Below are 41148 nucleotides of genomic sequence, written 5' to 3' on the forward strand. Positions count from 1 at the left end.
GAGCCACAGACCGAGGATAAATTTGAGGATCGAGGCTATCAGTGTGTAGAAGATCGTATTCGAAACCGCCATCCAGAATACGGAATCGCGGGCCAGCGCCTCGTAGTTCTCGAGCCCGATGAAGAAGCCATCCCTGCCGATCGTGGCGTCGGTAAAGCCGAGCCAGACTCCGAGGCCAAGCGGATAGGTCAGGAAGCACAGCAGAAACACCGCCGCCGGCAGCATGAAGAACAGGCCGACAGCAGTATTGCTTCGGGCGATAGCACCGAAAGCCGAACTTTGTTTCGCGGGCGCCGTCATTGTCATCGGATGTCCCTTTCCTCATCTGCGCCTGAATGGCCTTCCGTTGCCTGACAGCGGAAGGCCCTTTCCTTGACTAGACTGCGTAGTAGCGATTGGCCCGCTTTTCGGCCTGGGCAATCGCGTCTTCCGCCGTCATCTGGCCCGTCACCGCAGTGGCATACATGTCGACCAGAACATAGTCGGCCATCACACCGGCTGAAGCGGCTCCGAGTGGTCCCGCGTAGCCGTTCGGGCGCAGCGTTTCCGAGGCCTTGGCATAGGCGGCATGGATGGGGTTAGACGTCCACACCGGATTGGAGGCAAAGGCCTTCAAGGGCTGGCAGCAATAGGCGCTGGCGCCTTCAATCCACGCATTTATGTTATCAGCCTGATACATGAACTGCAGGTAAGCCTTGGCGGCCTCCGGATACTTCGTGTGCTTGAAGATGGAGATCGTCGATGTCTGGTGCAGTTCGACCGACTGTCCGACCGGTCCGATCGGCAGGTTCGTCGAACGCATGTCCTCGGCAATCGCCTTCATTGCGGGATCCTTCACGGCGGCGTAGTAGACCGAGACGCCGTTGGCGGTCAGCGACACCTGTCCGGCCAGGAATGCGCGGTTGTTGTTGACGTCCTGCCAGCTTTCCGTGCCCGGAATGAAAGTCTTGTACAGCTCTTGCGCGTATTTGACCGAGGCCAGCGTCTCCGGGCTGTTGATGACGACCTTGCCGCTCTCGTCAACCATTTTGCCGCCATGGCTCCACAGCAGCCAGTGCGCGTAGTTGTTGCCATCACCCACTGCCTTACCATGCGGGAAACCGGCGGGTGTGCCCTTTGCCTGCATTGCCTTGCACAGTTCCAGGAAGCCAGCGGTATCTTTCGGGAACTCGCTGAACCCGGCAGCCTTCATGTGGCTATCGCGATAGACAATCGCATTGCCGATGGCGCAAAGCGGCACGGCGATGAATTTGCCATCACGTTTCGCATAGCCCTCGAGACCGGGATACCATCCGCCGTTTGCCGTGCCGAGATATTCACCGAGTTCGGTGACATCCACGAGCTTGTCCGGATATTGCTGCGGATCGTCGAACCAGCTCATGACCATGTCCGGGCCCGAGCCGACATTGGCGGCCACAGCGGCCTTCGGACGAACGTCTTCCCAGCTTTCCTTGTCAATGCGCACCTGCACGCCGGTCGCATCGGTGAATTTTTTGGTATTGGCGAGCCATGCCGCCTCCTCGGCCGGGACGAATGGCACCCAGCGCAGCAGGCGAAGGGTTGCACCTTCTTCCGGCTTGTATGCCGGCGCGGATTGGGCGAAGGCAGGGCTGAGGCCGAACCGGTTCAATCCGGCAGCGGCCACGAGACCGGCGGATGCGCCGAGAAGATGTCTTCTATTGATGGTCATTGATACTCCTCCTGGGTTTCCATGGACATATGGCCATTCAAAACGCTCCCACATTTTGGGCCATGCTGTTCTCGGGGATCTAATGACCGGACCTGCTCCCCGACTGGCAGATGCGGCTTAGGTAAACCTTCAGACGAGCCGTTTGCCTGTCTCCGCGTCAAACAGGTACGTCGCCTCCGCGTGGATCGACAGGCCGACAATCTCGCCGGGTCGCGCGCTTATGCGCTGATGGAAAACGCCGGTGATGTCGTCGCCGCCAACCCGCATGATCATTTGCGTTTCCGAGCCAGTCGGTTCGATCACAACAACTTCTGCTGGAATACCACCCTGGGCAATCGTCATATGCTCGGGACGCAATCCATAGATCAGCGTGAGACCCTTGGCGCTATCCGGTGCCTTGGCCACCGGCAGGACGATGCCCTTTTCGGTCACGAATTTTTGCGTATCGTTTGGATCGAGTCTGCCTTTGATCATATTCATCGCTGGCGAGCCGATAAAGCTTGCCACGAAGAGATTGGCCGGCTGATCGTAAAGTTCGAGCGGCGCGCCAATCTGCTCGACGAGGCCGTCATGCATCACGACGATCTTGTCGGCCATGGTCATCGCTTCGATCTGGTCATGTGTGACATAGACTGTGGTTGTCTTTAGCCGCTGGTGCAGTTCCTTGATCTCCGCCCGCATTGCAACACGTAGCTTGGCATCGAGGTTTGACAGCGGTTCGTCGAACAGGAAGACTTGTGGGTCGCGCACGATCGCGCGGCCCATGGCGACACGCTGGCGTTGGCCGCCCGAAAGCTGGCGGGGAAAGCGGTCGAGCAGATGGGAGAGGCCCAGGATTTCTGCTGCGGGCTTCACCCGTTTTTCGATCTCGGATTTGGCCGCACCCTTAAGCGTCAACGAAAACGCCATGTTGTCGGCGACCGTCATATGCGGATAGAGCGCATAGTTCTGGAATACCATGGCGATGTCGCGTTCTTTCGGCGCCAGGCCATTGACCACCTGTCCGCCGATGCGGATTTCGCCGGCCGAGATGTTCTCGAGCCCGGCCAACATGCGCAAAAGCGTGGATTTGCCACAGCCGGACGGTCCGACAAGAATGACAAATTCGCCATCGGCGATCTCGATATCAACGCCCTTGATGACCGGATGCGTCCCGAATGATTTCCGTACGTTGGCGAATTCGACTGATGCCATGCCTTTTCCTCCAGAATGTCACTAAGACGGAAACTCTCCCTGTCTCGGTATGCCAGTTTATCCGCGCCCTACCAATGGCATTTTCGTCGCCATGATCGTCATCGTCAGCACGTTGGCCTCCAACGGCAGGCTCGCCATGTGAACCACGGCATCGCCGATGTAATGGGCCGGGATCGTTGGTTCGCTGGCCGTCTCTCCGTTGGCCTGCAGCACGCCGCTCGCCATCTTCGAGGTCATCTCGGTCGTCGCGTTGCCGATATCGATCTGGCCGCAGGCAATGTCGAATGGCCTGCCATCGAGCGCCGTCGATTTGGTGAGCCCCGTGACGGCATGCTTTGTAGCCGTATAGGGCGCCGAGTACGGCCGTGGTGTCTGTGCCGAAATGGAACCGTTGTTGATGATGCGCCCGCCGCGCGGCGACTGCGCCTTCATCAGTTTCATTGCCTGCTGTGTGCATAGGAAGACGCCGGTAAGATTGACGCCGACGATGGCGTTCCAGTGATCGAAGCTCAGTTCTTCCATCGGGATGTTCGGCACATTGATCCCGGCATTGTTGACGAGCAGGTCGAGCCGCCCCAACTCGGATTTGATTGCTTCGAAAAGGGCTGTAACCGATTTCGGATCACTTACGTCAGCGGCAATTGCCTTGACAGTACCTTTCGTCTCTCCGGCCAGCGCCTTGGCCGCCTCATCGAGTACATCCTTGCGACGTCCGGAGATGACGACAGTGTATCCCGCAGCGAGCAACGCGCTGGTAATGGCCTTGCCGACACCAGTACCACCCCCGGTAACGAGCGCAATCTTGCCTTTGCCTGTATTTTCTTTGGTCATGCTGGAATATTCCCGCCGAGTTCGTCTTCGATATGCGCCCGGATAATCTCGTCGAAGGCCGTTTCCGCCTTGAAGCCAAGCTTTGTTGCACGCGTCGTGTCGAAATCGGTCGCCCATCCCGCGACGATTTTCTGGATGGTCGCGTCGGGTTCACGGCGGATCAGCTTGACCGCCTTTTCGCCGGCGACACGCTTCAACGCCGCAATTTCTTCGCCGACCAGGGCCGAAAGGCCTGGCATCGAAAGATTGCGCCGCGCACCAACTTGGTCAAGATCCAGTTTGGCCGCATGCACGAAGAAACCGACCGCCGAGCGAGGGCTCGCAAACCAGTGACGGACACTTTCGTCGACCGGCAGTATCGCCTCCTCCCCGACAAGGGGCTCGCGCAAGATATTGGAAAAGAAGCCTGAGGCGGCCTTATTTGGCTTGCCGGGGCGAATACAGATAGTCGGCAAACGAATGCCAATACCATCGAAAAAGCCGCGGCGGCTGTAGTCGGATAGAAGAAGCTCGGAAATTGCCTTCTGCGTCCCATAGCTGGTCAGGGGCGTTGTGAAGAACTCGTCGCCGATCTTTTCCGGAAAAGGCGTGCCAAACACGGCGATGGATGAGGCAAACACCACCCGGGGCCTGTAGGGTGCTTTGTTGCTTTCCAGCCGGATCGCCTCGAACAATGCTCGAGTCCCGTCGAGATTGACCTTGTAGCCCTTCTCGAAATCCGCTTCCGCTTCACCAGAGACGATTGCGGCCAGATGGAAGATCATGTCCGGACGACCGGCGATCAATGACCCGGCGACGCCGGGGTCCGAAAGATCGGCCGCTCGGGTGCGTGAAAGGGTGGCTAGCGATGGAGGTGCGACTGGCTCGACCACGTCAACAAGCGTCAGCTTGTCGATCTCTCTACCCAGTGCATCCGGCTCGGATGCGATTCTGTCGAGCAGCTTGCGGCCAACCATTCCGGCTGCGCCGATAACGAGCACATGCATAATGCGATAGACCTCCCTGCAAGCCTCTCCCGGGCTCATGCCAGCGGCGTCAGAATGACAATGACAGCGCTGTCATAAAGTTATGCACACTGACTAGCGTTCATCAAGCCTTTTATGGTAGCGCTGTCATTATTCTTGTCAGATGCACTGGATGTGGCCGATGCCGCGCAAACGCAACACTCGTCGAAGCCCTGACATGCCGACCTTGGCCGATGTCGCGCGGCTGGCGGGCGTGAGCGAAATAACTGCTTCGCGCGTTGTCCGGGCACAGGGGCCGATTGCCGATCCAACCCGTCTGCGCGTTCTCAGTGCGATTGCCGCGCTTGGCTATATTCCCAATCGCGCCGCTGGCAGCCTTGCTTCTGCCGGATCGACATTGATGAGCGTGCTGCTGCCGTCGCTTTCCAACATCGTCTTTCCGGACGTTCTTCGGGGCATCCATACAGCTCTCACGCAAACAGCGTTCCAGCCGGTCATCGGCGTGACCGACTACGACCCCCTCATAGAAGAGCGCATACTGATCTCGTTCCTGTCGTGGCAGCCGGCAGCTGTAATCCTCGCCGGCCTCCATCATACGCCGGTCGCGCGACGCTATCTGGAGCAGGGGCGGTTTCGCGTTGCCGAACTCATGGATATCGACGGTGATCCCGTCGATATTGCTGTCGGCATGTCGCATCGGCAAGCGGGCTATGAAACCGGCCGGCATCTCATCCAGCGCGGCTATCGCCGCTTCGGCTATGCGCGCCACAACATCCTGACCGATGATCGGGCGAGTGCACGCTATGAGGGGCTTTGCACATCATTGCAGGAGGCTGGCCTGTCCTTGATCGCCGAGCATCGCTATCCGGGCCCGAGTTCGACTAAGGCCGGGCGCGATACGCTCGAGATTCTTCTGTCCGCCCATTCTGAACTCGATGTCGTCATCTTTCCCAATGACGATATGGCCATGGGCGGGATTTTTCATTGCATGTACGCCGGGATCACAGTCAGGGAACAACTCGGTATATTTGGTTTCAACGGCCTCGACATCGGTCAGGCGATGCCCATGCCGCTTTCGACGATCCTGTCGAAGCGCTTCCTTATTGGCAAAACCGCGGCGGAAAAGTTGCTTGAGAGCCGCGAACGGCCTCCCGAAAAAACCATCATAAATACCGGCTTCGACATCATCGAAGGGGCGACAGCCTAGCTCAGAATTAGCGGTTTTCGGTTTTCTACAGATTGACATCGGTCCACTTTCGTTTTCGAATAGTGTGACAGAAAACGAAAATGAAGGCTGATGCGATGTTTCTTCCGCCCAGACACGCCGAAATTCTGGAAATGGCGAAGGAACATGGCCGCGTCCTGGTGGATGATCTAGCCGTTCATTTCAACTTGACGCCGCAGACCATCCGCAAGGATCTCAACGATCTTTGCGACCAGCGCCTGCTCACCCGGATCCACGGCGGCGCGCTGTTTCCGTCCGGCGTGCAGAACCTGGAGTATGAGGCGCGCCGGCTGATCGCTGCGAACGAAAAGGAAGCAATCGGTCGCGCGGCCGCGAACCTCATTCCCGATAACGCCTCACTTTTCGTCAATATCGGGACCACGACCGAGGCGGTAGGGCAGGCGCTGTTGGATCGCAAGGGGCTGATGATAATTACCAATAACATAAATGTTGCCAATAAGTTACGTGTCTACCCGGATATCGAGGTGGTCATCGCCGGCGGCGTTGTGCGCGGCTCCGATGGCGGTATTGTCGGTGAGGCGGCCGTCGATTTCATTCGCCAATTCAAAGTCGATTTCGCCGTGATCGGGACCTCTGCCATTGATAGTGACGGGGCGCTTCTCGACTTCGATTTTCGCGAGGTGAAGGTGGCGCAGGCAATCATGGCAAATGCGCGTCACGTGATTCTCGTCTCCGACTCCACGAAGTTTGAACGCACCGCGCCCGTTCGAATCGGCCATCTTTCGCAGGTTCATACCTTCATTACCGATCGTTGCGAAAGCGAAGCGATCCGGCAAATCTGCGTCGATGCCGATGTCAGACTCATCGAAACATCGATTTGATTGGGCTCTTGTGCCGGTTCGCAATGAGCGGTATAGTTCATTTTAGTTTCGTATTGCTTTCGTAATCGTTCCGTGTATCTTTCGCAATTGCGAGAAAATGGTGCGTTGCGAAATGGGAGGATAGGATTGCCGGGTTTGCCTGAACAGGTTTACGACATCTTCGTTATTGGCGGTGGCATCAATGGATGCGGCATCGCGCGTGACGCTGTCGGCCGTGGCTATTCGGTTTTTCTGGCCGAGATGAACGATCTCGCCAGCGGCACGTCCTCCGGCTCAACGAAGCTCATCCACGGCGGCCTGCGCTATCTTGAATATTACGAGTTCCGCCTGGTGCGCGAATCGCTGATGGAGCGCGAAGTGTTGTGGGCGAACGCGCCGCATATCATCTGGCCGATGCGTTTCGTCCTGCCTCACCATGCGGGCCTGCGTCCTGCCTGGCTCCTGCGGCTTGGCCTCTTCCTCTATGATCACATCGGCGGTCGCAAGAAGCTTCCGGCGACGCGCACGCTCGACATGACCCGCGATCCGGCAGCCAAACCGTTGAAGTCGCTTTACACCAAAGCCTTCGAATATTCCGACTGCTGGGTCAATGATGCGCGCTTCGTTGCCTTGAATGCCCGTGACGCCGCCGATCGCGGTGCTGTGATACGCACCCGCACGAAAGTCGTCAGCGCCCGCCGCGACGCAGATACTTGGACGCTGACGCTTCGGGACGGTCTCACCGGCGTGACCGAGGAAGTTCGCTCCCGTCTTGTGGTCAATGCCGCCGGGCCGTGGGTAGATGAAGTGCTGACCGGTGTCGTCGGTAGCAACAATGCCCACAATGTCCGCCTCGTGCAGGGCAGCCACATAGTGGTTAGGAAGAAGTTCGACGATCCGCGTGCCTACTTCTTCCAGAACACCGATGGCCGGATCATTTTCGCCATTCCCTATGAACAGGATTTCACCCTGATCGGCACCACCGATCAGGATTATCATGGCAATCCGGCCGAGGTAAAAATCACCGATGCTGAGATTGACTACCTTTGCGCAGCGGCCAGCGAGTACTTCGTCGAGCCGGTCAAGCGCGAGCATGTGGTCTGGACCTATTCCGGTGTACGACCCCTCTACGACGATGGTGCTTCGAAGGCGCAGGAGGCCACACGCGACTACGTGCTGAAGGCCGATGCACCGGAAGGACAGGCGCCACTTCTCAACATATTCGGCGGCAAGATCACCACCTACCGGCGACTGTCCGAGCATATGCTGGAAAAGATCGAAGACCAGCTCGGCAAGAGGGGCAATCCCTGGACGGCTGGCGGTGTATTACCTGGCGGCGATTTTGCAGCGACGGGCTTCGATGCTGAATTGCAGAAGCTGAAGGCGGATTATCCGTTCCTGGACGGCGCGTATGCACACCGCCTGTTCCGGCTTTACGGCACGAAAGCGCGTCTATTGCTTGGCCGGGCAACTTCCATCGAGGATCTCGGCAAGCGTTTCGGGTCCGATCTTTATGAGGCGGAAGTTCGGTACCAGATCGAGCATGAATGGGCGGTGACGGCGCAGGACGTTTTGTGGCGCCGCACCAAGAAGGGTTTGCATTTGACCGCCGAGGAAGCGATCGCGCTTGATCGCTTCATGGAAAGCGCGGTTGACCGGCGGCGCAAACTCGCGGCTGAATAGATTGAATTGAAAGAGAGGCGGTACGGACGGAGGTTCGCATTGTCTCAGGGAGGCGGTCTCACGGAGGCCCACCTCAGGGAGGAGTTGGAATGCTGGAATTGCGGAATGTATCCAAGGTGGTGGGCGGCAAGCCCCATCTCAGCGATATTTCGCTGACTTTGGAACATGCAACGCTGAACGTCCTGCTCGGGCCCACTCTGTCGGGCAAGACCAGCCTCATGCGCATCATGGCCGGGCTGGACGTGCCGACGTCCGGGTCGGTGTGGTTTGACGGCAGAGACAGGACCGGCGTTCCCGTACAGAAGCGCTCGGTCGCGATGGTCTATCAGCAGTTCATCAACTATCCGGCCTTTACCGTCTATGAAAACATTGCTTCGCCGATGCGGGTTGCCGGGGCCGATAACGCGACCATCGACCGCGAAGTGCGCAAGGCGGCCGAGCTTCTGAAGCTCACCCCCTACCTCGACCGCACACCGCTCAATCTTTCCGGCGGCCAGCAGCAGCGAACGGCGCTGGCACGCGCCATTGTCAAGAATGCCAAGCTGGTGCTGCTCGATGAGCCGCTGGCTAACCTCGATTACAAGCTGCGCGAGGAACTGCGCCAGGAACTGCCGAAGATATTTGCCGAATCCGGTACGATCTTCGTCTATGCCACCACCGAACCGCATGAGGCACTGCTGCTCGGGGGCAATACCGCCACCCTGTCGGAAGGCCGCATCACCCAGTTCGGTTCAACCATCGACGTTTTCCGCAAGCCGGATGACCTGATCACGGCGCAGACCTTCGCCGATCCGCCGCTCAACACCATTGCGCTTGCGAAGTTCGGCAAGGCATTCCAGCTGGAGGGCGGTGTTGCGCTGCCGGTGCCTGCGCATCTCGCTGAATTTGCCGATGGAACCTATACGATCGGTTTCCAGCCACACCACGTGAACACGGCGCGCAGCACACCTGATGAGATCGGCCTGAAAGCGACGGTCACCGCGACTGAAATCACCGGATCGGAAAGCTATGTGCACCTCTCCTTTGCCGATGCCCGCTGGACCATGCTGGCGCATGGTATCCACATCTACACACCCGATGAAGAGATCGACATCTTCATCGATCCCCGCAACCTGATGATTTTTGACGCGAGCGGCAATTCCGTCACGCGCCGTCAGAAGCTGGCGGCATAGGAACGATTATGGCACGCATCGACCTCAACCATATTCGTCACGCCTACGGTCCCAATCCGAAATCGGACAAAGACTATGCGTTGAAGGAAGTCCACCATAGCTGGGAAGATGGCGGCGCCTATGCTCTGCTCGGCCCATCCGGTTGTGGCAAGACCACGCTTCTCAACATCATCTCGGGGCTCATTCACCCGTCGCACGGACAGTTGTTGTTCGATGGCCAGGACGTGACCAACCTTTCGACCCAGGAACGCAACATCGCGCAGGTGTTCCAGTTCCCGGTCATCTACGACACGATGACGGTCTACGATAATCTCGCGTTCCCCTTGCGCAATCGCGGCGTGCCTGAGCCTGAAATCGACCGCAAGGTGCGCGAGACGCTGGACATGATCGATCTTGCCAGCTGGGCCAACAAGAAGGCGCGCGGCCTTACCGCCGACCAGAAGCAGAAGATTTCGCTCGGCCGCGGCCTCGTTCGTTCCGACGTCAATGCCATTCTCTTCGACGAGCCGCTGACGGTCATCGATCCGCACATGAAATGGGTGCTGCGCTCGCAGTTGAAGCAACTGCATCAGCGCTTTGGCTACACTATGGTCTATGTCACGCATGACCAGACCGAAGCGCTGACCTTCGCACAGAAGGTTGTCGTCATGTATGACGGCGAGATCGTGCAGATCGGTACGCCGGAAGAGCTGTTCGAGCGCCCAAGGCACACATTTGTCGGTTACTTCATCGGCTCGCCTGGCATGAATGTCATGCCGGTCACACTTTTGGGCGGCATGGCCCAGATCGGCGGTCACCAGGTTCAGCTGCCGTCGCCAGCGATGCCAACCGCCGCCGGCAAGATAGAACTCGGCATCCGTCCGGAATATGTTCGGCTCGGGCGTCAGGGCATGCCTGTCAAGATTGCGAAAATCGAAGATATCGGACGGCACAAGATCGTCCGGACCCGCCTTGAAAATCAGGAGATCGCCGTCATTGTCGGAGAGGGCCAGGACATTCCGGCCGAGCCGCATATCGCCTTCGATCCGAAGGGCATAAACATCTACGCCGATTCCTGGCGGGTGGGAGGACAATAATCATGGAAAAAACCTGGAACAACAAAGCCTGGTTCATGGTCCTGCCGGTTCTGCTGCTGGTAGCGTTCTCGGCCGTTATCCCGCTGATGACCGTCGTCAATTATTCGGTTCAGGATACATTCGGTAATAATCAGTTCTTCTGGGCAGGCGCGGAGTGGTTTGACGAAGTTCTGCATTCCGAGCGGTTTCACGCCTCGCTCGGACGCAATCTGATCTTTTCTGCGATCATTCTGCTGATCGAGATTCCGCTTGGCATCGTCATTGCCCTTAACATGCCGCGCAAGGGCTGGGGCGTTCCCGTTTGCCTCGTGCTCATGGCTTTGCCCTTGCTCATTCCGTGGAATGTCGTTGGTACGATCTGGCAGGTGTTTGGCCGCGTCGATATCGGGTTGCTTGGGCACACGCTGGCGAACCTCGGCATCAACTACAACTATGTGCAGAATCCGATGCATGCCTGGTTCACGGTCATCATCATGGACGTGTGGCATTGGACGAGCCTCGTCGTCCTCCTCTGCTATGCCGGTCTCGTTTCGATCCCCGATGCCTTCTATCAGGCAGCGAAGATTGATGGCGCGTCGCGCTGGGCGGTATTCCGCTACATCCAGCTGCCGAAGATGAACCGCGTGCTCCTGATTGCCGTGCTGCTGCGCTTCATGGACTCGTTCATGATCTATACTGAGCCATTCGTCGTCACGGGTGGCGGCCCCGGCAATTCGACAACGTTCCTGTCGATCGACCTGGTCAAGGTCGCTGTTGGCCAGTTCGACCTTGGCCCGGCGGCGGCCATGTCCATCATCTACTTCCTGATCATTCTCTTGCTGTCATGGGTATTCTACACCGTCATGACCAACTACGATGCGGAGCGCTGATATGAGCGTGCAACAAGACACACTTGTACGCACAAGCGAACGCCCCGAGGCCGAGCAGCACCGGATCGACAAGGCGCTTGCGCGAAAGATGCGCAAGCGCGGGGACGAGTCAAAATTCTGGTGGCTGATACCAACGGTCTATATCATCTTCCTCATGCTGCCGATCTATTGGCTCATCAACATGAGCTTCAAGACCAATCAGGAAATCCTCGGCACTTTCTCGCTCTGGCCGCAAAACCCGACGCTGCAGAATTACGCGGTCATCTTCACCGACCCGTCCTGGTACAAGGGTTATATCAACTCCATCATCTATGTGGTGATGAATACGGTAATCTCGGTGCTAGTAGCACTGCCAGCCGCCTACGCGTTTTCGCGTTACCGGTTCCTCGGAGACAAGCACCTCTTCTTCTGGCTGCTGACGAATCGCATGGCACCGCCCGCCGTATTTGCGTTGCCGTTTTTCCAGCTCTACTCGGCATTTGGCCTGATCGACACACACATCGCGGTGGCGCTGGCCCATTGCCTGTTCAACGTGCCGCTTGCCGTCTGGATCCTCGAAGGCTTCATGTCGGGCGTACCGAAAGAAATCGATGAGACCGCCTATATCGATGGCTATTCGTTCCCGCGTTTCTTCGTGAGGATATTCATACCGTTGATCGCGAGCGGCATCGGCGTTGCAGCTTTCTTCTGCTTCATGTTCTCATGGGTGGAACTGCTGATTGCCCGCACGCTCACGACAACTGCGGCAAAGCCGATCGCTGCGATCATGACCCGCACGGTTTCGGCCTCGGGTCTGGACTGGGGTGTGCTTGCCGCTGCCGGTGTGCTGACCATCATTCCGGGCGCGATCGTTATCTACTTCGTCCGCAACTACATCGCCAAGGGCTTCGCCCTGGGGAGGGTATAATGGAAACGACCAGGCGTTGGCCTGTGGTGTTGGGGGCAGTCGTCGCTGCTTTCGCAATCATGATCGGGCTGCTCGTGGCGGCCGTTCCTCTCAAGGATGGCGCGCGCGACTGGTTCGCGCCGCTGGTCAAAGGCGGCTGGATGGCCTGGACCTTCCCGACAGCCCTGTTTTTCCTGACCATCTTTGCGCTCATGTCGCTCATGGCCGTTTGGGAATACGCCTCTCCTGGAGGCGATCCGCGCGTCGGCATATTGCGCTTTGAAACCACGCGCGGCGACCGCCTGTTCGTGTCGCTCCTTGGCAGCGCATTCATTCATCTCGCCTGGCTGGGGCTTGTCGGTCCCAACCTGTGGTGGGCTCTGGCTCTCTCTGTGGTCTACGCAATCGGCGTATTCCGCTTTGTTTAAGAGGTGCAGGGCATTCCGCCACGCACCTGACGATGCAATCGCAACTCTGGGAGGACTAAAAATGCGAACGCGAATACTGACGACAACAACAGCTCTCGTACTGCTGTTCGGCGCAGGCAGTGCCTATGCCGGCATGGACGAAGCCAAGGCTTTCCTTGACAAGGAAATCGGCGATATGTCGGCGCTAGATCGGGCGGCGCAGGAAAAGGAAATGCAGTGGTTCATCGATGCCGCGAAGCCATTTGCCGGCATGGACATCAAGGTCGTTTCCGAGCCGATCACCACGCACGACTATGAGGCCAAGGTGCTGGCGCCTGCCTTCACCGCGATCACCGGGATCAAGATCACCCATGACGAAATTGGCGAGGGTGACGTTATCGAGAAGCTGCAAACGCAAATGCAGTCCGGCGAGAACGTCTACGACGCCTATGTCAATGACTCGGACTTGATCGGCACGCACTGGCGCTACCAGCAGGCGCGCAGCCTGACCAAGTGGATGGCGAATGAAGGCAAGGATGTAACCAATCCAAACCTTGATCTCGCGGACTTCATCGGCACCTCGTTCACGACGGCGCCGGACCGCGATCTGTACCAGCTACCGGACCAGCAGTTCGCAAACGTCTACTGGTTCCGTTACGACTGGTTCAACGACGAAAAGAACAAGGCCGATTTCAAGGCGAAATACGGCTACGATCTCGGCGTTCCGGTCAACTGGTCAGCCTATGAGGACATCGCCGAGTTCTTCACCGGCCGCGAGATCGACGGCAAGAAAGTCTATGGCCATATGGACTATGGCAAGAAGGACCCGTCGCTCGGCTGGCGCTTCACCGACGCCTGGCTGTCGATGGCCGGCAACGGTGACAAGGGCATCCCGAACGGCCTCCCGGTCGACGAATGGGGCATCAAGGTCGACGAGAACTCGCGGCCGGTCGGCTCCTGTGTCGCACGCGGTGGAGATACCAATGGTCCGGCGGCGGTCTATTCGATCGCCAAGTATCTCGAGTGGCTCAAGGCCTATGCGCCGCCGGCAGCCCAGGGTATGACGTTCTCCGAGTCCGGTCCGGTTCCGGGCCAAGGCGAAGTCGCCCAACAGATGTTCATGTACACCGCCTTCACCGCCGACCTGGTCAAGGAAGGCCTGCCCGTCGTCAATGCGGACGGCACACCGAAGTGGCGCTTCGCACCGTCGCCGCACGGCGTCTACTGGAAGGAAGGCATGAAGCTCGGCTACCAGGATGTCGGCTCCTGGACATTGCTCAAGTCCACGCCGGACGATCGCGCCAAGGCCGCATGGCTTTATGCGCAGTTCGTGACATCCAAGACCGTGGACGTGAAGAAGAGCCATGTCGGCCTGACCTTCATCCGCCAGTCGACGCTCGATCACAAGTCCTTCACTGACCGCGCACCCAAACTCGGCGGCTTGATCGAGTTCTATCGCTCACCGGCCCGCGTCCAGTGGTCGCCGACGGGTACGAACGTGCCCGACTACCCGAAGCTGGCCCAGCTCTGGTGGCAGGCAATCGGTGACGCATCGTCGGGCGCCAAGACGCCACAGGAGGCGATGGACTCGCTCTGCGCCGAACAGGAAAAGGTACTTGGACGCCTCGAGAAGTCAGGCGTTCAGGGTGATATCGGCCCGAAGCTGGCGGAAGAGCATGACCTTGCCTACTGGAATGCCGAAGCTGTCAAGGCAGGCAACCTGGCACCGCAGCTGAAGGTCGAGAACGAAAAGGAAAAGCCGCAGACCATTAACTACGATGAGCTGGTCAAGAGCTGGAACAAGTAAGCTTCAAACAATTGGAGCGGGGAAGGGGGTGGCGCTTCGGCGCCGCCCCTTTTTCGTTTATGTAACCAAAAAGGTCATCCTCAGCTTACTCATTGACAAGCAGACCCGGCTCGAAGGAATATTCAAGAGCTGCGTAGGGCGCATCAACGCAACGTCGAAAGGGCAATGCCCGCCTCCATGATTTAACAATAGATGCGCCTATGCCGAATCTTGAAAATCTAAAGAAGCAAGCCAAGCAGTATTTGCGCTGGCATCGGGAACGGTACTACCCCGTGGCTGCTGAAATCAGGGCTGTTTTGCCACGGTTTCAGCACCTTGATGACAGTGAGATACTGGAAGCGAGCTTCAAACTTACTGACGCGCAGGAACTCGTTGCACGTCAGATGGGATTCGAGGGATGGCTGGCGCTCAAGTCAGGAGCCCAATCCATGAGCACGCAATTCAAACAGACGACATCCCGTCCCGTCCTAAATTCCATCGCGGCCCAACTCTTCGTGACCGACATCCAGGTATCGTGCAGCTTCTTCACCGATAAGCTCGGATTCACGGTCGACTTCGTCCATGGCGAACCACCATTCTACGGACAGGTCATTCGCGACAAGGCGCAGCTCGCGCTCCGGCTGGTGCGCGAACCAGTGTTTGTCGATGACATCCGGGAGCGCGAGCACCTGCTCTCCGCCTCGATCACGGTCGATACAGCCGACGAGATCAAGCAGCTTTTCCTGCATTTTCAGGCCAACGGCGTGCCGTTTCATCAGACGATCAAGAAAGAACCGTGGGGCGCCAGAAATTTCATTGTGTTGGACCCAGACGGGAATCTCATACTCTTTGCCGGTCCCGCGGGCTGAATACGCGCCCGAACTTCACGCGCCATAAACCTGCAGCAGGCTCTTCATTCGGCCAACCGCAAGCTCGGGCTTGTCCAGGACATTGGCCTGATCTGCCAGCCGGAAGATATCCGCATAGTGGTTGATGCCGCGGGCGGACTGCATGCCGGCCGGCATAATGAAGTGGCTCTGGTGGCCGTTGAGCCAGGCGAGGAAAACCACGCCGGCCTTATAGTATTGCGTCGGCGCTTCGAAGATCTTGCGCGACAGCGGCACCGTCGGCTCGATCACGTCGCGGAAAGCCTGAGTTTCGCCTTTGGCAAGGTGCGCCAAAGCCTTGGACGCCGACGGCGCGACTGCGTCGAAGATACCGAGCAGCGCATGGCTAAATCGGTGGCCGTCGCCTTCAATGAGTTCTGCATAGTTGAAGTCGTCACCTGTGAAACAGAGCACTCCGTCTGGCAATCGTTTGCGCAACTCAACTTCTCGTCGGTTGTCGAGCAGCGAGATCTTGATCCCTTCAACCTTGTCCCTGTTGTCGCCGATGACGGCGAGTACGGTTTCCAGTGCCTCCTCGAAAGACGTGGAGCCCCAGTAGCCGGCTAATTGCGGGTCGAACATGTCTCCGAGCCAATGCAGGACGACCTTCTGCCCGGTCTGGCGCAGGATCTCGCCATAGACCATACGGTAGTCGTCCGCAGTGCGGGCCACGCGGGCCAGAGCCCGGCTCGCCATCATGACAGCCCTTCCGCCCTCCGCCTCAACAAATCCGATCTGTGTCTCATAGGCATCGATCACGTCCTGGAGGCTCCTGGCGTGCTCCGGCGCCAGCTGATCAGTACCGGCGCCGCAGGCAAGGTCCGCACCTTCAACAGTTCGCGCCTCGGCCAGCGATCGCCGGATCAGTTCCTGGGCACCCGCCCAGTCGACCCCCATGCCGCGCTGCGCAGTATCCATTGCCTCGGCGATCTTGAAGCCGAGCGACCACAGGTGATGACGAAACGCCATGGTCGCATCCCAATCGATGGCGGGAGCGCCCCATGGTTGCGTGTCGCGCAGCGGATCGGAGACCACATGCGCTGCGGCATAGGCAATGCGATTGAAGACCGGAGGGCTTGATGGCTTATCGATGGGTTCGCCCACGAGCCTGTAATCGGTGGTTGTGGCGCTAGTGCTGGGCAATCTGAGGGTGAGGGTCATTCGTATCGCTCCCAATCGAATGATCGCTTATTAATTTGGAACGTTCCAAAATACAAGAGAAAAGACAAAAATGGACGAGAATGGAACAAAAAATGCCAAAACTGGTAACAGAATTGCCGAAATCGGTTCAGGAAAATCAATTGGAACGCCCAATTTGACTGTGACTAATTGCATGGAAGAAAACGCTTGACTAATTTGGAACGTTCCAATTAAGTGGGTGGTGGGAGGAGATTTTCATCGTGAACCGGATCAGGACAAGCATTGTGGACATTGCGCGCGCCGCTGGCGTGTCGAAATCCACCGTGTCGCTGGTTCTCCAGGGTAGTCCGCTTGTCAATGACAAGACCCGCGAAAAGGTCAATGCCCTCATCAATGATCTTGGTTACGTCTATAATCGTGGCGCGGCCAATCTTCGTCAGGCGACGTCGAAAATCGTTGGCATCGTCGTAAATGATCTGACCAACAGTTTCTTCGCGGAACTCGCTGTCGGCATGGACCTGGTCGTGCAGTCGGCTGGTTACGTGCAATTCCTGGCCCATAGCGGCGAGAGTATCGACCGGCAACGCCAGGTGATTGCTTCGATGCGTGAAAACGGCATCGCAGGATTGATCCTTTCGCCGGCGCGCGGCACGGAAGCCAATGATATCAAGCCTCTAACCGATAGCGGTGTTCCTGTCGTCGTCGTTGTCCGCAATATGCCAGGTGCAAAGGTTTCGACGCTTCTGTCAGATAATTGCGCGGGTGCCAGAGCTGCAGTCCGGCATTTGGTCAGTCTCGGCCACCGCCGGATCGCCTTCATGGGTGGTTTTCTCGATACGGCTGTGTTCGCCGAGCGTGTGCGTGGCTATCGCGAGGCACTTATCGAAGCATCTATCCCGCTCGACGACAACTTCATCATCCACTCTGCGCCATCCCGAGCAGGCGGCGTCGCTGTTGTCGAGCGTATGATGGTCTTTCCCGAGCGTCCGACGGCGGCTCTCTGCTTCAACGATGCCGTTGCCTTCGGCGTCTGCGATGGCTTGCGCGCAAATGGTGTCGAACCCGGAAAAGGCTTTGGAGTCATAGGTTTCGATGATGTCATCGAGGCGAAGACGGCGGTCCCTGCGCTGACTACTGTTTCGGTGGACCCGCAAGGCATGGGCCAGCGGGCGGCGCAATTGCTGCTGAAGCAGATCAACTCGGGGCAAATCGACCAGGAAACGATCGTGACGCCGGTGCGCCTTGTTGTGCGGCAAAGCTGCGGCGCGCCCGTCAAACAACCGGAGGAAATCGCATGACACGCTGGGGATTGATCGGTGCGAGCACCATTGCGCATGAATGGGTCATTGACGCAATTCGCGCCAATGGTGGCGACATCGTGTCAGTGATGAGCACGAGTGCCGAGCGCGGCAAAAAGTATGCGGACGACCATGGCATCCCTCATTCGGTAACGGACATCAGGTCGCTGCTCAACGATCAACCCATTGATGCCGTTTATGTTTCTACGACCAATGAGTTGCACAAGGATCAGGTTCTTGCGGCGGCTGAGGCCGGAAAGCACGTGCTGTGCGAGAAGCCACTGGCGACCAGCCTGGCCGATGCGCGGGCAATGGTTGAAGCCTGCCGCGCTGCGAACGTCGTCTTTGCGACCAATCATCACCTGCGCAATGCTGCGAGCCACACCGCGATGCGTGACGCGATCGCCGCCGGCAATATCGGCAAGCCGCTCGCCGCGAAGGTGTTCCATGCCGTCTATCTGCCGCCGCATCTGCAGGGCTGGCGGCTCGACCGGCCCGACGCCGGCGGCGGTGTGATCCTCGATATCACCGTGCACGACACCGATACTCTGCGTTATGTGCTCTGCGACGACCCGGTCGAAGCCATTGCCGCATCGCAGAAGAGCGGCCTGGCTAAGGCCGGATTGGAGGATGCAGTCATGGGTGTCTTGCGCTTCAAGTCTGGCCTCATCGCCATGTTCCACGACGGGTTCACCACGAAATACTCCGAGACCGGCTTTGAAGTGCACGGCACCGAAGGGTCGCTCGTTGGCCGCAATGTAATGACGCAGCGGCCGACCGGTATAGTGGTTCTCCGCAATTCGGACGGCGAGACCGAGCTCAAACTCGACCACAAGAACCTTTATGAAACCGGCGTCGCGACCTTTGATGCAGCCATTGCAGGCAGGGGCAAGCCAGCGGCAACTGGCGAGGACGGCGTCTGGTCGCTGGCAGCTGGTCTTGCGGTTGTCGAGGCAGCGAAGACGGGTACTGTCCAACCAATCAATCCGGGCTTTTAAGAACAGAAATACAGTATGAACAAGCACATCACCCCTGAACAGGCCGCAAGGCTCATCCCCGATGAAGCCATCGTCTCGGTGTCTTCATCGAGCGGCCTTGGCTGTCCCGATCTGATGCTGAAGGCAATCGGCGCGCGTTTCGAAGCCACGGGCCATCCGCGCGATTTGACGACACTGCACCCGATTGCCGCCGGTGACATGAGTGGTATCAAAGGCGTCGACTACATCGCCAGGAAGGGGCTCCTGAAGAAGATTATCGGCGGGTCCTATCCGTCCGGCCCTTCCACTGCTGAGCCGCCATTAATCTGGCAGATGATCGGCAATGATGAAGTCGCGGCCTACAACATTCCGTCGGGCATTCTCTTCGATATGCATCGCGAGGCTGCGGCCAAGCGCCCGGGCGTTTTCACCAAGGTCGGACTCGATACTTTTGTCGACCCGGACCGGCAGGGCTGCGCCATGAATGCCTCCGCCGCAAAGGAACCGGTTGTTCGCAAGGTTGAATTCGAGGGTGAGGAGTGGCTTTTCTTCAAGCCGATCGTTCCGCATGTCGCCATTATTCGCGCCACGACCGCGGACGAGCGCGGCAATCTCACCTACGAGCATGAAGGCGCCTATCTCGGCGGCTTCGATCAGGCGCTGGCGGTGCGCAACAACGGCGGCATTGTCATTGCGCAGGTCAAGCGGATCACCAAGAGTGGCACGCTGAAGCCGCACGATGTCCGCGTTCCGGGCATTCTCGTTGACTATGTCGTCGTCGACCCAGACCAGAAGCAGACCACGCAGACCGTCTATGATCCAGCTATATCCGGCGAAATTTTCCATCCACTGGAAGACTTCGCACTGCCCGATTTCAACATCCAGAAAGTCATCGCGCGCCGTGTCGCCATGGAACTCGAGGCCGGGAGCGCCGTCAATCTCGGCTTTGGCATTTCAGCCAACGTCCCGCGTATTCTCCTTGAAGAGGGTCTGCATGGCGCGGTCACCTGGGTGATCGAGCAGGGACCTGTCGGCGGTATCCCGCTCCTTGATTTCGCGTTCGGCTGTGCTTCCAACGCGGAAGCCTTTGTGCCGTCGCCGCACCAGTTCACCTATTTCCAGGGCGCCGGCTTCGATGCCTCCCTGTTGTCGTTCCTCGAGATCGACAAGTCTGGCTCCGTCAACGTGTCGAAGCTCAGCTTCCGTCCACATGTGACAGCTGGCGCTGGCGGTTTTGTCGATATCACTGCAAGGGCGCGCAAGATTGTGTTCTCCGGCATGTTCAATGCCGGCGCGAAGGTGCATGTCGAGGATGGAAGGCTGGTGATCGAAAAGGAAGGCAAGCTGAAGAAGCTCGTCACGCAAGTCGAACACGTCACTTTCTCCGGCCGTCGCGCTGTCGAGCAAGGTCAGGACATCACCTATGTCACGGAACGTTGCGTCATGGTTCTGAAGCCGGAAGGCGTGGTCCTGACGGAAATCGCGCCTGGCGTCGATCTGCAGTCGCACATTCTCGATCAGTCAGACTTCCCGCTAGTCGTTGCCCGCGATCTCAAGCTGATGGACGCGCATCTGTTCGCGCCGGAACCCTTCGGCCTGAAGTTGCCGCAGAAACCGCAAAGGACGCTCCATGGCTGAGCCCCGAATCGAAGTGACCTTCGCCGGCCCGGTCGCCACGATAACCGTGTCACGCCCGGAAAAACTGAATGCCTTTGACATCGACATGCTGAAGGATCTGAGTGCCGCGTGCGATACCGTCGAAGCCAACTTGGACGTGCGTGTCACGATCCTGACGGGCGCTGGCAAGGCCTTCTCGGCCGGCGGCGATATCAACGCATGGGCCGCCATGACACCGAATGAGTTTGGCCATGCCTGGGTACGCTTCGGCCACCGCGTGTTCGAGCGACTGGCAACGCTGCGAATGCCGCTGATCGCGGCGCTCAATGGTCATGCGTTGGGCGGCGGACTGGAACTGGCGGCGGCTGCGGATATTCGTATCGCGGAAACCCAGATCAGGCTTGGCCTGCCCGAAACCGGCCTCGGCATGGTTCCTGGCTGGTCCGGCACACAGCGACTTGTTCGGCGGTTCGGTGCTCAGGTCGTCCGCCGCATGGCACTCGGCGGTGAAATCTTCAGCGCGACAGAAGGCCTTGGCCTTGGACTGATCGACCACGTGGTCGAAACCGGCGCTGCGGTTAATGCCGCGCAGACCCATGCGGAGCGGATCGCCAAGCGCGGTCCAGCAGCCGTCGAGGTGGCGAAGCTGATGATCGCAGTGGCCAACGGCGAAGACAACGGTACGGCAGTAGAGGCGCTTGGCTCGATACTCGTCGCAAAAACTGCGGACCTGAAAGAAGGTGTTTCGGCTTTTGCCGAAAAGCGTGAGCCCGTGTTCAAGGGAGAATGGTAATGACGGTTCTTGTGCGCCCGAAGGCACTCGATAATTTCAAGGTGCGCGAATTCCAGATGCTGATCGACGGCCGATGGAGCAATGGCGCCGAAGGCGGCATCATCGAGCGCAGGAGCCCGGGGCATGGCGTGGTGGTCTCGCGCTATCAGGCGGGAACCAAAGCCGATGCGGAGCGTGCAATCGCGGCGGCCCGAGACGCTTTCGACAACGGGCCCTGGTCGCGCATGACCGGCGCAGAGAGGTCCAACATCATCCTTAAGGCGGCGGACATCATCGCAGCACGCTCTGACGAACTTGCCTATCTCGATTGCATCGAATCCGGCAAACCAATCAGTCAGGCGAAGGCTGAACTCGGTGGTGCTGTCGATATCTGGCGCTATGCCGCAGCGCTTGGACGCGACCTGCACGGCGAGAGCTACAACACGCTGGGCGACGGAACGCTGGGTGTTGTGTTGCGCGAGGCGATTGGTGTCGTCTCCATCATCACACCCTGGAATTTCCCTTTTCTTATCGTCAGCCAGAAGCTGCCCTTTGCGCTGGCTGCCGGCTGCACGACTGTTGTCAAGCCGTCTGAACTCACTTCCGGCTCCACATTATTGCTTGGCGAGATGCTGTTGGAAGCCGGCGTCCCGGCCGGTGTGGTGAATATAGTCGTCGGGACCGGCGCAGAAGTCGGCGCGCCAATGACGACCCATCGCGACGTCGACATGGTGTCGTTTACCGGCTCAACACTTGTCGGCAAGCTGACCATGGCCAATGCCGCCCAAACGCTCAAAAAAGTGTCGCTCGAGCTCGGCGGCAAGAACCCGCAGATCGTATTCCCCGACGCAGAGCTGGATGACTTCATCGATGCTGCTGTTTTCGGCGCATACTTCAATGCCGGCGAATGCTGCAACGCCGGATCCCGCCTGATCGTTCACCGCGATATCGCCGACGAGGTCGTGGAGCGTATCGCAGCGCTCTCCGCCAAGGTGAAGGTTGGGGACCCGCTCGACCCGCAGACCAAGGTCGGGGCGATCATCACGCCGGAACACCTTGCCAAGATCGACACCTATGTGCGCAACGCCGCGTCGGCCGGTGCCAATCTCAGCCATGGCGGGTCGCCACTGGACCTTGGCATGGGGCAATTCATGTCGCCAACGATCCTTTCTTCGGTCCAGCCGGATATGGCCGTGGCGCGTGAAGAAGTATTCGGGCCTGTCCTGTCCGTGCTAACGTTCGAGACGCTGGAAGAAGCCATCAACATTGCAAATTCCATTGACTATGGCCTGTCCGCGGGCGTGTGGAGCCGTGATTTCGACACATGCCTGACAATCGGCCGGCGCGTGCGGGCGGGCACGATCTGGATGAACACATTCATGGATGGCGCATCGGAACTGCCATTCGGCGGGTACAAGCAATCCGGTCTCGGCAGAGAGCTCGGCAGGCACGCAGTGGAGGACTATACGGAGACCAAAACCTTGAACATGCACATAGGTAGGAGGAAAGTAGTATGGTCAGGGAATTAAATCGATTGTAATAGCCGTTCGGCATATTGTAGAAATGCCCCGGACCTGGGGAAACTTCGGTCGGGAAACTGTCAAATTTTATCTCTTTTTTCTCGTGGGAGGCTGAAATGAAAAAGTGGATGAATACGGTTGCTGCAGCAGCCATGCTGCTCGGTACGGCAACGATGGCCCGTGCGGCTGAAAACGTCGAGGTTCTGCATTGGTGGACATCCGGCGGTGAAGCAACGGCGCTTGAAGTGCTGAAGAAAGATTTGGAATCCAAGGGCATTTCCTGGTCAGATATGCCGGTTTCCGGCGGCGGCGGCACGGAAGCCATGACGGTTCTTCGCGCTCGTGTAACGGCTGGCAACCCGCCAACGGCCGTGCAGATGCTCGGTTTCGACATTCTCGATTGGGCAAAACAGGGTGCTCTCGGCAATCTCGATGACATTGCAGCGAAGGAAGGTTGGGATGCTGTGATCCCGACTGCCCTGCAGGGCTTCTCCAAATATGATGGTCACTGGATCGCAGCACCCGTCAACGTACATTCGACCAACTGGATCTGGATCAACAAGGCCGCCCTCGACAAGGCCGGTGGTAAGGAACCTGCAAACTGGGACGAGCTCATCGCCCTTCTCGACAACTTTAAGGCCCAGGGTATCACTCCGATCGCCCATGGTGGACAGCCTTGGCAGGACGCGACGATCTTCGACGCCGTCGTTCTGTCCCTCGGCAACGACTTCTACACGGCCGCTTTCATCGACCTCGACCCAAAGGCACTGGGCAGCGACAAGATGAAGGAAGCTTTCGATCGCATGACCAAGCTGCGAAGCTATGTGGACGACAATTTCTCCGGTCGTGACTGGAATCTTGCCTCCGCGATGGTTATCGAAAACAAGGCAGGTCTCCAGTTCATGGGCGATTGGGCGAAGGGTGAATTCGTCAAGGCCAAGAAGGAGCCAGGCAAGGACTTCGTTTGCATGCGCTTCCCGGGCACCCAGGGTTCGGTCACCTTCAACTCCGACCAGTTCGCCATGTTCAAGGTTAGCGATGCACAGCGTGCACCACAGCTCGTCATGGCATCGGCCATTGAAAGCCCGACTTTCCAGTCAGCCTTCAACGTCGTGAAGGGTTCGGCCCCGGCACGTACCGACGTTCCAGATACGGACTTCGATGCTTGTGGCAAGAAGGCCATCAAGGACCTGGCCGAAGCCAACAAGGCCGGCACGCTCTATGGATCCATGGCTCATGGCCACGCCAATCCGGCAGCCGTGAAGAACGCGATCTATGACGTTGTGACTCGCCAGTTCAACGGTGAGCTGAGCTCGGAAGACGCGGTCAAGGAACTCGTCTCCGCTGTGGATGCGGCGAAATAACCTGACTTTCTGCCCGGGGCGTCACGCCCCGGGCAGGTTCCCGCGACAGTCCGCGGCAACGATAATAATTCGAAATGAATCAAGGGGTGAGGCTATGGATACCCGCAGCCGCATACAGGACCTGATACCCAAACTGGTATTGGGGCCGAGCTTTCTGATCGTCCTGATCTTCGTCTACGGCTTTATCGCCTATACAGGCCTATTGTCGTTCACGGACAGTAAGATGCTGCCATCCTATGGCTTTGTCGGTTTGGAAAACTATCGCAAGCTCTGGGCTTTGCCCCACTGGTGGCGGGCCATAACCAACCTTGGAATTTTTGCCTCGCTCTACATCATCATTTGTACGGTAATCGGTCTTGGGCTCGCCATTTTGCTTGACCAAAAGATTCGTATCGAAGGCTTTCTGCGTCCGATCTATCTCTACCCCATGGCGTTATCCTTCATTGTGACTGGTGTTGCCTGGAAGTGGTTTCTCGACCCAGGCATCGGGCTTGAAAACACAATGCATCAATGGGGTTGGGAGAGCTTCAGCTTCAACTGGATCAAGGATCGCAACATGGCCATCTACACGGTCGTGATCGCAGCGGTATGGCAGTCATCCGGCTTTGTCATGGCGATGTTCCTGGCGGGTTTGCGCGGTGTTGACAACGAGATCATCAAAGCGGCGCAAATCGACGGTGCCTCAACCGGCATGATTTATCGCCGCATTATCATTCCGCTGATGCGGCCGGTTTTCCTCTCCGCTTTCGTCGTGCTCGCGCATCTGGCCATCAAGGCATACGACCTTGTGATTGCATTGACGGGTGGCGGACCGGGGCAGGCCACGGAATTGCCGGCGACGTTCATGTATTCCTACACGTTCACTCGCAATTCCATGGGCATTGGCGCTTCGTCGGCGATCATCATGCTCATCATGATCTTCTCGATCATCATTCCATATCTCTATTCTGAAGTACGGGGAGACCGGAAATGAGCGCCCAGAGTCCAGAAAATGCCATCTCCAGCGGCAAGCTCACTCGTGCACTGATCTATACAGCGCTCCTGTTCTTCGCCTTCTACTATTTGCTGCCGCTTTATGTGATGGTCGTCAACTCTCTGAAGCCACTCGATGAAATCCGGCAGGGCGGCATGCTTTCCCCGCCGCGCGAATGGACGATCGAACCATGGCTCTCTGCCTGGTCTACAGCCCAGATCGGCGTACAGCCGACCGGCCTCAGGCCCTACTTCATCAACTCGATCATCATGGTGGTCCCGGCGGTTGCCATATCAACGATTGTCGGAGCTCTGAATGGGTATGTCCTGACCAAGTGGCGGTTCCCCGGCTCCAACCTGATGTTCGGCATGCTATTGCTCGGATGCTTCATCCCGTTTCAGATCGTGCTGATTCCGATGGCCCGAATGCTCGGATTGTTTGGCCTGGCAGGGACAATTCAGGGGCTGATTCTGGTCCACGTGATCTATGGCCTCGGATTCACTACCCTGTATTTCCGCAATTACTATGAAGCTTTTCCCACTGAACTAGTTCGTGCGGCTCAGATCGATGGCGCCAGCTTCTTCCAGATATTCAGACGAATCCTCCTGCCATCATCGGGTCCAATCATCGTTGTATCCGTCATTTGGCAGTTTACCAACATCTGGAACGACTTCCTGTTCGGTGCGTCTTTCTCCGGTTTCAACAGCACGCCCATGACAGTTGCCTTGAACAATCTCGTCAACTCCTCGACGGGTGTGAAGGAATACAACGTGCATTTCGCCGGCGCGATCCTGGCGGCGTTGCCAACGCTCATCGTCTACATCGTTTCCGGACGCTATTTCGTCCGCGGCCTCATGTCCGGCGCCGTGAAGGGATAAACCAATGTCATTTCTCAAGATCAAAGACCTGCATAAATCCTACGGCAATGTGCCGATCCTTAAGGATATCAACATCGAGATTGACGAGGGCGGGTTCCTCGTTCTGGTCGGCCCGTCCGGTTGCGGCAAGTCCACTTTGCTCAACACGATTGCCGGACTGGAGCCGATTACATCGGGCGATATTTCGATCAAGGGGAAATCGATCAGCGGTCTGCATCCATCCAAGCGCGACATCGCCATGGTGTTCCAGTCCTACGCGCTTTATCCGAACATGACTGTTGGCGGGAACATTGCCTTTGGCATGGAAATCCGCGGCGTGCCGAAGCCAGAACGCGACAAGGCGATCAAGCAGGTCGCCGATATGCTGCAGATCGGTCATTTGCTCGACCGCAAGCCGAGCCAGCTTTCGGGCGGTCAGCGCCAGCGTGTCGCCATGGGCCGGGCACTTGTGCGCAACCCGCAGGTGTTTCTGTTCGACGAACCGCTCTCCAATCTTGATGCCAAGCTACGCGTCGACATGCGCACGGAAATCAAGCGGCTGCACCAGCGCATGAAGACCACGATCGTCTATGTGACGCACGACCAGATCGAGGCGATGACGCTCGCCAGCAAGATCGCGGTTCTGAAGGACGGCGTGCTGCAACAGTTCGGCACCCCGGCGGAAATCTACAACAACCCGACCAATCTGTTCGTTGCTGATTTCATGGGGTCACCGGCAATGAATCTGCTCAAGGCCAAGATTGACGGCAGCGCATCGGATCTCCATGTCGTGCTCGATAGGCCCGATGCGGCGCCCCTGCGCCTGCCGATCAAGAAGACCAATAACGCTCTCGTCGGATATGCCGGCAAGGATATCATTTTCGGTATTCGCCCAGAAGCGCTGACCGATCCGGATGGCGCGGACCGCAACGCGGGCGCGATCGTTGAAGGCGAATGCCTGATCGAGGTTGTTGAGCCAGCTGGCTCGGACACATTTGCGGTGACCAAGCTCGGCGGAAAGGAAGTTGTTGCCCGCTTGCGCGCGGATGCTTCGATCATCGCCGGGCAGAAGACGCAGCTTGCGTTCAATCTGGACAAAGCTGTGTTCTTCGATCCGCAATCGCAATTGCGTATCGGCGCCTGAGACGCATCTCATGGACGGTCAATGCGCATGAGCCAAGAGATACAACCGGCCACAGCCGCAGATATCGTGATCATTGGCTCAGGCATCGGCGGCGCGACAATGGCGGCAGGACTTGCCGCCTCGGGTGCGGATATTCTCATCCTTGAGGCGGGCGATCATCTGCCGGATCGTCCCGAGAATCGCGATCCCCGAGCGATCTTCCAGCGCGGCTTCTTCCGCCCGAAGGAAAGCTGGTACGACGAGACCGGTACCGCCTTCAACCCTGGGAACTACTACAATGTGGGCGGTAATTCGAAATTCTACGGGGCGGTGCTGACGCGCTATCGCTCCGAGGATTTCGAGGAGATGCAGCATTTGGAAGGTGTCTCTCCGGCCTGGCCCTTTCCCTATGACGAACTTGAACCATGGTATGGCAAGGCAGAGACGTTGTTTCAGGTACGCGGCGCACTGGGGGAGGATCCCACAGAGCCACATCATTCGACGCCCTATGTGTTTCCACCAGTACCGGATGAGCCGCCCATCGCAGTTTTGCGTGAACGGCTGAAAAGCGTCGGCGTTCATCCGGCCTCCTTGCCCCTCGGCGTCGATATAGACACCTGGCTCTCGTACGGTGAGACGCCGTGGGATGCGCATCCCAATAGCTTTAATGGCAAGATGGATGCCGAGACGACCGCGCTCGCGGCAGCTCTGAAGCATAAGAACGTCCAGCTCCAGACCAATTCGCGCGTTACACGGCTTGAAACCGCCCCCGATGGAAGGACCATTACAGGAGTTCACTATGAAAGGGATGGGGTAAGCCATGTCTTGAGGCCGAAGCTTGTCATTCTCTCTGCTGGCGCAGTTCAATCTGCCGCTTTGCTGTTGCGTTCGGCAGATGACGCCCATCCATCGGGACTAGCCAACAGCTCGGATCAGGTCGGGCGCAACTTCATGAATCACAATCTATCGGCTGTGGTCGGCTTCGATCGCCGTTTCAGGAATGACTCGGTCTATCAGAAGACTTTCGGTTTCAACGACTTCTATTTGTCGGATGGCAGTGGTGGTGCGCCACTAGGAAATGTGCAACTGCTTGGACGCATCAGCGCTCCGGTGCTGAAGTCAGACCTCAACCTCGTACCTGAATGGCTTCTCAGCCGATTCTGCAACCATACTGTGGATTTTCTCGCCATGAGTGAGGATGTACCAAAGCCGGAAAGCCGGGTTCGCGTCGATGGTGGCAAGATTATTTTGCAATGGATTCGCAGCAACTGGGCTGCGCACCAGAAACTGGTGGCGCAAATCAAGAGCATATTGCGTGACGCCGGGTTCCCTCTGGTCGTGTCCAAGGCCTTCGACCGCAAGACGCCCTCACATCAGTGTGGTACGGTTCGCATGGGAACAGATCCGGGGCAGGCGCCTCTCGATATCTTCTGCCGGGCGTTTGAGCACCCCAACCTATTTGTGGTCGATGCAGCGTTTTTGCCTACGTCTGCTGCAGTCAATCCCGCGCTAACGATCGCGGCCCAGGCGCTGCGTGTAGCGGACCACATTGCAACGAAGGAACTAGCCCGATGAAACCGGTCGCACTCATCACAGGTGCCCGGCGCGGAATCGGGCTTGGTATTGCCAAAGCATTGGCCGCCCGGGGATATGATCTCGCAATCACGGATATCGTTCGTGATGAGGCAAGCGATTCCGCTGTCCAGGTGTTGGAAGCGCTGGGCGCTACGGCATTGTTCCTTGAAGCTGACATTGCCGATATCGCCGAACACGACGAGACCGTTCAGTCGGTCATGGATCGCTTTGGCTGTATCGATTGCTTGGTCAACAATGCTGGTATCGGCTCCAAAGTACGTGGCGACTTTCTTGATCTTAAGCCGGCTAATTATAATGCAATTTTCGACATAAATTTGCGTGGTACAGTGTTCTTCACACAAAGTGTGCTGAGGGCGATGCTTGCTCATTACCGCGATCGCGTGGCGCGCACGATCATCAATATCACGTCAGTTTCCGCCGAAATGACCTCGCCGGAACGCCTCGATTATTGCATGACAAAGGCTGCTTTGGCTGCCTTCACCCAAGGCCTCGCCCTGCGTCTGGCAGATCAGGGCATCAGCGTCTTCGACGTGCGCCCCGGCATTATTCGCTCGGATATGACATCCGTCGTCGCTGCCAAATACGACAAGCGGATCGCCGACGGACTTGTGCCAATGAAACGTTGGGGTGAGCCGGACGATCTTGGTCGCATTGTTGCGGCACTCGCAAGCGGTGATTTCAATTTTGCAACGGGCTCCATCATCAATGCCGACGGCGCCCTCTCGATAAGCAGGCTTTGAAATGAACTACGACTACATCATCACCGGCGCTGGACCTGCGGGCTGTGTACTCGCTAACCGCCTGAGCGAAGACCCAGCCGTGACAGTCCTTCTGCTGGAAGCTGGCGGTGGGGACTGGAACCCGCTGTTTCACATGCCGGCAGGCTTTGCCAAGATGACAAAGGGTGTCGCGAGCTGGGGATGGGAGACGGTGCCGCAAAAGCACATGAAGAATCGTGTCCTCCGCTACACGCAGGCAAAGGTCATTGGCGGCGGTTCCAGTATCAATGCTCAGCTTTACACTCGCGGAAATGCAACCGATTACGACCTTTGGGCGAAGGAGGAAGGTTGTTCAGGCTGGAGCTACCGTGACGTATTGCCATACTTCAAACGGGCAGAGGACAATCAGCGTTTCGCCGACGACTACCATTCCTATGGCGGACCCTTAGGCGTGTCGATGCCAGCAGCGACTTTGCCCATCTGCGACGCCTATATTCGAGCCGGACAGGAACTGGGCATCCCCTACAACCACGATTTCAATGGTCATCAGCAGGCAGGTGTTGGTTTCTATCAGCTGACACAGCGGAACCGCCGCAGATCTTCGGCGTCGATGGCATATCTGAGCCCGATCAGGGACCGGAAAAACCTGACGATACGTATGGGCGCGCAGGTTTCAAAGGTTGTGGTCGAGGGAAAACGCGCGACTGGTGTGGAAATCATCAATGGCAATACGCGCGAGGTCGTTCGCGCGAATCGCGAGGTCCTGGTAAGTTCGGGTGCGATCGGATCGGCGAAACTTCTGTTGCAGTCCGGTATCGGCCCCGCCGGCCATCTGAAAAATGTCGGCATACCGGTTATGCACGATCTGCCCGGGGTGGGCGAGAATTTGCAGGACCACCTTGACCTGTTCGTCATTTGCGAATGTACCGGAGATCATACTTATGATGGGGTGGCCAAACTGCACCGGACATTATGGGCCGGGCTGCAATATGTGCTCTTCCGCTCCGGACCCGTAGCGTCGAGCCTGTTCGAAACCGGTGGCTTTTGGTACGCCGATCCAGACGCACGCTCCCCCGATATCCAGTTCCATCTGGGACTTGGCTCCGGCATTGAGGCAGGAGTCGAGCGACTGAAGAATGCCGGAGTGACACTCAACTCGGCCTATCTGCATCCGCGGTCGCGCGGCACAGTTCGCCTGCAGTCGGGTAATCCCGCGGCTGCACCACTGATCGACCCGAACTACTGGAGCGACCCGCATGATCGCAAGATGTCGATTGAAGGGTTGAAGATCGCCCGTGAGCTCATGAGTCAGGAAGCGTTGAAGCCCTTCGTCATGGCCGAGCGCCTGCCTGGACCGAAGTATAATTCAGATGAGGAGCTGTTCGACTACGGCTGCGCCAATGCCAAGACTGATCACCACCCGGTCGGGACGTGCAAGATGGGCACGGATCCCATGGCCGTCGTCGATCTTGAACTCAAAGTTCGAGGACTGGAGGGCTTGCGCGTCTGCGACAGTTCGGTAATACCGCGCGTCCCGTCATGCAACACCAACGCCCCGACGATCATGATGGGCGAAAAGGGCGCCGATATGATTCGCCAGCTGACGCCGTTGCCGCCGGCGATTTTCAGCCATGAAATGAACGAAAGGCGTCCACGCGCCCGTGCGAACATCCGCTGATCCAGACAGAAAGGGGGGCAATCGCCCCCGGTTCTACTGATGTAATCGTGTGTCGAGGAAAATGCCCGCTTCGCGCGCGGCACTGATAAAGGCATGCCGAGCTTTGTGCGCGGGTTTCCAGCCGTCAAGGGCATCGAGACAGGCTTGCAGCGCACGCCTATAGCTTGGTCCCTTCTTGGACGGCCAGTAAGATCGCAGACACTCTATCGCTTCCCAAACGCTGGAAACCGCTCGTTGACCGGTAGCTCCAAGGGTAACCATAACGGGGATGGGAAAACGCTTGTCGTTCATTACTTCCTCCATGAATGTCGGACAGTTCAGCTTCGCTCCGATGCTCGGCTGAGCTGATCACAGTAATGCGTCGGGAGTCAGTCTGGTTCCATGACAACTTGGCGAAATATTCTTGATCATCGTTGGTACGAATCACGTGGCATTCCGCAAGGGTATCACCGAACTCGTGGACGCACCAACCATCCGTAGACGGCTCCGGCCGCCAGGAGCACGCAGGTGCCGAGAAATACCGCGCGCATACCGAAATGACCGCCTATGAAACCACCAGCCAGTGGCCCGACTACCTGGCCCACATATTGGGAGGAGGTGGCATAGCCGAGGATGGTGCCGGCGACGTTGTCGGGAACATTGTGCCGGATCACGGCAGTAATGCAGGGCAGTAACCCACCGAGCGAAAGTCCCATCAGAAAACGCATGACGATCAGCTGCCAGCCTTGCGTTACGAAGGCTTGGGGGATCAGCAACAGCGCCGATACGGCAAGGGCGGCAACTATTACGTTCCAATGGCCGATACGATCGGCGAGCTTGCCAAGGCGCGAAGCTGAAAGGATGCTACCCAGTGCTGCCGCGGACATGACCATGCCGGCAATAAGCGTTATGCGGGAGGGATCGTCGACCAGCTGGGCGACGTAGACGGTGATAATGGGTTCTATTGACATGTTTGCCAGCATCAGGAGCATACCAGCCAGAAGCATGACAACAACCGGCCGTTTGTCCGGGATGGACGCCCATCCGCTCGCTTGCCGCTCCGCACGTGTTTTCGGCGGACGTCGCTCTTCCTTGATGAAAAAGCTTGTAGCCAAAAAGGTGACGAATATGACAGCACCTGCGAGCCAGAACGTCTGGCGAATACCGATCAGGGGCGGTAATGCCCCGCCGATCAGCGGGCCAACAAGATTGCCTGCCATGATACCTGAGGAAAGCGTCCCGAGCGCCCATGCGGTGCGCGCTTTGGGTGTCTGTGTGGCTACGAGCACGGTGGAGCCCGAGGCATAGCCTCCAAGCAGGCCTGTCAGCAGGCGCAGAAACACCAGTTGCCAGACGTCCATTGCCATGCCCATAAGCGACATGGCAATGGCCATCCCAAGGCTGGCGCGGATGAGCATCGATTTCCGACCGTAGAGATCAGCCAGACGGCCCCAAAGTGGAGCCACAAGCGCAGCCGTAAAAAAGGTTGCGCCAAAGGCTACACCCGACCACTGCACAATCGCTGCATGATCCTTGACGCCCAACTGTTCCACATAAAGTGGCAGGAACGGGAGAATCAGAGTCATCGCGACGATCGTGGTGAACGAGCCAAGAAAGCACACAACGAGATTTTGCCGCCAGTAGGAAGACTCCGTCGAATGTTCAGCCTCACCAGTGCCGGTCATGGATTAATTTGCCGGACGATCGGGTTGATGAGTGATAGTCATGGAGATTGGATGTCCGTATCGGCAGCGCCCAATACGCCCCTCATTGCAAGAGCGCGGGTATAGCGCTACTTTTTCACCAGTCTGCTGCAATAGCAATGTCGCTTGGAGCAGAAAGCGGCAACTGGTCGCGGCGAGATGCGTGAGGAGAAAGCGCATGCTCAGAGCATCATCATACGTGTTGGCTGTGGGTGGGTTCCTGATATGGGTTGGGCCGGGCAATGCCGAGGAACCCGTCGATACGGCGCAATCGATAATCAGGAGTCAGATCAACGCCTTTCTCAACGATGATGCATCAGCGGCATATTCCTTCGCATCTCCCGCCATTCAAGGGAAGTTTCCCAACCAGAATCTGTTCTTTGAGATGGTCAAACGTACCTATCGGCCGGTTTATCGGCCCGGCAATTTTGCTTTCGGACGAAACAAGGTTGTCGGCGACCAAGTGATCCAGGAAGTGTTGATTACCGGACCGGACGGCAAGGACTGGACTGCAGTCTACCAGCTGATCAAGCTGCCTGACGGCACTTACAAGATCAACGGAGTGCAGATACTTCAATCAGCCCCTGGTCCGGCAATTTGAGACTGGCGGTGCGGGCGCCAACGTTTTTCAGCTTGGCAGTGTTGGTAACAGGAATGGCCCTACCAATACGGTCCCAGCCGGCAGAGTTCTGCGACTGCCGCGCGTAGTACCGGTACGAGGTGCTTGACCAGTCCTTCACCGAATTGCTGCGGCTATCAAGAATAAGGTCGCCAGCCGACGTGCGCGCGGTAAGCACGACATGACCTTCGTTGCTGAACGGCAGACGCGCTACCGTGAGCAGCAGCGATGCAGCTGGCCAGCCACGTTTCATCAGCTCGCGTTTTTTCAGGATTGCGAAATCTTCGCAGTCTCCCGCCTTTGTCGGGATGGTCCACAGATCTTCCACCCCATTCGTCCGCATGTCGGTTTGCTGCCTGATGCGCGAATTGACAGCCATGTTGACCGACTGAAGCTGCTGCCTTTTTTCGTCCGTCAGTTGCACCACCCTTGCCCCGGACCGGGTGTTGCAAATGCTGGCAAGGCGTCCGCAGAACGAACGAAAGGCCGGTGGGCCGAAGCCCTTCCCTTTGAGCTGCATCTCGGTGCCTCCGGCATAAGCTGTAGCCGGAATTACGATGGCCAGCGACAATGCTGTCACAGCCAACAAGGAATATTTGCGAATCATGCGCGCTCTCCGACAAATGGGCAGGACGAACTTGCGCCTTAATTCGTTAAAATCGTGTTCTACGCGGTGAACTTATGAATCGATTATTAACATGCTGTTACAGCATGGTTTTCACGACGTCTGACGCCTGCCGTCACAATTGAAGGGTATGAAAGTATCCACTGGAACAAACTGCGCCCTACACCCCGGCGCGTACTCTCGAGTTAGATCATAGGGTATATCCAGGAATATTGCATCAATCTTTTTATACCAGTTCTAAGCAGGATTTCTAAGTATGAAGCAAATATTATTGCCGCTACATATTCATCAAGCAATAAAGCCATCAATGGCTAAGTGAAAAAACAACACATTTTCCTAGTATGGTGAGTTGCTTGTGTAAGTAAACTCTTGGGGAAATGTAAAATGCGTAAAATAATCAATAATAAAAATGGGGCAAGGCGCAGTGGTTTCTTCGCAATAGTGGCGATTTCCACCTTGGGTCTTATAGCAACAATCAGTCAGAGTGAAACGGCCTATGCTCAAACCAAGCGGTCACTGTTTGCCAGCGCCGCGCAATGCCGAAAGCTGACGGAAAACAATGCGGCACAATGCTGCTTCGCTCTGAACAAGCGGGCGATCCTTACCAAAAAACAACTCGAAATGTGCCCTCCTCTGACGACCGCGGCGATCAGCACGCCGCTTAGTAAAAGCACTGACCACGAAGGGGGTAGAAGCAGTCGCAATGGAGGTCGCTCGAACAACGGAAGCTCGGGCGGCAGCGCCGCTGCTGGGAATACAGGCGGTGGCAGCGCAACTGCTGGGAATACAGGCGGTGGCGGCGCAACTGCTGGGAATACAGGCGGTGGCGGTGCAACTGCTGGAAATACCAGTGCTGGTGGCGGCGGCAACCAGGGCGGCAGCAACGACGGCGGCGGCAACAACGGCGGCGGCAACAATGGCGGCGGTAACAATGGCGGCGGCAACGACGGCGGCGGCAACAATGGCGGCAACAACGGCGGCGGTAACAATGGCGGCGGCAACGACGGCGGCGGCAACAACGGCGGCGGCAACAACGGCGGCGGTAACAATGGCGGCGGCAACAACGGCGGCGGCAACAACGGCGGCGGCGGCAACAATGGCGGCGGTGGCAATGACCACGGTGGTGGGAATGATCACGGCGGCGGTGGTAACAATGGCGGCGGCAACAACGGCGGTGGTAATGGAAACAACGGCCACGGCAATGATCCGGACGGCAATGACAGCTCTAACCCCGGTAACAGCAATAATGGGGATGGTACCGATGCAGACGGCTCGAACAACGGAAGCGACGGCAATGGAGGCCAGGGCGGCGGCGATGGTGGTCAAGGTAGTGGCCAGGGTGGCGGCGATGGTGGTCAAGGCGGCGGACAGGGCGGCAGCGATGGTGGTCAAGGTGGTGGCCAGGGCGGCGGCAATGGCGGCCAAGGTGGCGGCAATCAGGGCGGTTCCGGCGGCAAGAACAAATAGGCCAGTTGCTTGACCATCGCCTGAAAAGGTACGCAAACCACAACAGGCTCCGCTTACTCGGCGGAGCCTGTTTCTGTTGCAGGGCCGAGAACTAGCGGCTGTATAGCCAGCCCGCAAAGAGTACCAGCACCGTGACGACCACAAAAAGCACGACATAGGGCCGCATCGGCGTGAGGTACGGTTCATATTCGGTTTTAGGCGGGATGCGGTCGTTCGAGTCCATTTAATGACCATAAGCCGGTGGTAGGGGAGAGGCCCGGCCGAGCATTGGGGGCTAAGCGAGAGAGCCGGGCCTCTGCTGGATCAATCAGCAACCCAAATTTGCACAAACGCAGTAGTCGCTTCAATAACCGCTTTCTCGCTATAATTTCTTAGGCGGAGTTAACGTTGGCTGGTGGGTGAACGGCGGTGCTCGGGCCGCGAGGGGCCTTGTCGCCTCCACACGGCCAGGCGTCCAGCAAGGAGAACTGGCATGTCACAGGGCGATTCCTTCGATCTTCAGCGGTTTGTCGTGGCACAAGCCCCAGTCTTTGGCGACGTTCTGCGAGAGCTGCAAGGTGGCCGCAAGCAAAGCCACTGGATGTGGTTTGTCTTTCCGCAACTGCGCGGCCTGGGCCACTCGGCCTTGGCGGAGTTCTACGGCATTGCGTCGCTGGATGAGGCGCGGGCTTATCTGGCCCACCCACTGCTCGGTATGAGGCTCGACCTGTGCACTAGAACGGTTCTGCATAGTGAGGCGAGTTCCCTGCATACTATCTTCGGTTCACCTGACGACATGAAGTTCAAATCGTGTATGACGCTGTTCTGGGTGGCTGCCGGGAATGCAGACGATATATTCTTCCAAGGGTTGCAGTGCTGGTGCGAGGGACACCTCGACGAACGGACGCTGGCGCTGATTTCACCTTGAAGCAGCCAATAGGCCCTGTTGCCTTGAACGTACAAGTTCGTCCATTATGCCGAGAGCCAACAGATCATATTGAACGGATAGAACCAGGCATGTCGACGTCAGCATCTCCCCGTAAACGTGTTTCGAACGAGCGGAGTCGGACCAACGATCCGGATCGCACCAAGGCTGATATACTTGCAGTAGCAACCGAAGAATTTGCGACTTATGGCCTTAGTGGTGCCCGCGTTGATGCGATCGCCGAGCGGACGCGCACTTCAAAGCGCATGATCTACTATTATTTTGGCGGCAAGGACGGGCTATATCTAGCTGTCCTCGAGAAAGCGTATGCCGATATCCGGGCGATCGAAGCCGCATTGGAACTCGATATGCTCGACCCGGTCGATGCGCTACGCCGGGTGATTGACCAGACGTTTGAAAATGATGATAGCCATACGGATTTTGTGCGGCTCGTTACGATCGAAAACATAAATCAGGGCAAGCACCTCGCCGAGGCATCGTCCATTCGTGAGATCAACCTTCGCATCATTGAGATCATCGAAGCCATCCTCGAACGCGGCCGCGCTTCAGGTCTGTTTCGCTCAGATCTGGATCCGGTGGATGTCCACATGATGATCAGCGCATTCTGCTTTTTCCGGGTGGCCAATCGCCACACCTTCGGCGCGATACATCGTGTCGATTTGTCCGAGCCCGGGCGGCGGCAGAAACACAAGCAGATGATCGCCGATGCGGTCATCGGCCTGCTTCTGAAGAAGTAACGGGTGGAAGTGTTACCTCCCAACCCGCTTCCCTTGATCAGGCGGTTACGCTGATTCTCACTGGCCTCTTACCGAGGTCCTGCATCGGCGTACGGTAAGTTTCCGAAGCGGTTGCAGCAGAAACTGCGGCAATGATCGCGGTTACCGAGGTGAATGCCGCCACAGGAACCCAGCCATTCGGGCCTGTACCGAGAAGAGCTGCGCTGATGGTTGGTGCAAACCCGCCAAGGGCAAAACCGATCTGGGTGCCAATCGCCATGCCCGAGAGCCGAACACGCGTATCGAACATCTCACCGTAGAGAGCGGGCCAGACACCGTTGGAGGCACTGTAGACGATACCCGAGAGCAGTATTCCAACTACAAATATGAGCGGCAAGTTGCCTTGGCTGATCGCCCAGATGTAGGGCCAGATCAGAACGGCGCAGCCGAGCGCACCGAGGATGAAGATCGGCTTGCGTCCGACGCGGTCTGCGAGCGAAGCCCACAGGGGGATTGCGCCTAGAGCCACGAGGTTGGCAAGAACGAGAACAGTCAACATCGTAGACCGGTCGATCTGCATCGTATTGACTGCGTAGGAGAGTGTGAACACGCTGAAGATCGTGCTGACCACCGAGATCAGCGCTGCGAAAATGATGCGCAGGACATCGGCCCAATGATTGCTGAACAGCATCACAAAAGGCACTTCGGCGGTTTCGTGCTTCTTGGTCTCTTCGAGGAAAACCGGCGTTTCCGGCAAGGTGCGGCGCACCCAGAACCCGACAACTACCACAACAAGGCTTAGAAAGAAGGGAATACGCCAAGCCCAGGACAGCAGGTCTGCCTCAGGTAGTTTCGAAATCGGGATGAACACAAGCGTTGCCAGAATGAGTCCTGCCTGCGTGCCGCTGAGTGTGAAGCTCGTGAAGAAGGCGCGGCGGTTGGGCGGCGCGTGCTCAAGCGTCATCGAATTCGCCCCCGCCTGTTCGCCCGCTGCGGAAACACCCTGCAGCAGACGCGCTACAACAAGAAGGATTGGCGCCAGGATGCCGACATGGTCATAGGTCGGCAAGCAGCCGATGATGAAGGTTGAAAATCCCATCAGAAGGAGAGTGAAGGTCAGAACCTTCTTCCGGCCAAACTTGTCGCCGATATGCCCAAGAATGACAGCGCCAAATGGCCGTGCAATATAGGCAACGCCAAAGGTTGCGAACGACGCGATGGCAGCGGCCTGCGGGTTCTCTGCTGAGAAGAAAATCTCCGGAAAGATCAGCGCGGCGGCCGTGCCGTAGATAAAGAAGTCATAATACTCGACTGCACTGCCGATCCAGCTCGCTAGCGCGGCTTTCCCGGGTGCTTTCACACCTGTTACTGGTTGATGCATGGACGTCTCCTCCTCGTCTGGGGTGTTACTGGTGGACTCGGCTCAGGTCGTGGCCTCCTTCGCCTCTGAGCCGAGCTCAACAAAATAGCGCAACATGCGCTCGTGATCGGGTTTCATGCCTGTAAACAGGCGGAAGGCCTCGACAGCCTGGAAAACCGCCATGCCACCACCGTCGAGTGTGCGGCAACCGATGCGGCGTGCTGCTCGAAGAAGTGCGGTTTCAAGGGGAAAATAGACGATCTCTGCGACCCACAATTCCGGCCGAAGCAGTTCGGCCGGCAGCGGCTGGCCGGGATATTTGTCCATTCCGGTCGGGGTGCAGTGCACCAGGCCATCGGCGGCGGCCATCTCTGCGGCAAGATCTTCTGAGACGCGCACGCGATGAGTTTCGAAGCGCGCAAATCGATCGTTGAGCGCGGCGGCCACGTCTTCCGCCCGGGAGCGGTCCCTGTCCGACAGAATGAGTTCACGCACGCCAAGTGTCATCAGCGCGTGGGCCACGGCGGTGCCCGCGCCACCAGCGCCGAGTTGCACGACGGAATCCAAGCCAGCGCCGGGCAAGCCACGCTTGAAGCTTTCTGAAAACCCCCACCAGTCGGTGTTGTGACCGAAGCGCCGGCCATTGCGCAAAACGACTGTATTGACAGCACCAAGCGCCGCGGCGTCGGCCGAAAGCTCATCAAGATGCGGGATGATAGCCTGCTTGCACGGGTGCGTAATATTCAATCCTGCGAATCCCATACGTTCCGCCGATACCAGCAGTTCCGGAAGCGCTTCGGGTCCAATCCCGAGCCGCTCAAGATCAATGGTCTGATAGCTGAGGCGGAAGCCTTGCTCGCCTCCCTCACGCTCATGCATTGGAGGCGTGCGTGATGCCTGGATGCCCGCGCCGACAAGGCCGAGCAGAAAGCGGGAACGTTCTGGAGTGACCTTTGCCAGGTGGATCATGGAGCAACCTTTTCAAGAAGTGTGGCGAGCCGGCGAAGAGCGAGCGTATACCCCTGCGTACCACAGCCGCAGATGACCCCGGTTGCTGCATGCGATACATAGCTGTGGTGGCGGAAGGGCTCACGGCGATGGATATTGGAGATATGCACTTCGATGATTGGGCACGGACACGCGGCAAGGGCATCCATAATCGCGACCGATGTATGTGAATAACCCGCGGGATTGATGATGATACCCGCAGCGGTCTCGCGTGCCTCATGTAGCCAGGAAATGAGCTCATGTTCGGCGTTGCTCTGACGAAAGTCCACCGACAGACCCTGCTCACCTGCAACGCGCCGACACTTTGCCTCCACATCGCTAAGAGTCTCGTTGCCGTATATTTCCGGCTGCCTCTTTCCGAGCAGATTTAGATTGGGCCCATTGAGGATAAGGATCTGGCGAGCGGTCAGCATGCGGCCGAACTCCCTATCAACACCTGACAATGCCCCATGCGGGCAGAATTCGGTTCCATGTCTCCTCCCGATTCTTCCGATATCCAAACGGCACCTATCGAGCCGCTGGTCTTGACGGATAATGTACGAACTGGTACGTTCATGTCAACAGGCCGCCACAATCACCGTTGAGGTGACGCAAGGACGGCCTTCTGCGATGGTATCCAGTACAGCCAGGGGAGGGGCCCGGATGAATCCAGTCGTCATTGCAGTTGCGATCACCGGTTCGGTGCCACGCAAGAAGGACAACCCTGCAGTCCCCATCAGCTCTTCCGAGCAAATTGAATCAACGCACGAGGCTTATGAAGCCGGAGCTTCCCTCGTGCATATCCACGTCCGCAACGACGATGAGACCCCCTCATCTGACCCCGAACGCTTTGCAACAGTGCAGGCAGGTATCATTCAGCATTGCCCTGAGATGATCGTACAGTTCTCAACCGGTGGCCGGGGTCGCGATCCGGGTCAGCGTGGCTCATCGCTTTACCTCAGGCCCGACATGGCCTCGCTGTCGACGGGTTCGGTGAACTTCCCGACAATTGTCTACGAGAACCACACGGTGCTCGTCAGCGACCTTGCAAGCAAAATGCGGGCGAATGGAGTCCGGCCGGAAATCGAGATTTTCGATTTATCCCACCTGCACGGTGCGCGCCGGCTGGTTGAAAGAGGCTTGATGGACGACCATCCGCATGTCCAGTTTGTCATGGGCGTCGAGAACGCGCTGCCCGCCGATAAACATGTTCTCGATCTTTTGCTCGGCGAACTCCGGCGGCTGTTACCGAAGGCGACTTGGACGGCTGCAGGGATTGGCCGCCATCAGGCTCCGGTAATGGAATGGGCTCTGCAGCGCGGTGCAGACGCCGTGCGGACAGGCCTTGAGGACAATATCCGTGTCGCGAAAGACCGGTTGGCTCGCAGCAATGCGGAATTAGTGGAAATTGCCGCTGAGGCCATCGCACACCATAACCGCCGAGTAGCCACCTGCTACGAGGCGCGCAACATTCTTGCCCTTTCTGGGGTAGGGGGAGATGCATGATGAAAACGTCGATAGCGACGGTATCGCTCAGTGGTGAACTGCCGGAAAAGCTCGACGCGATCGCGCGGGCGGGATTTGCCGGTGTCGAGATATTCGAGAACGACTTTCTCGCCTTTGATGGCAGCGCCCGCGACG

General features: G+C 57.8%; 39 protein-coding genes (1 of these 39 running past the window's edge). 26 read left to right on the plus strand and 13 right to left on the minus strand.

Annotated elements, in window-relative coordinates; translation table 11 throughout:
• The 5 genes from CU102_RS18385 to denD form a co-directional block, all read right to left on the minus strand.
• Positions 1 to 225: the start of a carbohydrate ABC transporter permease gene (locus CU102_RS18385; RefSeq protein WP_425351571.1), read on the minus strand. The gene continues 627 nt to the left of window position 1, outside the view; the window shows 225 of its 852 coding nt (coding positions 1-225); its start codon is at positions 223 to 225; its stop codon lies off the left edge, out of view.
• Between the two features lie 151 nt (positions 226 to 376).
• Positions 377 to 1690, minus strand: a complete 1314-nt coding sequence (locus CU102_RS18390; protein ID WP_106712548.1) for an ABC transporter substrate-binding protein — start codon at positions 1688 to 1690, stop codon at positions 377 to 379.
• 129 nt (positions 1691 to 1819) lie between these two features.
• A complete protein-coding gene (locus CU102_RS18395; protein ID WP_106712549.1) occupies positions 1820 to 2884 on the minus strand; it encodes an ABC transporter ATP-binding protein in 1065 nt (354 codons plus the stop codon).
• Between the two features lie 57 nt (positions 2885 to 2941).
• Complete coding sequence (locus CU102_RS18400; protein ID WP_106712550.1) at positions 2942 to 3715, minus strand: SDR family oxidoreductase; 774 nt, start codon at positions 3713 to 3715, stop codon at positions 2942 to 2944.
• Positions 3712 to 4701 (minus strand): D-erythronate dehydrogenase, encoded by a 990-nt coding sequence (gene denD / locus CU102_RS18405; protein ID WP_106712551.1) that lies wholly within the window; start codon positions 4699 to 4701, stop codon positions 3712 to 3714. The genes CU102_RS18400 and denD overlap by 4 nt, the downstream gene beginning before the upstream one ends.
• Before the next feature lie 160 nt (positions 4702 to 4861).
• On the opposite strand from denD, the gene CU102_RS18410 reads away from it, so the two are divergent.
• The 10 genes from CU102_RS18410 (at position 4862) to CU102_RS18455 (ending at position 15474) form a co-directional block, all read left to right on the plus strand.
• Positions 4862 to 5887, plus strand: coding sequence for a LacI family DNA-binding transcriptional regulator (locus tag CU102_RS18410; protein ID WP_106712598.1), 1026 nt, complete (start codon positions 4862 to 4864; stop codon positions 5885 to 5887).
• 95 nt (positions 5888 to 5982) lie between these two features.
• The gene (locus tag CU102_RS18415; RefSeq protein ID WP_106712599.1) at positions 5983 to 6747 is read left to right on the plus strand and encodes a DeoR/GlpR family DNA-binding transcription regulator; all 765 of its coding nucleotides are present in this window, start codon (positions 5983 to 5985) and stop codon (positions 6745 to 6747) included.
• Positions 6748 to 6882: 135 nt separating this feature from the next.
• Positions 6883 to 8409, plus strand: a complete 1527-nt coding sequence (locus CU102_RS18420; protein ID WP_106712600.1) for a glycerol-3-phosphate dehydrogenase — start codon at positions 6883 to 6885, stop codon at positions 8407 to 8409.
• A gap of 89 nt (positions 8410 to 8498) precedes the next feature.
• Positions 8499 to 9581, plus strand: a complete 1083-nt coding sequence (locus CU102_RS18425) for an ABC transporter ATP-binding protein (RefSeq protein ID WP_106712552.1) — start codon at positions 8499 to 8501, stop codon at positions 9579 to 9581.
• Positions 9582 to 9589: 8 nt separating this feature from the next.
• Entirely contained in the window at positions 9590 to 10657 is a 1068-nt protein-coding gene (locus CU102_RS18430; protein WP_106712553.1) for an ABC transporter ATP-binding protein, read from the plus strand.
• Between the two features lie 2 nt (positions 10658 to 10659).
• The gene (locus CU102_RS18435; RefSeq protein WP_106712554.1) at positions 10660 to 11526 is read left to right on the plus strand and encodes a carbohydrate ABC transporter permease; all 867 of its coding nucleotides are present in this window, start codon (positions 10660 to 10662) and stop codon (positions 11524 to 11526) included.
• Positions 11527 to 11614: 88 nt separating this feature from the next.
• Positions 11615 to 12433, plus strand: a complete 819-nt coding sequence (locus CU102_RS18440) for a carbohydrate ABC transporter permease (RefSeq protein WP_106712601.1) — start codon at positions 11615 to 11617, stop codon at positions 12431 to 12433.
• Positions 12433 to 12840 (plus strand): DUF2160 domain-containing protein, encoded by a 408-nt coding sequence (locus CU102_RS18445; RefSeq protein ID WP_106712555.1) that lies wholly within the window; start codon positions 12433 to 12435, stop codon positions 12838 to 12840. Before CU102_RS18440 ends, CU102_RS18445 begins: the two co-directional genes overlap by 1 nt.
• A 61-nt stretch (positions 12841 to 12901) precedes the next feature.
• A complete protein-coding gene (locus tag CU102_RS18450) occupies positions 12902 to 14626 on the plus strand; it encodes an ABC transporter substrate-binding protein (RefSeq protein ID WP_106712556.1) in 1725 nt (574 codons plus the stop codon).
• 200 nt (positions 14627 to 14826) lie between these two features.
• Positions 14827 to 15474, plus strand: coding sequence for a VOC family protein (locus CU102_RS18455; RefSeq protein WP_106712557.1), 648 nt, complete (start codon positions 14827 to 14829; stop codon positions 15472 to 15474).
• A 15-nt stretch (positions 15475 to 15489) separates the two neighbouring features.
• On the opposite strand, the gene CU102_RS18460 is transcribed toward CU102_RS18455, so the two are convergent.
• Positions 15490 to 16653: a dihydrodipicolinate synthase family protein gene (locus tag CU102_RS18460; protein WP_106712558.1), complete on the minus strand. Its 1164-nt coding sequence runs from the start codon at positions 16651 to 16653 to the stop codon at positions 15490 to 15492.
• A gap of 239 nt (positions 16654 to 16892) precedes the next feature.
• Between CU102_RS18460 and CU102_RS18465 the strand changes: the two genes are divergently transcribed.
• The 12 genes from CU102_RS18465 to CU102_RS18520 all read left to right on the plus strand — a co-directional run bounded on the left by CU102_RS18465 (position 16893) and on the right by CU102_RS18520 (position 31126).
• Entirely contained in the window at positions 16893 to 17930 is a 1038-nt protein-coding gene (locus CU102_RS18465; RefSeq protein ID WP_106712559.1) for a LacI family DNA-binding transcriptional regulator, read from the plus strand.
• On the plus strand, positions 17927 to 18928 hold the full coding sequence (locus tag CU102_RS18470) for a Gfo/Idh/MocA family protein (RefSeq protein WP_106712560.1): 1002 nt from the start codon (positions 17927 to 17929) through the stop codon (positions 18926 to 18928). Before CU102_RS18465 ends, CU102_RS18470 begins: the two co-directional genes overlap by 4 nt.
• Positions 18929 to 18943: 15 nt before the next feature.
• Positions 18944 to 20545 carry an acyl CoA:acetate/3-ketoacid CoA transferase gene (locus tag CU102_RS18475; RefSeq protein WP_106712561.1) on the plus strand — a complete coding sequence of 534 codons (1602 nt, stop codon included), beginning with the start codon at positions 18944 to 18946 and terminating at the stop codon, positions 20543 to 20545.
• Positions 20538 to 21317 (plus strand): enoyl-CoA hydratase/isomerase family protein, encoded by a 780-nt coding sequence (locus tag CU102_RS18480; protein WP_106712562.1) that lies wholly within the window; start codon positions 20538 to 20540, stop codon positions 21315 to 21317. The genes CU102_RS18475 and CU102_RS18480 overlap by 8 nt, the downstream gene beginning before the upstream one ends.
• A complete protein-coding gene (locus CU102_RS18485; RefSeq protein WP_106712563.1) occupies positions 21317 to 22825 on the plus strand; it encodes an aldehyde dehydrogenase family protein in 1509 nt (502 codons plus the stop codon). Before CU102_RS18480 ends, CU102_RS18485 begins: the two co-directional genes overlap by 1 nt.
• A gap of 107 nt (positions 22826 to 22932) precedes the next feature.
• A complete protein-coding gene (locus CU102_RS18490; RefSeq protein ID WP_106712564.1) occupies positions 22933 to 24180 on the plus strand; it encodes an ABC transporter substrate-binding protein in 1248 nt (415 codons plus the stop codon).
• A gap of 94 nt (positions 24181 to 24274) precedes the next feature.
• A complete protein-coding gene (locus CU102_RS18495; RefSeq protein ID WP_106712565.1) occupies positions 24275 to 25153 on the plus strand; it encodes a carbohydrate ABC transporter permease in 879 nt (292 codons plus the stop codon).
• A complete protein-coding gene (locus CU102_RS18500) occupies positions 25150 to 26031 on the plus strand; it encodes a carbohydrate ABC transporter permease (protein WP_106712566.1) in 882 nt (293 codons plus the stop codon). The genes CU102_RS18495 and CU102_RS18500 overlap by 4 nt, the downstream gene beginning before the upstream one ends.
• A gap of 4 nt (positions 26032 to 26035) precedes the next feature.
• Positions 26036 to 27154 carry an ABC transporter ATP-binding protein gene (locus tag CU102_RS18505; protein ID WP_106712567.1) on the plus strand — a complete coding sequence of 373 codons (1119 nt, stop codon included), beginning with the start codon at positions 26036 to 26038 and terminating at the stop codon, positions 27152 to 27154.
• A gap of 21 nt (positions 27155 to 27175) precedes the next feature.
• A complete protein-coding gene (locus CU102_RS18510) occupies positions 27176 to 28708 on the plus strand; it encodes a GMC oxidoreductase (RefSeq protein ID WP_106712568.1) in 1533 nt (510 codons plus the stop codon).
• A complete protein-coding gene (locus CU102_RS18515; RefSeq protein WP_106712569.1) occupies positions 28705 to 29469 on the plus strand; it encodes a 3-ketoacyl-ACP reductase in 765 nt (254 codons plus the stop codon). Before CU102_RS18510 ends, CU102_RS18515 begins: the two co-directional genes overlap by 4 nt.
• Position 29470: 1 nt before the next feature.
• Positions 29471 to 31126: a GMC family oxidoreductase gene (locus CU102_RS18520; protein ID WP_106712570.1), complete on the plus strand. Its 1656-nt coding sequence runs from the start codon at positions 29471 to 29473 to the stop codon at positions 31124 to 31126.
• A gap of 33 nt (positions 31127 to 31159) precedes the next feature.
• On the opposite strand, the gene CU102_RS18525 is transcribed toward CU102_RS18520, so the two are convergent.
• Positions 31160 to 31429 carry a DUF982 domain-containing protein gene (locus CU102_RS18525; RefSeq protein WP_342588776.1) on the minus strand — a complete coding sequence of 90 codons (270 nt, stop codon included), beginning with the start codon at positions 31427 to 31429 and terminating at the stop codon, positions 31160 to 31162.
• 143 nt (positions 31430 to 31572) lie between these two features.
• Entirely contained in the window at positions 31573 to 32790 is a 1218-nt protein-coding gene (locus CU102_RS18530) for an MFS transporter (protein WP_106712572.1), read from the minus strand.
• Between the two features lie 196 nt (positions 32791 to 32986).
• Between CU102_RS18530 and CU102_RS18535 the strand changes: the two genes are divergently transcribed.
• Positions 32987 to 33409, plus strand: a complete 423-nt coding sequence (locus CU102_RS18535) for a DUF4864 domain-containing protein (protein WP_106712573.1) — start codon at positions 32987 to 32989, stop codon at positions 33407 to 33409.
• Here the strand turns inward: CU102_RS18535 and CU102_RS18540 are convergent.
• Both CU102_RS18540 and CU102_RS18545 read right to left on the minus strand, forming a co-directional pair.
• Entirely contained in the window at positions 33363 to 34034 is a 672-nt protein-coding gene (locus tag CU102_RS18540; RefSeq protein ID WP_106712574.1) for a transglutaminase-like cysteine peptidase, read from the minus strand. The two genes, CU102_RS18535 and CU102_RS18540, sit on opposite strands and share 47 nt — an antisense overlap.
• Positions 34035 to 34565: 531 nt before the next feature.
• Entirely contained in the window at positions 34566 to 35555 is a 990-nt protein-coding gene (locus CU102_RS18545; RefSeq protein ID WP_170115305.1) for a hypothetical protein, read from the minus strand.
• Between the two features lie 436 nt (positions 35556 to 35991).
• Here CU102_RS18545 and CU102_RS18550 point away from each other — a divergent pair, with 436 nt between their 5' ends.
• A complete protein-coding gene (locus CU102_RS18550) occupies positions 35992 to 36426 on the plus strand; it encodes a DUF1810 domain-containing protein (RefSeq protein ID WP_106712576.1) in 435 nt (144 codons plus the stop codon).
• Between the two features lie 89 nt (positions 36427 to 36515).
• Entirely contained in the window at positions 36516 to 37181 is a 666-nt protein-coding gene (locus CU102_RS18555) for a TetR/AcrR family transcriptional regulator (protein WP_106712577.1), read from the plus strand.
• A 37-nt stretch (positions 37182 to 37218) separates the two neighbouring features.
• On the opposite strand, the gene CU102_RS18560 is transcribed toward CU102_RS18555, so the two are convergent.
• The 3 genes from CU102_RS18560 to aroQ are packed head-to-tail and all read right to left on the minus strand — an operon-like array spanning position 37219 to position 39941.
• Entirely contained in the window at positions 37219 to 38541 is a 1323-nt protein-coding gene (locus CU102_RS18560; protein ID WP_106712578.1) for an MFS transporter, read from the minus strand.
• Between the two features lie 42 nt (positions 38542 to 38583).
• Positions 38584 to 39489, minus strand: coding sequence for a shikimate dehydrogenase (locus CU102_RS18565; RefSeq protein ID WP_106712579.1), 906 nt, complete (start codon positions 39487 to 39489; stop codon positions 38584 to 38586).
• Entirely contained in the window at positions 39486 to 39941 is a 456-nt protein-coding gene (gene aroQ / locus CU102_RS18570; RefSeq protein ID WP_106712580.1) for a type II 3-dehydroquinate dehydratase, read from the minus strand. The genes CU102_RS18565 and aroQ overlap by 4 nt, the downstream gene beginning before the upstream one ends.
• Before the next feature lie 229 nt (positions 39942 to 40170).
• On the opposite strand from aroQ, the gene CU102_RS18575 reads away from it, so the two are divergent.
• A complete protein-coding gene (locus tag CU102_RS18575; RefSeq protein WP_106712581.1) occupies positions 40171 to 41013 on the plus strand; it encodes a 3-oxoadipate:acetyl-CoA acetyltransferase in 843 nt (280 codons plus the stop codon).
• Positions 41014 to 41148: the final 135 nt, after the last annotated feature.

This window comes from Phyllobacterium brassicacearum, assembly GCF_003010955.1.
Classification (GTDB): Bacteria; Pseudomonadota; Alphaproteobacteria; order Rhizobiales; family Rhizobiaceae; genus Phyllobacterium; species Phyllobacterium brassicacearum.

Excerpts from the sequence above, each read along its gene's own strand:
- CU102_RS18470 (WP_106712560.1), top strand. The coding sequence starts at position 17,927 with ATGACACGCTGGGGATTGATCGGTGCGAGCACCATTGCGCATGAATGG.
- CU102_RS18550 (WP_106712576.1), top strand. The coding sequence starts at position 35,992 with ATGTCACAGGGCGATTCCTTCGATCTTCAGCGGTTTGTCGTGGCACAA.
- CU102_RS18535 (WP_106712573.1), top strand. The coding sequence starts at position 32,987 with ATGCTCAGAGCATCATCATACGTGTTGGCTGTGGGTGGGTTCCTGATA.
- CU102_RS18415 (WP_106712599.1), top strand. The coding sequence starts at position 5,983 with ATGTTTCTTCCGCCCAGACACGCCGAAATTCTGGAAATGGCGAAGGAA.
- CU102_RS18410 (WP_106712598.1), top strand. The coding sequence starts at position 4,862 with ATGCCGCGCAAACGCAACACTCGTCGAAGCCCTGACATGCCGACCTTG.
- CU102_RS18515 (WP_106712569.1), top strand. The coding sequence starts at position 28,705 with ATGAAACCGGTCGCACTCATCACAGGTGCCCGGCGCGGAATCGGGCTT.
- CU102_RS18565 (WP_106712579.1), bottom strand. The coding sequence starts at position 39,489 with ATGATCCACCTGGCAAAGGTCACTCCAGAACGTTCCCGCTTTCTGCTC.
- CU102_RS18440 (WP_106712601.1), top strand. The coding sequence starts at position 11,615 with ATGCGCAAGCGCGGGGACGAGTCAAAATTCTGGTGGCTGATACCAACG.
- CU102_RS18480 (WP_106712562.1), top strand. The coding sequence starts at position 20,538 with ATGGCTGAGCCCCGAATCGAAGTGACCTTCGCCGGCCCGGTCGCCACG.
- CU102_RS18555 (WP_106712577.1), top strand. The coding sequence starts at position 36,516 with ATGTCGACGTCAGCATCTCCCCGTAAACGTGTTTCGAACGAGCGGAGT.
- CU102_RS18500 (WP_106712566.1), top strand. The coding sequence starts at position 25,150 with ATGAGCGCCCAGAGTCCAGAAAATGCCATCTCCAGCGGCAAGCTCACT.
- CU102_RS18450 (WP_106712556.1), top strand. The coding sequence starts at position 12,902 with ATGCGAACGCGAATACTGACGACAACAACAGCTCTCGTACTGCTGTTC.
- CU102_RS18455 (WP_106712557.1), top strand. The coding sequence starts at position 14,827 with ATGCCGAATCTTGAAAATCTAAAGAAGCAAGCCAAGCAGTATTTGCGC.
- CU102_RS18505 (WP_106712567.1), top strand. The coding sequence starts at position 26,036 with ATGTCATTTCTCAAGATCAAAGACCTGCATAAATCCTACGGCAATGTG.
- CU102_RS18430 (WP_106712553.1), top strand. The coding sequence starts at position 9,590 with ATGGCACGCATCGACCTCAACCATATTCGTCACGCCTACGGTCCCAAT.
- CU102_RS18510 (WP_106712568.1), top strand. The coding sequence starts at position 27,176 with ATGCGCATGAGCCAAGAGATACAACCGGCCACAGCCGCAGATATCGTG.
- CU102_RS18540 (WP_106712574.1), bottom strand. The coding sequence starts at position 34,034 with ATGATTCGCAAATATTCCTTGTTGGCTGTGACAGCATTGTCGCTGGCC.
- CU102_RS18395 (WP_106712549.1), bottom strand. The coding sequence starts at position 2,884 with ATGGCATCAGTCGAATTCGCCAACGTACGGAAATCATTCGGGACGCAT.
- aroQ (WP_106712580.1), bottom strand. The coding sequence starts at position 39,941 with ATGCTGACCGCTCGCCAGATCCTTATCCTCAATGGGCCCAATCTAAAT.
- CU102_RS18425 (WP_106712552.1), top strand. The coding sequence starts at position 8,499 with ATGCTGGAATTGCGGAATGTATCCAAGGTGGTGGGCGGCAAGCCCCAT.
- CU102_RS18495 (WP_106712565.1), top strand. The coding sequence starts at position 24,275 with ATGGATACCCGCAGCCGCATACAGGACCTGATACCCAAACTGGTATTG.
- CU102_RS18525 (WP_342588776.1), bottom strand. The coding sequence starts at position 31,429 with ATGGAGGAAGTAATGAACGACAAGCGTTTTCCCATCCCCGTTATGGTT.
- CU102_RS18575 (WP_106712581.1), top strand. The coding sequence starts at position 40,171 with ATGAATCCAGTCGTCATTGCAGTTGCGATCACCGGTTCGGTGCCACGC.
- CU102_RS18490 (WP_106712564.1), top strand. The coding sequence starts at position 22,933 with ATGAAAAAGTGGATGAATACGGTTGCTGCAGCAGCCATGCTGCTCGGT.
- CU102_RS18475 (WP_106712561.1), top strand. The coding sequence starts at position 18,944 with ATGAACAAGCACATCACCCCTGAACAGGCCGCAAGGCTCATCCCCGAT.
- CU102_RS18520 (WP_106712570.1), top strand. The coding sequence starts at position 29,471 with ATGAACTACGACTACATCATCACCGGCGCTGGACCTGCGGGCTGTGTA.
- CU102_RS18485 (WP_106712563.1), top strand. The coding sequence starts at position 21,317 with ATGACGGTTCTTGTGCGCCCGAAGGCACTCGATAATTTCAAGGTGCGC.
- CU102_RS18560 (WP_106712578.1), bottom strand. The coding sequence starts at position 38,541 with ATGCATCAACCAGTAACAGGTGTGAAAGCACCCGGGAAAGCCGCGCTA.
- CU102_RS18460 (WP_106712558.1), bottom strand. The coding sequence starts at position 16,653 with ATGACCCTCACCCTCAGATTGCCCAGCACTAGCGCCACAACCACCGAT.
- CU102_RS18400 (WP_106712550.1), bottom strand. The coding sequence starts at position 3,715 with ATGACCAAAGAAAATACAGGCAAAGGCAAGATTGCGCTCGTTACCGGG.
- CU102_RS18390 (WP_106712548.1), bottom strand. The coding sequence starts at position 1,690 with ATGACCATCAATAGAAGACATCTTCTCGGCGCATCCGCCGGTCTCGTG.
- denD (WP_106712551.1), bottom strand. The coding sequence starts at position 4,701 with ATGCATGTGCTCGTTATCGGCGCAGCCGGAATGGTTGGCCGCAAGCTG.
- CU102_RS18445 (WP_106712555.1), top strand. The coding sequence starts at position 12,433 with ATGGAAACGACCAGGCGTTGGCCTGTGGTGTTGGGGGCAGTCGTCGCT.
- CU102_RS18435 (WP_106712554.1), top strand. The coding sequence starts at position 10,660 with ATGGAAAAAACCTGGAACAACAAAGCCTGGTTCATGGTCCTGCCGGTT.
- CU102_RS18530 (WP_106712572.1), bottom strand. The coding sequence starts at position 32,790 with ATGACCGGCACTGGTGAGGCTGAACATTCGACGGAGTCTTCCTACTGG.